The organism is Streptomyces actuosus (genome assembly GCF_016921115.1).
GTDB classification, from domain to species: Bacteria; Actinomycetota; Actinomycetes; order Streptomycetales; family Streptomycetaceae; genus Streptomyces; species Streptomyces actuosus_A.
In genome coordinates this window covers 56,492-114,162 of the sequence record NZ_JAFFZS010000008.1, presented here as the reverse complement: position 1 = coordinate 114,162, position 57,671 = coordinate 56,492, and the positions used below count along the sequence as shown (strand labels likewise).

Annotated in this window: 49 protein-coding genes (1 of these 49 cut by a window edge); 27 read left to right on the top strand and 22 right to left on the bottom strand. The window is 73.5% G+C overall.

The annotated features are described in order from the left end of the window. A protein-coding gene (locus tag JS756_RS13075; protein WP_205383239.1) for a HelD family protein crosses the window boundary here: on the bottom strand, positions 1–1,183 show its 5' portion. It extends 881 nt beyond the left edge of the window; the window shows 1,183 of its 2,064 coding nt (coding positions 1–1,183); it begins with the start codon at positions 1,181–1,183; its stop codon lies beyond the left edge, outside the window. Between the two features lie 285 nt (positions 1,184–1,468). Here JS756_RS13075 and JS756_RS13070 point away from each other — a divergent pair, with 285 nt between their 5' ends. Then, on the top strand, positions 1,469–1,666 hold the full coding sequence (locus JS756_RS13070) for a hypothetical protein (RefSeq protein WP_205383238.1): 198 nt from the start codon (positions 1,469–1,471) through the stop codon (positions 1,664–1,666). A 28-nt stretch (positions 1,667–1,694) separates the two neighbouring features. Here JS756_RS13070 and JS756_RS13065 read toward each other — a convergent pair whose 3' ends face one another. Beyond that, entirely contained in the window at positions 1,695–3,335 is a 1,641-nt protein-coding gene (locus JS756_RS13065) for a DNA repair helicase XPB (protein WP_205383237.1), read from the bottom strand. A 121-nt stretch (positions 3,336–3,456) separates the two neighbouring features. Next, a complete protein-coding gene (locus JS756_RS13060) occupies positions 3,457–5,988 on the bottom strand; it encodes a helicase C-terminal domain-containing protein (protein WP_205383236.1) in 2,532 nt (843 codons plus the stop codon). Positions 5,989–6,069: 81 nt separating this feature from the next. On the opposite strand from JS756_RS13060, the gene JS756_RS13055 reads away from it, so the two are divergent. Together JS756_RS13055 and JS756_RS13050 are read left to right on the top strand one after the other, a co-directional pair. Further along, a complete protein-coding gene (locus tag JS756_RS13055; protein WP_205383235.1) occupies positions 6,070–7,113 on the top strand; it encodes a hypothetical protein in 1,044 nt (347 codons plus the stop codon). A gap of 78 nt (positions 7,114–7,191) precedes the next feature. Further along, the gene (locus JS756_RS13050) at positions 7,192–7,827 is read left to right on the top strand and encodes an HAD family hydrolase (protein WP_205383234.1); all 636 of its coding nucleotides are present in this window, start codon (positions 7,192–7,194) and stop codon (positions 7,825–7,827) included. On the opposite strand, the gene JS756_RS36735 is transcribed toward JS756_RS13050, so the two are convergent. After that, the gene (locus JS756_RS36735) at positions 7,794–8,054 is read right to left on the bottom strand and encodes a hypothetical protein (protein WP_307790570.1); all 261 of its coding nucleotides are present in this window, start codon (positions 8,052–8,054) and stop codon (positions 7,794–7,796) included. The genes JS756_RS13050 and JS756_RS36735 overlap by 34 nt on opposite strands. A gap of 151 nt (positions 8,055–8,205) precedes the next feature. Between JS756_RS36735 and JS756_RS37555 the strand changes: the two genes are divergently transcribed. After that, positions 8,206–8,589 carry a cold-shock protein gene (locus JS756_RS37555; RefSeq protein WP_205383233.1) on the top strand — a complete coding sequence of 128 codons (384 nt, stop codon included), beginning with the start codon at positions 8,206–8,208 and terminating at the stop codon, positions 8,587–8,589. A 15-nt stretch (positions 8,590–8,604) separates the two neighbouring features. On the opposite strand, the gene JS756_RS13040 is transcribed toward JS756_RS37555, so the two are convergent. From JS756_RS13040 to JS756_RS13025, 4 genes are all read right to left on the bottom strand, one after another. Next, positions 8,605–9,462, bottom strand: a complete 858-nt coding sequence (locus JS756_RS13040; protein ID WP_205383232.1) for a 1,4-dihydroxy-6-naphtoate synthase — start codon at positions 9,460–9,462, stop codon at positions 8,605–8,607. A 14-nt stretch (positions 9,463–9,476) separates the two neighbouring features. Next, positions 9,477–10,169 carry a futalosine hydrolase gene (locus JS756_RS13035; RefSeq protein WP_205383231.1) on the bottom strand — a complete coding sequence of 231 codons (693 nt, stop codon included), beginning with the start codon at positions 10,167–10,169 and terminating at the stop codon, positions 9,477–9,479. A gap of 14 nt (positions 10,170–10,183) precedes the next feature. Continuing rightward, positions 10,184–10,660, bottom strand: a complete 477-nt coding sequence (locus JS756_RS13030; RefSeq protein ID WP_205383230.1) for a DUF2771 domain-containing protein — start codon at positions 10,658–10,660, stop codon at positions 10,184–10,186. A 62-nt stretch (positions 10,661–10,722) separates the two neighbouring features. Next, positions 10,723–12,156: an MFS transporter gene (locus JS756_RS13025; protein ID WP_205383229.1), complete on the bottom strand. Its 1,434-nt coding sequence runs from the start codon at positions 12,154–12,156 to the stop codon at positions 10,723–10,725. Positions 12,157–12,412: 256 nt separating this feature from the next. Here JS756_RS13025 and JS756_RS13020 point away from each other — a divergent pair, with 256 nt between their 5' ends. Then, positions 12,413–13,339, top strand: coding sequence for a DUF3027 domain-containing protein (locus JS756_RS13020; protein ID WP_205383228.1), 927 nt, complete (start codon positions 12,413–12,415; stop codon positions 13,337–13,339). A gap of 104 nt (positions 13,340–13,443) precedes the next feature. Then, positions 13,444–16,602 carry a sacsin N-terminal ATP-binding-like domain-containing protein gene (locus JS756_RS13015; RefSeq protein WP_205383227.1) on the top strand — a complete coding sequence of 1,053 codons (3,159 nt, stop codon included), beginning with the start codon at positions 13,444–13,446 and terminating at the stop codon, positions 16,600–16,602. A gap of 207 nt (positions 16,603–16,809) precedes the next feature. Here JS756_RS13015 and JS756_RS13010 read toward each other — a convergent pair whose 3' ends face one another. After that, positions 16,810–19,206 carry a cation-translocating P-type ATPase gene (locus JS756_RS13010; RefSeq protein ID WP_205383226.1) on the bottom strand — a complete coding sequence of 799 codons (2,397 nt, stop codon included), beginning with the start codon at positions 19,204–19,206 and terminating at the stop codon, positions 16,810–16,812. A gap of 238 nt (positions 19,207–19,444) precedes the next feature. Next, on the bottom strand, positions 19,445–19,717 hold the full coding sequence (locus JS756_RS13005; protein ID WP_205383225.1) for a DUF2530 domain-containing protein: 273 nt from the start codon (positions 19,715–19,717) through the stop codon (positions 19,445–19,447). 164 nt (positions 19,718–19,881) lie between these two features. On the opposite strand from JS756_RS13005, the gene JS756_RS13000 reads away from it, so the two are divergent. Next, on the top strand, positions 19,882–21,333 hold the full coding sequence (locus JS756_RS13000) for an NCS2 family permease (RefSeq protein ID WP_205383224.1): 1,452 nt from the start codon (positions 19,882–19,884) through the stop codon (positions 21,331–21,333). 178 nt (positions 21,334–21,511) lie between these two features. Here the strand turns inward: JS756_RS13000 and JS756_RS12995 are convergent, their stop codons facing one another. Beyond that, on the bottom strand, positions 21,512–21,700 hold the full coding sequence (locus JS756_RS12995; protein ID WP_205383223.1) for a CopG family antitoxin: 189 nt from the start codon (positions 21,698–21,700) through the stop codon (positions 21,512–21,514). Between the two features lie 149 nt (positions 21,701–21,849). Between JS756_RS12995 and JS756_RS12990 the strand changes: the two genes are divergently transcribed. From JS756_RS12990 to thpR, 3 genes are all read left to right on the top strand, one after another. Then, positions 21,850–22,287, top strand: coding sequence for a MarR family winged helix-turn-helix transcriptional regulator (locus tag JS756_RS12990; RefSeq protein ID WP_205383222.1), 438 nt, complete (start codon positions 21,850–21,852; stop codon positions 22,285–22,287). 102 nt (positions 22,288–22,389) lie between these two features. After that, on the top strand, positions 22,390–23,661 hold the full coding sequence (locus JS756_RS12985; RefSeq protein ID WP_205383221.1) for an MFS transporter: 1,272 nt from the start codon (positions 22,390–22,392) through the stop codon (positions 23,659–23,661). 83 nt (positions 23,662–23,744) lie between these two features. After that, positions 23,745–24,317 (top strand): RNA 2',3'-cyclic phosphodiesterase, encoded by a 573-nt coding sequence (gene thpR / locus JS756_RS12980; RefSeq protein ID WP_205383220.1) that lies wholly within the window; start codon positions 23,745–23,747, stop codon positions 24,315–24,317. 335 nt (positions 24,318–24,652) lie between these two features. On the opposite strand, the gene JS756_RS12975 is transcribed toward thpR, so the two are convergent. After that, on the bottom strand, positions 24,653–24,961 hold the full coding sequence (locus JS756_RS12975) for a hypothetical protein (RefSeq protein ID WP_240203688.1): 309 nt from the start codon (positions 24,959–24,961) through the stop codon (positions 24,653–24,655). A 338-nt stretch (positions 24,962–25,299) separates the two neighbouring features. Next, positions 25,300–25,812 (bottom strand): hypothetical protein, encoded by a 513-nt coding sequence (locus JS756_RS12970; RefSeq protein WP_205383219.1) that lies wholly within the window; start codon positions 25,810–25,812, stop codon positions 25,300–25,302. A 239-nt stretch (positions 25,813–26,051) separates the two neighbouring features. On the opposite strand from JS756_RS12970, the gene JS756_RS12965 reads away from it, so the two are divergent. After that, complete coding sequence (locus JS756_RS12965) at positions 26,052–27,044, top strand: aldo/keto reductase (protein WP_205383218.1); 993 nt, start codon at positions 26,052–26,054, stop codon at positions 27,042–27,044. A gap of 74 nt (positions 27,045–27,118) precedes the next feature. Here JS756_RS12965 and JS756_RS12960 read toward each other — a convergent pair whose 3' ends face one another. Beyond that, positions 27,119–27,328, bottom strand: coding sequence for a DUF397 domain-containing protein (locus JS756_RS12960; RefSeq protein WP_205383217.1), 210 nt, complete (start codon positions 27,326–27,328; stop codon positions 27,119–27,121). Further along, complete coding sequence (locus JS756_RS12955; RefSeq protein WP_307790566.1) at positions 27,325–28,137, bottom strand: helix-turn-helix domain-containing protein; 813 nt, start codon at positions 28,135–28,137, stop codon at positions 27,325–27,327. Before JS756_RS12955 ends, JS756_RS12960 begins: the two co-directional genes overlap by 4 nt. An 83-nt stretch (positions 28,138–28,220) precedes the next feature. Between JS756_RS12955 and JS756_RS12950 the strand changes: the two genes are divergently transcribed. Then, entirely contained in the window at positions 28,221–28,634 is a 414-nt protein-coding gene (locus JS756_RS12950) for a hypothetical protein (RefSeq protein WP_205383216.1), read from the top strand. Positions 28,635–28,751: 117 nt separating this feature from the next. Here the strand turns inward: JS756_RS12950 and JS756_RS12945 are convergent, their stop codons facing one another. Beyond that, positions 28,752–29,426, bottom strand: coding sequence for a GDSL-type esterase/lipase family protein (locus tag JS756_RS12945; RefSeq protein WP_205383215.1), 675 nt, complete (start codon positions 29,424–29,426; stop codon positions 28,752–28,754). Positions 29,427–29,657: 231 nt separating this feature from the next. Here JS756_RS12945 and JS756_RS12940 point away from each other — a divergent pair, with 231 nt between their 5' ends. Beyond that, the gene (locus JS756_RS12940; RefSeq protein WP_205383214.1) at positions 29,658–30,635 is read left to right on the top strand and encodes a WD40 repeat domain-containing protein; all 978 of its coding nucleotides are present in this window, start codon (positions 29,658–29,660) and stop codon (positions 30,633–30,635) included. 188 nt (positions 30,636–30,823) lie between these two features. Here JS756_RS12940 and dacB read toward each other — a convergent pair whose 3' ends face one another. Further along, complete coding sequence (gene dacB, locus JS756_RS12935; protein WP_307790564.1) at positions 30,824–32,446, bottom strand: D-alanyl-D-alanine carboxypeptidase/D-alanyl-D-alanine endopeptidase; 1,623 nt, start codon at positions 32,444–32,446, stop codon at positions 30,824–30,826. 462 nt (positions 32,447–32,908) lie between these two features. Further along, entirely contained in the window at positions 32,909–34,027 is a 1,119-nt protein-coding gene (serC, locus tag JS756_RS12930) for a phosphoserine transaminase (RefSeq protein ID WP_205383213.1), read from the bottom strand. Between the two features lie 302 nt (positions 34,028–34,329). Here serC and JS756_RS12925 point away from each other — a divergent pair, with 302 nt between their 5' ends. After that, positions 34,330–37,254, top strand: coding sequence for an FAD-binding and (Fe-S)-binding domain-containing protein (locus tag JS756_RS12925; RefSeq protein WP_205383212.1), 2,925 nt, complete (start codon positions 34,330–34,332; stop codon positions 37,252–37,254). A 370-nt stretch (positions 37,255–37,624) separates the two neighbouring features. Beyond that, positions 37,625–38,572, top strand: coding sequence for an EamA family transporter (locus JS756_RS12920; protein ID WP_205383211.1), 948 nt, complete (start codon positions 37,625–37,627; stop codon positions 38,570–38,572). Between the two features lie 14 nt (positions 38,573–38,586). Here the strand turns inward: JS756_RS12920 and JS756_RS12915 are convergent, their stop codons facing one another. After that, positions 38,587–39,342, bottom strand: a complete 756-nt coding sequence (locus JS756_RS12915) for a class I SAM-dependent DNA methyltransferase (RefSeq protein ID WP_205383210.1) — start codon at positions 39,340–39,342, stop codon at positions 38,587–38,589. Positions 39,343–39,501: 159 nt separating this feature from the next. On the opposite strand from JS756_RS12915, the gene JS756_RS12910 reads away from it, so the two are divergent. The 9 genes from JS756_RS12910 to JS756_RS12870 all read left to right on the top strand — a co-directional run bounded on the left by JS756_RS12910 (position 39,502) and on the right by JS756_RS12870 (position 50,326). Further along, positions 39,502–40,317: a TIGR03084 family metal-binding protein gene (locus JS756_RS12910; protein WP_205383209.1), complete on the top strand. Its 816-nt coding sequence runs from the start codon at positions 39,502–39,504 to the stop codon at positions 40,315–40,317. Further along, positions 40,314–41,999: an acyclic terpene utilization AtuA family protein gene (locus JS756_RS12905; protein WP_205383208.1), complete on the top strand. Its 1,686-nt coding sequence runs from the start codon at positions 40,314–40,316 to the stop codon at positions 41,997–41,999. The genes JS756_RS12910 and JS756_RS12905 overlap by 4 nt, the downstream gene beginning before the upstream one ends. After that, positions 41,996–43,594 (top strand): acyl-CoA carboxylase subunit beta, encoded by a 1,599-nt coding sequence (locus tag JS756_RS12900; protein ID WP_205383207.1) that lies wholly within the window; start codon positions 41,996–41,998, stop codon positions 43,592–43,594. The genes JS756_RS12905 and JS756_RS12900 overlap by 4 nt, the downstream gene beginning before the upstream one ends. Positions 43,595–43,603: 9 nt before the next feature. Then, positions 43,604–45,451, top strand: coding sequence for an acetyl/propionyl/methylcrotonyl-CoA carboxylase subunit alpha (locus tag JS756_RS12895; RefSeq protein WP_205383206.1), 1,848 nt, complete (start codon positions 43,604–43,606; stop codon positions 45,449–45,451). 146 nt (positions 45,452–45,597) lie between these two features. Further along, entirely contained in the window at positions 45,598–46,764 is a 1,167-nt protein-coding gene (locus tag JS756_RS12890) for an acyl-CoA dehydrogenase family protein (RefSeq protein ID WP_205383205.1), read from the top strand. 29 nt (positions 46,765–46,793) lie between these two features. After that, entirely contained in the window at positions 46,794–48,362 is a 1,569-nt protein-coding gene (locus tag JS756_RS12885) for a 4-coumarate--CoA ligase family protein (protein WP_205383204.1), read from the top strand. Continuing rightward, positions 48,362–49,105 (top strand): enoyl-CoA hydratase family protein, encoded by a 744-nt coding sequence (locus tag JS756_RS12880; protein WP_205383203.1) that lies wholly within the window; start codon positions 48,362–48,364, stop codon positions 49,103–49,105. Before JS756_RS12885 ends, JS756_RS12880 begins: the two co-directional genes overlap by 1 nt. After that, positions 49,084–49,695 (top strand): TetR/AcrR family transcriptional regulator, encoded by a 612-nt coding sequence (locus JS756_RS12875; protein WP_205383202.1) that lies wholly within the window; start codon positions 49,084–49,086, stop codon positions 49,693–49,695. Before JS756_RS12880 ends, JS756_RS12875 begins: the two co-directional genes overlap by 22 nt. A gap of 43 nt (positions 49,696–49,738) precedes the next feature. After that, on the top strand, positions 49,739–50,326 hold the full coding sequence (locus tag JS756_RS12870) for a hypothetical protein (protein WP_205383201.1): 588 nt from the start codon (positions 49,739–49,741) through the stop codon (positions 50,324–50,326). A gap of 19 nt (positions 50,327–50,345) precedes the next feature. Here JS756_RS12870 and pdxH read toward each other — a convergent pair whose 3' ends face one another. After that, positions 50,346–50,975, bottom strand: a complete 630-nt coding sequence (pdxH, locus tag JS756_RS12865) for a pyridoxamine 5'-phosphate oxidase (RefSeq protein WP_438817313.1) — start codon at positions 50,973–50,975, stop codon at positions 50,346–50,348. A 360-nt stretch (positions 50,976–51,335) separates the two neighbouring features. On the opposite strand from pdxH, the gene JS756_RS12860 reads away from it, so the two are divergent. Next, a complete protein-coding gene (locus JS756_RS12860) occupies positions 51,336–52,439 on the top strand; it encodes a citrate synthase 2 (RefSeq protein ID WP_205383199.1) in 1,104 nt (367 codons plus the stop codon). Between the two features lie 21 nt (positions 52,440–52,460). Here JS756_RS12860 and JS756_RS12855 read toward each other — a convergent pair whose 3' ends face one another. Then, positions 52,461–53,489, bottom strand: coding sequence for an isopenicillin N synthase family dioxygenase (locus tag JS756_RS12855; RefSeq protein WP_205383198.1), 1,029 nt, complete (start codon positions 53,487–53,489; stop codon positions 52,461–52,463). 599 nt (positions 53,490–54,088) lie between these two features. Between JS756_RS12855 and JS756_RS12850 the strand changes: the two genes are divergently transcribed. Both JS756_RS12850 and JS756_RS12845 read left to right on the top strand, forming a co-directional pair. Beyond that, positions 54,089–54,985 (top strand): GNAT family N-acetyltransferase, encoded by an 897-nt coding sequence (locus tag JS756_RS12850; protein ID WP_205383197.1) that lies wholly within the window; start codon positions 54,089–54,091, stop codon positions 54,983–54,985. Between the two features lie 107 nt (positions 54,986–55,092). Beyond that, positions 55,093–56,559 (top strand): PAS domain-containing protein, encoded by a 1,467-nt coding sequence (locus tag JS756_RS12845; RefSeq protein WP_307790560.1) that lies wholly within the window; start codon positions 55,093–55,095, stop codon positions 56,557–56,559. Positions 56,560–56,888: 329 nt separating this feature from the next. On the opposite strand, the gene JS756_RS12840 is transcribed toward JS756_RS12845, so the two are convergent. Beyond that, positions 56,889–57,641, bottom strand: coding sequence for an SIS domain-containing protein (locus tag JS756_RS12840; protein ID WP_205383196.1), 753 nt, complete (start codon positions 57,639–57,641; stop codon positions 56,889–56,891). Positions 57,642–57,671: the final 30 nt, after the last annotated feature.

The window sequence follows — 57,671 nt, the reverse complement described above, 5'->3', positions numbered from 1 at the left end:
CCGGCCAGACGGCCTTCACCGCCGCCTTCACCGCGCTGTTGCGGGCCACCGCGTCCTGCACCCGGTCGTCCGGCGCCTCGCCCGAGCGCTCCATCTGCACCAGCACGGCGTGCGCGATGCGCTGCGGCAGGGCCTCGCGGGCGGCCCCGTAGCGGATGTCGCGGTCGAGCAACTCGCGGACGATCTCCTCCAGTTCGTAGGCCGGAACCCGCCACCGCCGCGAACCGCGCACCACGACGACCGTCTCGGCCGGCAGGGTCACGTGCGAGCGCAGCGCCCTCCTGAGCACCTCGGCCATCCGGGCGTCGCCCTTGACGAGCGCCGCGGACGCCTCGTCCGAGCCCCGCACCTCCACGTGCGCCACCAGGTCGTCGACCGTGGCCTGCTGCACGCTCAACTCGCCCAGCGCCGGCAGGACCTGCTCGATGTAGTGCAGGAAGGACCGGTTCGGCCCGATGACGAGGGTGCCGGTGCGCGCCAGCCGCTCCCGGTGGGCGTAGAGGAGGTAGGCCACCCGGTGCAGGCCGACCGCGGTCTTCCCGGTGCCCGGGCCGCCCTGCACACACACCGTGCCGCCCAGCCCCGACCGCACGATCTCGTCCTGCTCGGGCTGGATGGTGGCGACGATGTCCCGCATCGGGCCGACGCGCGGACGTTCGATCTCCTGCTGGAGCAGCCTGCTGGTGCGGGCCGCCTCCTCCGGGTCGGACAGGTGCTCGTCCTCGTACGCCGTGAGCTCGCCGCCGGTGTAGCCGAAGCGGCGGCGCAGCCCGACGTCCATCGGGTCCTTCTTCGACGCCCGGTAGAACGGCTGCGACACCGGCGCCCGCCAGTCGATCACCATCGGATCGCCCTCGGCGTCGTGCACGTGCCGGCGACCGATGTAGAAGCGCTCGCCCTCGGCTCCCTCTGCCTGCTCGGCGCCGGGCGCGTGCAGGTAGTCGAGCCGGCCGAAGAACAGCGGCGTGCCGCTGAGGTCGGCCAGGGCCTTGATCCGCTCGTCGATCTGGTGGGCGAGCGCCGCGGCGTTCACCCAGTTCGCAGTCACGTCGCTGATGTCGAGTGCCTCGACGTCCTCGCGCATCGCCCGTAGGGCGGCGCGCGAGGAGGCCAGGTGGGCGCGCTCGCGGGCGAGCGGATCGTCGGAGGTCGCGGCGGCGGGCGCGGCGGTGGGCGTGGACAAGGGGGTGCCTCCGGAAGGCCTGTCACGGGGTGACGGGGGTCGGCTTCTGGGACCGTCCGGTTTCCGACCGGGCGGCGGCGCTCCGGTGAAGGGAGGCGGGCAAGAGCGGAGATTCTAGGCGACGGGCGGACGGCGGGGCCAACGCATTTCCCGGCCCGCGGCGCCGCCGGCGGGCACGGGTCGAGCCCCCCAGGGGCGCAGGCCCGTGCGACGGGGGGAATCACCGGGGCACGAGCATCCCCCGGACCGATGCGGTCCTTATGTCCGGAACACCACCATGGAGGCATGAGCGCAGCGACGATATCCCCAGGCCCGAAACCCGTTCGTCCGACCGGCGCCACCCCGCTCGTCGGCAGCCACCGCCACCCCCTGGGCGACAGCCTCCGCGCCGTCCGCGTCTTCGCCCGCGCCGCCTTCGACGTGATCGTCCTGGGCGAGTACGGGGAGGAAGCGGTCGTGCGGCGCCGAGGGCGCCCGGAGTGACCGCGGATCCGCGCCCGCCGCCTCGTCCCTATCCGGCCAGCAGCTCGTCCGCGTCCACGATCCGGTAGGCGTACCCCTGCTCCGCCAGGAACCGCTGCCGGTGCGCCGCGAAGTCCTGGTCGATGGTGTCCCGGGCGACCACGGAGTAGAAGTGGGCCTGGTGGCCGTCGGACTTCGGACGCAGCACCCGGCCCAGGCGCTGGGCCTCCTCCTGGCGGGAGCCGAACGTGCCCGACACCTGGACGGCGACCGTGGCCTCGGGCAGGTCGATCGAGAAGTTGGCGACCTTCGACACGACCAGGACGCTGATCTCGCCCTCCCGGAACGCGTCGAAGAGCTTCTCCCGCTGCGCGTTGGAGGTCTCGCCCTTGATCACGGGCGCGCCGAGATGCTCCCCCAGCTCGTCCAGCTGGTCGATGTACTGGCCGATGACGAGGATCTGCTGGCCCGCGAACCGGCGCACGATCGCCTCGGTGACCTTCCGTTTGGTGTCCGTCGTCGCACAGTAACGGTACTTCTCCTCCACCTCGGCCGTCGCGTACGCGAGCCGCTCGGAGTCGGTCAGGTTCACCCGGACCTCGACGCAGTCGGCGGGCGCGATGTACCCCTGCGCCTCGATCTCCTTCCACGGCGCGTCGAACCGCTTCGGCCCGATCAGGGAGAAGACGTCGGACTCCCTCCCGTCCTCCCGCACCAGCGTCGCGGTCAGGCCGAGGCGGCGACGGGCCTGGAGGTCGGCGGTGAACTTGAAGACGGGCGCGGGCAGCAGGTGCACCTCGTCGTAGACGATCAGTCCCCAGTCCCGGGAGTCGAACAGCTCCAGATGCGGGTAGACGCCCTTGCGCCGCGTCGTCAGCACCTGGTACGTGGCGATGGTGACGGGCCGGATCTCCTTCTTCGTGCCGCTGTACTCGCCGATCTCGTCCTCGGTCAGCGACGTCCGCCTCACCAACTCGTGCTTCCACTGCCGCGCCGAGACCGTGTTGGTGACGAGGATCAGCGTCGTGGACTTGGCCTGCGACATCGCCCCGGCCCCGACCAGCGTCTTGCCCGCGCCGCAGGGCAGCACGACCACACCGGACCCGCCGTGCCAGAAGTTCTCCACCGCCTGCTTCTGGTACGGCCGCAGCGCCCAGCCGTCCTCGTGCAGCTCGATGGCGTGCGCCTCGCCGTCGACGTACCCGGCGAGGTCCTCCGCGGGCCAGCCCAGCTTGAGCAGGGTCTGTTTGATCTGGCCGCGCTCGGAAGGGTGCACGGCGACCGTGTCCGGGTCGATCCGCGCGCCGATGAGCGGGGCGATCCGCTTGGAGCGCAGCACCTCCTCCAGCACCGGCCGGTCGGTCGTGGTCAGCACCAGCCCGTGTGCCGGGTGCTTCAGCAGACTGAGCCGCCCGTAGCGGTCCATCGTCTCGGCGATGTCGACGAGCAGCGCGTGCGGCACGGGGTAGCGGCTGAACTGCACCAGCGCGTCCACCACCTGCTCGGCGTCGTGGCCGGCCGCCCGCGCGTTCCACAGCCCGAGGGGCGTCACCCGGTAGGTGTGGATGTGCTCGGGCGCCCGCTCCAGCTCCGCGAAGGGCGCGATGGCGCGACGGCACGCGTCGGCCTGCTCGTGGTCGACCTCCAGGAGCAGCGTCTTGTCCGACTGGACGATCAGTGGTCCATTCACGCCCGGCACACCCTTTCCACAACGGCCAAACGTCCAGTGTGCCCCAACCGTGCGCACCCGCGCCCGGCCCGGCCCGGCTCCCCCACCCGCCGCCCGGTCCCGGCGCGGCCCCGTCCGGGGGTCAGTCGTCCGCCAGCTCCGCCACGCCCGTGATCCGGTGCAGCGGGAAGGTGCGGACCTCGTCGGCCGTGTGGTCGTACGCCGTCACGAAGCCGCCCTCCACCCGCACGGGCGCGATGACGCGCTGGCTGGCGCCGCCCTCGGCGTTGACGTAGCCGACCCACACCGCCTCGGCGGTCAGCACGGCGGCCTGGAGGGTGGCGAGGGTCTCCGCGGCCGAGGTGCGCGGCAGCTCGCCCGACGCCAGCGGGGTTCCCGACGGCTTGCGCGGGGTGGTGGAGGCCAGGTCGCCCGCGCGGATCGCCCGGATCGCGGCACCGAGCAGGGCCTCGTCGGGGACGGGAGGTCCGTCCGGCACCGGCTCGGGCGGGGTGCGGGGCGGGGTGCGGTGGGCGTCGGGACGGGAGATCAGCACATCGCCCTCCGCCGACTCGGCGGCGGGCGCGAAGCCCATGGCCCGCAGCCCCTCCAGCAGGGTCGCCGGATCCGCCTGGGCGGCCAGCACCGTCGGCGCGAGGCGGCGCAGGCGCAGGCCCGCGGCCCGCTTGTCGGCGACGATCTCGTTCAGCAGGGCGTCGTCGTCGCAGCGGACGTACGCCGAGGCGGCGCCCACCCGCAGCCGGCCGTGCCGGCGGGCCACGTCGTCGATCAGGTAGGCGAGCGGCTGCGGCACCGGGGTGCGCGAGTGCGCGGTGAGGAAGTCCTGCAGCTCGGCCGCGCCGCGCCCGGCGTCCAGGGCGCGCCGCACCGAGGCCGGTGTGAACCGGTAGACCGTCGCGCCGCCCTTGGACTCCACGTCGGCGAGCATGCCGAGCACGTCGGCGAGCGGGCGCTGCAGCGGGCCCGGGGCCACGGCGGTCAGATCGGCCTGGAGGAGCACGTGGTCGAGCGGTTCCGGCAGCAGTGGGGCGAGCAGCCGTGCGGCGGCTGCCGAGGCGTCGGCCCGGTCGGCGGAGGAGAGCGGTGCCGCGGGGGCGGGCCGGCGGTGGTGGTGCACGGGCAGCTTGTCGCCCGGGCCGGACGGCTCGGCCGCCGCGGCTTCGCCGTCCGGTCGCGCCGCCGGCGCGGGCAGGCCCAGCAGCGCCCGCCCGTGGGCGGACAGCGCGCCCCGCCCGGTCACGCCGAGCAGCTCCGCCTCCATGAGCGTCGCCCGGGCGAGCCGGGTGCGCAGGTCCTCCTCGCGGCGCTGTGGGCGTTCCCAGTGCAGCCGTGCCAGCACCGACTCGGGGTGCGGGGCGGTGCCCCGCGGCAGCGCGGCGAGCAGCGTCAGGATCCGGTGCCGTACCTCCGGCGCCGCGGAGCGGTCCAGGCCGGGGCCGAGCGCCGACAGGGTGCGCTCCTTGGCGTCGCGTCCGCCGACCAGCCCCGGGGTGCGGGTCGCCGTCAGCCACGGTGTCACCAGCCGGGTCCAGCGTTCCGGCGCGGGCAGCGCCAGCCACTCGTCGTGGGCCGGGGTGGCCGCGTACCGCTCGTCGGCCTCGCCGTCGGAGGCGATCAGGCCCGCCGCGTACGCCAGTTCCACCCAGAAGGCGGCCACCGGCTCGGGCATGTCGAGGGCGACGGCGGTCCGCTTCAGGTCCCGCACGCTCAGCCCGCCGGCCCGGAGCACGGCCGGGCCGCCCCCGTCCCAGTCCTTGAGCAGTTCCTCGACGGTGGCGAGCGCCGTCAGCGCCTGGCCGGCCGCGGCGGCGTCGACACTCTCCGGACTGTGGGCCGTGCCCGTCTCCACCGCCGGCGGCAGCGGCTCCGGTGCGCGGTGCGCCCGGCCGGCGCGCAGATGCAGGGCCACCTCGCGGGGCAGGACGACCGTCCCCGGCGCGGTCGGCAGCAGCAGCCCGCGGTCCAGCAGCCAGCGCAGATGGGCCGCCGGGTCGGCGGTGACCTGCCCGTAGGGCGGGCCCCACACCAGCCGCGACAGCACCTCGCGCGCCTCCTCGGGTGCGTCGGCGAGCAGCGCCGTCATCCGTCTCCGGTCGGTGAACAGGCCGGTGAGCGCGGTGATCGCGGAGACCCCGTCGTGCGTGGTCGGCAGTCCCGCCGTCGTCACGATCTCCTGGATCCGCCCGGGCGACATGCCGGCCGCCGCCTCCGCGGCGGCCGGCCCGAGCCCGGTCGGCGACGGGTGCTGCGGGGAGGGCGCGAGCAGCTCCCGCGCGGTGCGCACCAGCCGCAGCCGGTCCTCGCCGCCCCACACCAGCGCCTGTTCGCGCAGCTGGTGCAGCGCGTGCGGGAGTGCGGCGGCCACCTCCGGATCACCGGCGTCGCCGGCCATGAGGCCCAGCAGGTCCGCGTACGAGGCCGGATCGGCGGCCACGGCCAGTGCCTGTGCCGTCTGGAGGGTGAACCGGTCCAGCCGGTCCAGGGCGCGCACGACGCTGGCCCGCGTCCCGGCGCGCGTCGCCAGCTGCGTGAGGTCGGTGGGGACGGGCGTGACGAGGTCGGGGCGGCTGCGCAGGAGCGCGGCCAGGGAGGCGTCGTCGCGCCCGCGGAGTGCTTCCGCGAGGGAGCGGGGCGGAGTGGCCGGGCTGCTCATCCGACCCACGGTAGCGGGTGGGTGCGTCGATGGAGGGTCGCGTCCGGCACGGGGCGGCGCTGGGGCGATAGCGTCCTCCCCGTGGGGATCGAGAGTGACAAGGTCGTCTACGAGTATCTGAGCCGGGTCGGTGACGTGGCGCAGCAGCGGCAGTTGCCGTCGGCCACGCGTATGCGGCTCGTGACGCGGTTGCGGGACGAGATCGACCGGCACCGGGCGAGGGCGGTCGTGGACAGTCCCGCCGCGGTGCGCCGCATCCTGGACCGCCTCGGCAGCCCGGACGACGTGGTCACGGCGGCCGCGGACGGTGGTGCGGGGCGCGCCGTCCCTCCGCAGCCGCAGCCGGCCGCCGTCCCCGTGCAGCGGGACGACGGGCGCCGGGCCGCAGCGGCGAAGGAGCCGGACGACACGAAGGGGGCCAGGGGGCCGAGGGGTCTGTGGCGCGGCGTGCCGCGTCCGCGTCCGGCCGAGCCGCCGGCTCCCGCGCCGCACTCCGACGCGCCGTCGCCGCCGCACCTGGCGGGTGCGCACGAACTCGGCGGGGCGAGCGCCGTGCAGCCCGACTGGTGGCGGGTGGAGGGCGGGCACGCGGACGAGGTGCCCGGGTTCGTCGGTGGTGTGGAGATCCCGGAGCTGCTGAAGCCGCCGCCCGGGAAGTCCCCGGAGAACACCCCGGAGAAGCCCCCGGGGGCGCCGCAGGCCGAGCCGGCGGCGGACGAGGAGGCCCCGCGGGCCGAGCCGGAGGCGGCAGGCCGACGCCGCTTCGCCGCGCTCACCGAGCGCCGCTGGAGCAACCCCCTGCTGCTGCTCGCCGCCGGGAGCCTGGTCGTGGGCGCGGTGCTGGGGAACCTGGTCGCGCTGCTGGCGGGTTGGCTGATCGCCTGGGCCTCGCGGCGGCTGAGCGACGCCGAGACCAAGTGGGCCGTCGTGATCCTGCCGGGCCTGGCGCTGACGTCGGGCGTGGTGTGGTTGTGGGGCCGCGCCGAGGGCCGTTGGGGCGAGCCGATCGCCGAGGGGCAGATGAGCGGCGCGATCGCCGAGACCTGGCCGTGGGTGGTGCGGGGCGCGGCGGTGGCGTCCGCGCTGTTCCTGGTGTGGCGCTCGCAGCGGCGGTCCCGGGCGTGAGGACCACCCGCGGCCGGATGAGGACGCCGCCCGGATCCGGGCGGCGGGGGGGTGAGGACGGCACGGCACAATGACCGCATGACGTCGCGCGCCCCGGTGGTCGGATTCGACCTCGACATGACCTTGATCGATTCGCGCCCCGGCATCCGCGCCTGCTATCTGGCCCTGTCCGAGCGGACCGGGACGTACATCGACGCCGACCTCGCGGTCACCCGCCTGGGGCCGCCGCTCACCGACGAACTGGCGCAGTGGTTCCCGGCGGAGCAGGTCGAGGCGATGGTGGGTCTGTACCGGCGGCTCTACCCGGTGAAGGCCGTCCCGCCGACGCTCGCGATGCCCGGCGCCCGCGAGGCGATCGCGGCGGTGCGGGCGGCCGGTGGGCGGGCGATCGTGGTCACCGCCAAGCACGGGCCGAGCGCGCGGCTCCACCTGGAGCACCTGGGCATCGACGCCGACGCCCTCGTCGGCGACCTGTGGGCCGAGCGGAAGGCGGAGGCGCTGCGCGAGCACGGCGCCGGCGTGTACGTCGGCGACCATGTCGGGGACGTGCGCGGGGCGCGGGCGGCGGGCGCGCTGTCGGTCGCGGTGGCGAGCGGACCGTGCACGCCCGAGGAGCTGCGGGCCGCCGGCGCGGACGTCGTCCTGGGCGGACTCGGCGATTTCCCAGGGTGGCTTTCGGCCTACCTGGACGCTTCGGAGCCCGTGCGCGCCTGACGCCGTCCGGCAGCGATCGACCGCAGTATGCCCGCTCCGGCGAGCAGGAATCCGACGGCCATGAGCATGCTCAGACCGAACATGTACGTCGGAAAAGGCGCCGTTCCGAGGAACAGAGGCGCCACTGTGACCAGTGTGGCCACGGCGCCGATGAAGAAGACGATCGCACCGGCACGGATCAGCCGATCGCCGGGTGCCGTGGAATTCGGTTGGGTTTTGTCACGCACCGGACCAGGGTAGTTCCCTGCCCGAAGGAACAACCGGGCGACGTCTTGTCACCCGCCCGAAGACCATTAGCCTGTGTACCGGCGGGTCGTGGTCGACCCGCCTGGGTTGTTATTGAGCAGTTTTCCGACGAGTACGAGGACGAGGACGGACGTGCCTACCGGCAAGGTCAAGTGGTTCAACAGTGAGAAGGGCTTCGGCTTTCTCTCCCGCGACGACGGCGGCGACGTCTTCGTGCATTCCTCGGTCCTCCCCGCCGGAGTCGAGACGCTCAAGCCGGGACAGCGGGTGGAGTTCGGTGTCGTGGCCGGGCAGCGCGGGGACCAGGCGCTGTCGGTCGTGCTGCTCGACCCGACGCCGTCGGTGGCCGCCGCTCAGCGCAAGAAGCCGGACGAGCTGGCCTCCATCGTGCAGGATCTGACGACCCTGCTGGAGAACGTCACGCAGACGCTGGAGCGGGGCCGCTACCCGGAGAAGGCCGCCGGGAAGAAGGTCGCCGGCCTGCTCCGCGCGGTCGCCGACCAACTGGACGTCTGATCGGGGCCCCGGCATTCAGGGGAAATCGAGCGCCTCCGGGCCGAGGGGCGGCAGCAGTCCCTCGGCCGCCGCACGGGTCAGCAGCCCGCGCACGGCGGCATAGCCCATCTCGCCGAGCTCGGCCGTGAACTCGTTGACGTACAGCCCGATGTGCTGGTCGGCGACGGCCGGGTCCATCTCCTGGGCGTGTTCCATGACGTACGGTCGGGACGCCTCGGGGTCGTCCCAGGCCGCCCGCACGGAGGCGCGGATCGCGTCGGCGAGACGCTTCAGCGTTCCCTCGCCGAGCGACCGCCGGGCGATGATCGCGCCCAGCGGGATGGGCAGCCCGGTGGTCCCCTCCCAGTGCTCGCCCATGTCCGCGAGCTTGTGCAGGCCGTAGTTCCGGTAGGTGAAGCGCGCCTCGTGGATCACGAGCCCCGCGTCGACCTTCCCGTCCCGCACGGCCGGCATGATCTCGTGGAACGGCATCACGACGATCTCGCCGACCCCGTCGGGCACGACGTCGGCCGCCCACAGCCGGAACAGCAGGTAGGCCGTCGACCTCTCGCCGGGCACCGCGACCGTCCGGCCGGTGAGGTCGAGCCCCGCCTCCCGGGTCAGCACCAGCGGCCCGCAGCCCCGGCCCAGCGCGCCCCCGCACGGCAGCAGCACGTACGCGTCGAGGACGTACGGCAGGACGGCGTACGACACCTTCAGTACGTCGGACTCGCCGCGCTCGGCCATGCCGTTGGTGACGTCGATGTCCGCGAACGTCACGTCCAGCGCGGGCGCGCCCGGGACGCGGCCGTGGGCGAGGGCGTCGAAGACGAAGGTGTCGTTGGGGCAGGGGGAGTACGCGATCCGCAGGGACGGCGCGGGCTCACTGGTCATGCTGGTTCCACCTCTCACCAGGCTCGGAGGACGGGCGCGAGCTTCTCGAAGGCCTCGGTCAGGGTGGCGAGGGCCTCCCCGACGCGCCAGGCGGCGCGGTCCCGCGGGCCCACCGCGTTGGACACCGAGCGGATCTCCAGGACGGGCACGTGCTGGGCGACCGCCGCCTCGGCCACGCCGAAGCCCTCCATGCCCTCGGCGAGGGCGTCCGGGTGCCGGTCGCGCAGGCCGGCGGCACGGGCGGCGGTTCCGGTCACCGTGGAGACGGTGAGGACGGTCCCGGGGCGGGCGCCGGTCGCCCGGACGGCCTCCCGCACCAGCGAGCGCGGCGGCAGATGCGTCACCCGGCCGAACCCCAGTTCGGTGACGGGCACGAAGCCGTCGCCGGTCTCGGCACCGAGGTCCGCCGCGGTGATCGCGCGGGAGACGACGAGCGAACCGACGGGTGCCTCCGGCTGGAACCCGCCGCCGATCCCGGCGCACACGACGAGGCGGTAGGGGCTGCCGTCGAGGGCGGCGGCGGTGAGCGCGGCGGCGGTGGAGGCGGCGGCCCGGGCCGGGCCGACGCCGGCGGCGACCAGGTCGCACACTCCGTCGGTCCGCACCAGGCCCACGCCGGGTCGGTCCAGCCGCTCCACCGGCCCCGGGAACGCGCGCGCCACCGCGTCCCGCTCGGCGGGAACGGCGGTGGCGACGAGGACACGCATCGGGCAGACCCCGGTCAGTAGGCCTTCTTCAGCTTGAACGTCCAGATTCCCTTGGCCTCCTTCTCACCCTCACGAATGGAGATCGTGTTGGTCTCGCCCTGGGTGCCGTACTGCATGTTGAAGAACACGCTGCCCGGGATGGAGCGGTAGGTGTTGTTGCTGTAGTCGGCGAACTGCTGGCCGTTGACGAGGATCGTCCAGCCGTTGTCCGCGATGTCGGGGTCGACGCCCACGCGGATCGCCTGGTCCTGGCCCAGTTCGATCGACTTCACGTCGTTCTTCTGCGTCGCGCAGTCCGCGAGCGTCTTGGCGTCCAGCGGATCGCCGTCGTTGTAGCAGACGGCCTCGGAGCTGACCGAGCTCCGGCCGATGGTGATCGTGGCGATCGGTGTCGGCTTGTCGCAGGCGGACAGCAGGAGCAGTCCGGCGGAAGCGGCGCCGGCAACGGCGACGGCGCGGCGGCGTCGCACGACGGAATGCAGCATGGTCATGGCCGAAGGCTATCGGGCAGGCGGCACGGACCCACCACGCGGGGGGCGGCGTGCCCGGTTCGTTACGCCACTCGCGGTCGCGTCGCCCCTCCGTGGCGTGCCGAGGACAGCAGTCCGCGCACGGTCGTCACCCAGCCGATGCCCACGATCGCGGCGCCCACCGACAGCCCCAGGGGGCCGTTCAGCGGCATCACGATGCCGACCGCGCCGCCGAACACCCACGCCATCTGCAGCAGCGTCTCCGACCGCGCGAATGCCGATGTGCGCACCTGCTCCGGCACGTCCCGCTGGATCAGCGCGTCCAGCGACAGCTTCGCCAGTGCCTGCGCGAACCCGGCGACCGCCGCGAGACACGCCACCAGGAGCGCCCCGAACAACACCGCGGCCGTGATCGCCGCGGCCAGCACCACGGCCACCACCGTCACGATGATGATCTCCGGTGCACGCGACCGGAACCACGCGCCCACCGCCGTGCCCAGCGCGTTGCCGGCACCCGCGGCCACCGCGACCATGCCCAGCGACACCGCCGCGCTCTGCCCGGTCAAGGGGTGCTCGCGCAGCAGGAACGCCAGGAAGAAGATCAGGAAGCCGGTCAGGCAGCGGATCGAGGCGTTCGCCGCGAGTGCGTGGGTGACGGCCGGGCCGACCGTCCGGAGGCCGGGCCGTTTCACCGGCTGCCGGTGGGGCCCGTGCAGGTGGCCCTCGTCCGCGGCGAGCAGCGCGGTGTCCTCGCCCTTGGCGGAGTCGACCTTCGGCGGCAGCGAGAAGGACAGGAACATCCCGACGATGAAGAGCACGAACGCGCCGTACAGCGGCCAGCGCGGCCCGATCGCCTGGAGCCCGGCCCCGATGGGCGCCGCCACACCGGTGGCGAGCAGCCCGCCCAGCGTGACCCGCGAGTTGGCCTTCACCAGGGAGATCTTCGGCGGCAGCAACCGGGGCACGACGGCGCTCCTGACCACCCCGTACGCCTTCGACGCCACGAGCACGCCGAGTGCCGCCGGGTACAGCTCCAGGCTGCCGGAGACGACCGCGCCCGACAGCACCAGCGCCAGCAGCGCCCGCGCCAGCATCGCGCCGGCCATCGCGGCGCGGCGGCCGTGCGGCAGGCGGTCCAGCAGCGGGCCGATCACCGGAGCGAGCACGGTGAACGGCGCCATGGTGATCGCCAGGTACAGCGCGACCCGGCCGCGGGCCTCGTCGGTCGGCACGGAGAAGAACACCGTCGAGGCGAGCGCGACCGTGATCATGACGTCGCCGGCGCCGTTCACGCCGTGCAGTTCGATCAGCTTGCCCAGCCCCGACTCGCCGGCGCCGTGCGCGTGGGTGGCCCTGCGGATGCCGCGTGCGGTTCCGGTCACCGGGAAGTGCAGGGCGCGCCCGATCGAGCGGACGGCCCCCCGGAATCGGCTCGACCCGCCGCCTCGGCTGCTCCCCTTGCTGCCCTTGGCGCCACCGATGCCGGTGGCTCCTCGGGGGGACTTCGCGGTTGCCACCTCGTCATAGTGCCCCGAGAGGGGCGTCGATAGTGCCCTCGGCGCACGTATGGGCCCGCAGTTTCCGACGTCGATGTAGGCCCAGCGCCGGTGAACAGGTAGCGTGCGTATCTCGGCCATCCCGCAGAATGGATGGTGAGGTGCGCCCGAGCGCGAGCGTGCGCAGACGTCGAAGCGGTCCAGCGGTCCGCTCCGTCGGCCCGCCGCCGGAGGCACCCGCACCCGGAAGACGGCGTACTGGAGAGAAGCGATACCTGTGAGCGCAGCGAGCACGCGAAGCCGCACCCCCGACCGCCTCTGCGCCGAGGCCGTCGACCTCGCCCGCTCCGCGGCCGAGGAGGCGGCCGCACCCGGCGTCGTCGGCGAGCACGCGGGCCTGGTCTCCGAGGGCGACCGCGTGGTCACGCACTTCTTCGAGTGCAAGGAGCTCGGGTACCGGGGCTGGCGCTGGGCGGTCACGGTGGCCCGCGCCTCCCGCGCCAAGATCGTCACCCTGGACGAGGTCGTCCTGCTGCCCGGCCCGGACGCGGTCCTGGCGCCCGAGTGGGTGCCGTGGAGCGAGCGGCTGCGCCCCGGCGACATGGGCCCCGGCGATCTGCTGCCGACCGACGCGGAGGACCTGAGGCTGGAGCCGGGGTTCGCCGGCGGGGAGGAGCCGGCGCCGACGTCGGCCGTCTCCGAGGACATGGCGGAACTGGCCGAGGCCGAGGACGCCGAGGTCACCCAGGGACCGCCCGCGCACCTCACCATGGTGCCCGCCCGCGGTTCGATCGCGGCGGTCGCGGAGGAACTGGGCATGCGTCGCGCCCGGGTGCTGTCCCGGTACGGCCTGCACGTCGCCGCGGACCGCTGGGAGGAGGCCTACGGGCCGAAGACCCCGATGGCGCAGGCGGCTCCCGCGTCCTGTGTCAGCTGCGGTTTCCTGAACCCGATCGGCGGATCCCTGGGACAGGCGTTCGGGGTGTGCGCGAACGAGTTCTCCCCGGCCGACGGCCGGGTGGTCTCCCTCGCCTACGGCTGCGGCGGCCACTCCGAGGCCGCGGTCATGCCGAAGCCGCCGCAGCCGGCCGCGCCGGTGATCGACGAGACGAAGGTCGACCCCTTCCCGCTCCGCCCGGCCGCGGACTCCGGTTCGGTGCCGGCCGTCGCGGACGAGGAGTCGGCGGAGCTGGGCCACTCCTGAAGCCGCGGGGGCGCGGGAGCGCCGCCCCACGCCGGGGCGGAGCTCCCGGAGGGCGGGGAGGGGCGCGGTACCTTCGTGCTCACCTCTGACGGAGTGGAGTGAACGTGAGCAAGTTCGTGCGGCCCGCCGCCGAGGGCGCGGATCCCTTCGGCACGGCGCGTCTGCGGCGGGGCGTACTGGATGCCTGGGCCACCAGCCCCGCCCGGTTCCGGGAGGACGCCAACGCCGAGGAGGAGCTGGTCCTCGGCGGCTACCGGGACCGGCTCGTCGTCGAGCTCGCGCAGAACGCCGCCGACGCCGCCGCCCGCGCCGGCGTGCCCGGCCGCTTCCGTCTCACCCTCCGCGACGGCGTCCTGGCCGCCGCGAACACCGGGGCCCCGCTGGACGCCGCGGGCGTCGAGTCGCTGGCCACCCTGCGCGCGTCCGCGAAGCGGGACTCCACCCAGCAGGCGGTCGGCCGCTTCGGCGTCGGTTTCGCAGCGGTCCTGTCGGTCACCGACGAGCCCGCGGTCCTCGGCCGCCACGGTGGTGTGCGCTGGTCGCTGGCCGAGGCCCGCGACCTGGCCGGCGAGACCGCCCGGCACAGCCCGGGCCTGGGCGACGAGATCCGCCGCCGCGACGGTCACGTGCCGCTGCTGCGTCTGCCGTTCGCCGCCGAGGGCACCGCCCCCGACCCCTACGACACCGTCGTCGTCCTCCCGCTGCGCGACGCGGCCGCCGCCGACCTCGCCGAGCGCCTCCTGGGCGCCGTCGACGACGCCCTCCTGCTCGCCCTGCCCGGCCTCGACGAGGTCGTCGTCGACATGGGCGGCGAGGTCCGCACCCTGAGCCGCCGCGCCGAGGGCGCCCTGACCGTCCTGGAGGACTCCCGGGACGGCACCACCGGCTGGCGCACCGCCTCCGCGCACGGCCCGCTCACGCCCGACCTGCTGGCCGGACGGCCGGTGGAGGAACGCCTGCGCCCGCACTGGTCGCTGACCTGGGCCGTGCCCGTCGACGCGGACGGCGGCCCGGCCCGGCCCCGCACCAGCCCCGTCGTGCACGCCCCGACCCCCAGCGACGAGCCGCTCGGTGTACCAGCGCTGCTCATCGCCTCCTTCCCGCTGGACTCCACCCGCCGGCACGCCGCGGCCGGCCCGCTGACCGACTTCCTGGTGCAGCGCGCCGCCGACGCCTACGCCGACCTCCTCGCCGACTGGCGGCCGGTGACCGCCGGTGCCCTCGACCTCGTCCCCGGCGCCCTGGGCCGGGGCGAGCTGGACGGGGCGCTGCGGCAGGCGATCCTCGACCGTCTCCCGCGCACGTCCTTCCTGCCGCCCGCCGCCGAGCCGGCCGGGGACCGCGAGGACCACGCGGACCTGCCCGAGTCGTTGCGGCCCCGGGACGCGGAGGTCGTGGAGGGCGCGGGCGCCGAGACCGTGCGGGTCCTCGCCGAGGTGCTGCCCACCCTGCTGCCCGCCGGGCTCGAACGCCGGGTCGAACTGCGCACCCTGGGTGTGGCGCGCGTGCCGCTCACCGACGCCGTCGACCGGCTGGCCGGGCTGGAGAAGGAACCGGCCTGGTGGCGGCGGCTCTACGACAGCCTCGCCGGGGTCGACCCGGACCGGCTGTCCGGGCTGCCGGTGCCGCTCGCCGGGGGGCCCGCGCAGGAGTTCGGCACCGGACAGGCCCGCACCACCATCGGGCCCCGTCAGGTGCTGCTGCCCACCCCGGACGACGCCGGGACCGACCCGGGTGTCCTCGCCCGGCTGGGACTGAAGGTCGCCCATCCGGACGCCGTCCACCCGCTGCTGGAGAAGCTCGGCGCGCTGCCCGCCACGCCGCGCGCGGTGCTGACCACGCCGCAGGTGCGGGCCGCGGTCGCGGCGTCCCTCGACGACGACACCGGCGCCTGGGACGAGGACACCCCCGACGCCGAGGAACTCGCCGAGACCGTCCTCGCCCTGGCGCGCGACGCGGGCCTGGAGCCCGGCGACGAGCCCTGGCTGGGTGCGCTCGCCCTGCCCGACGAGGACGGCGAACTGGCCCCGGCGGGCGAGCTGGTCCTGCCCGGCAGCGCGTTCCACCGGGTGATGCGCGAGGGCGAACTCGCCTGCGTGGACGCCGAGCTGGCCGACCGCTGGGGCGAGCAGCCGCTCGCCGCCTGCGGGGTGCTGGCGGGCTTCGCGCTGGTCCGCGCCACCGACGTCGTCCTCGACCCGGACGAACTGGAGCCGCGCGAGGGCGACTTCGCCGAGACCGACGACGCGGGACTGCTCGACGCGGTCGACGTGTGGTGCGAGGACATCCTCGACCGCTTCCCCGACAGCCCCGTGCCTCCGGTCGCGACCGAGCTGATCGCCGTGCGCGACCTGGACCTCGTCGACGACGACCACTGGCCGCGGGCGCTCACGCTGCTGTCGCAGCCGCCCCTGCGGGACGCCGTGGTGCAGCCCGTGCGGATCCTGCTGCCCGACGGCACGCACGAGGTCGTACGGTCCTACACCGCCTGGTGGCTGCGCGGGCACCCGGTCCTCGACGGCCGCCGCCCCGCTGGCCTGCTGGCGGCCGGCGGCGACCCGCTGCTGCGCGGCCTGTACGAAGAGGCGGACGCCACCGGCTTCGCCGACGAGCAGGTGCTGCGGGCGCTGGGCGTACGGACATCGGTGGCGGCCCTGCTGGACGAGCCGGGCGGCGCCGCCGAGCTGCTGGAGCGCCTCGCCGACCCGGAGCGGACGGTGACGGCCGCCCAGCTGCACGGTCTGTACGGTGCCCTGGCCGAGCTGGACCCCGAGCAGGTGACCCTGCCGGACGACGTGCGGGCCGTCGTCGACGGCGAGGTACGGGTGGTGGACGCGGCCGACGCGGTGGTCGTGGACTCGCCGGACCTGCTGCCGTTCACCGAGGGTGTGCCGCTGCTTCCGGTCCGCCCGTCCCGGGCCGCGGAGCTGGCCGACCTGTTCCAGGTGCGCCGGCTGAGCGAGTCCGTCACCGGCGAGGTCACGTCCGCGGGCACCGAGCACGACGTACCCGAGTCGGTGCGCGTGCTGCTCGGCCCGCGCACCCCGGACACCTACGTCGAGCACGAGGAGCTCGTCGTCGACGGCGTCGGGATCGACTGGCGGCTCACCGACGACGGCGTCCTGCACGCGGCCACCCTGGAGGGCGTCGCCGCCGGTCTCGCCTGGGCGGCCGGCCAGTGGCCGCGCCGCTTCGAGGTGGCGGCCCTGCTGGAGGACCCCTCACGCACCCGGGAACTGGCCCGCGACCGCTGGTTCGACTGACCGGCGGGCGGCGGTCTCGGGGGCGCGGGGAACGGCGCGCTCGGCTACGACGGCGGGTCGGCGGGCGGCGGTCTCGGGGGCGCGGGGAACGGCGCGCTCGGCCACGACGGCGGGTCGGCGGGCGGCGGTCTCGGGGGCGCGGGGAACGGCGCGCTCGGCTACGACGGCGGGTCGGCCGATGCCACACCCCGCCCCCAGCGGCAGCGCTCACGTGGGGAACCGCCGCCCCACCCACCGCCACAGGTACTCCAGCGCGACCGCCCCGGCCACGGCGATGCCCACCGCCGTCCACGGCATCTCCACCCCGACCAGCTTCAGCGCGAAGAAGTGCTGCAGCCACGGCACGACGAGGACGAGCAGGAACGCGCCGCCCATCGCGGCCACCAGCGCCACCCGCCACCAGGTGTAGGGGCGGGCGATGATCGCCAGCACCCACATCGAGATCAGGAACAGGGTCAGCGTGGCCGCGCTGGTCTCGGCGTCCAGGGAGCCCGTGCCGGTGTAGTGATGGCGGGCGATCAGGTAGGTGACGAACGTGGCGGTCCCGGCGATGGCGCCGCCCGGGATCGCGTACCGCATCACCCGCCGTACGAAGTGGGGCCGGGCCCGTTCCTTGTTGGGGGCGAGGGCGAGGAAGAAGGCGGGCACGCCGATGGTGAGGGTGGACAGCAGGGTCAGGTGCCGGGGCAGGAACGGATATTCGACCTGCCAGCACACCACCAGCAGCGCCAGCAGCACCGAGTACGCCGTCTTCACCAGGAACAGCGTGGCCACGCGGGTGATGTTGCCGATGACCCGCCGGCCCTCGCCGACCACCGACGGCAGCGTGGCGAAGCTGTTGTCGAGGAGCACGATCTGCGCGACGGCCCGGGTCGCCTCCGAGCCGGCCCCCATGGCGACACCGATGTCGGCGTCCTTCAGGGCGAGGACGTCGTTGACGCCGTCGCCGGTCATGGCGACGGTGTGCCCGCGTGACTGGAGCGCGCCGACCATGTCCCGCTTCTGCTGCGGGGTGACCCGCCCGAAGACGGTGGCGTCGTCGAGTTCGCGGGCCATGTCCTCGCGGTCGTCGGGCAGCCGGCGTGCGTCCACGGCCGTTCCGGTCAGACCGACCTTGGCGGCGACGGCGGAGACGGAGACGGCGTTGTCGCCGGAGATGACCTTGGCGTGGACGTTCTGCTCGGCGAAGTAGCGCAGGGTGTCGGCGGCGTCGGGGCGCAGCCGCTGCTCCAGGACGATCAGGGCGGCGGGGCGGGCGCCGCGGGCCGCCTCGGGATCGTCCAGGTCGCGGGCCGCCCGGGCCAGGAGGAGGACGCGCAGGCCCTGCCGGTTGAGCTGCTCGGTGTCGGCGAGGGCGGGGTCGTCGGCGGGCAGCAGCACGTCGGGCGCGCCGAGCAGCCAAGTGCTGGACTCGCCGTCGCCCTCGCTGAAGGAGGCGCCGCTGTATTTGCGGGCGGAGGAGAAGGGCAGGGACTCGGTGCAGCGCCACTCGTCGCTGTCCGGGTAGGCGTCGATGATCGCCTGGAGGGAGGCGTTCGGGCGGGGGTCGGACTCGCCGAGCGCGCCGAGGGCCTTGCGCACGTGGGCCTCGTCGCCGTCCTTGAGCAGGCGCAGCTCGGTGACGTCCATGCCGCCCTCGGTGAGGGTGCCGGTCTTGTCGAGGCAGACGGTGTCGACGCGGGCGAGTCCTTCGATGGCGGGCAGTTCCTGCACCAGGCACTGCCGGCGGCCCAGCCGTATGACGCCTATCGCGAAGGCGACGGAGGTGAGGAGGACCAGCCCTTCCGGGACCATGGGGATGATGCCGCCGACCGTGCGGGCGACGGAGTTCTTCAGACCGTGCTCCTTGACGACGAGCTGGCTGATGACGAGGCCGATCGCGGTCGGCACCATCATCCAGGTGACGTACTTGAGGATGGTCGAGATGCCGGTGCGCAGCTCGGAGTGGACGAGCGTGAACCGGGACGCCTCCTCGGCGAGCTGGGCGGCGTAGGCCTCGCGGCCGACCTTGGTGGCCTGGAACGCGCCGCCGCCCGCGACGACGAAGCTGCCGGACATCACGGGGTCGCCGGGGTGTTTGACGACCGGGTCGGCCTCGCCGGTGAGCAGCGACTCGTCGATCTCCAGCCCGTCGGCCTCCACACAGGCGCCGTCGACCACGACCTTGTCGCCGGGACCGATCTCGATCAGATCGCCGAGCACGATCTCGGAGGTGGCGACGGCGACGGCGACCCCCTCGCGGCGCACGGTGGGGCGGACCTCGCCGATCACGGCGAGGGAGTCGAGGGTCTGCTTGGCACGCCACTCCTGGACGATGCCGATGCCCGTGTTCGCGATGATCACGAAGCCGAACAGGCTGTCCTGGATGGGCGCGACGACCAGCATGATCAGCCACAGCACGCCGATGATGGCGTTGAACCGGGTGAAGACGTTCGCCCGGACGATCTCGGCGAGCGACCGGCTGCTGCGCACCGGGACGTCGTTGACCTCGCCGCGTGCCACCCGTTCGGCGACCTGTGCGGCCGTCAGACCGCCTGACGGCACCGACGGGACCGGGAGGGGGTGCCCGGCGTCCAGGTCCGCGCCCGCGTCGATGTGCGTCATGCATTCGACGGTACGTGCGGATGTGCGGCTTCACCCGCCGAGTACGCGCAGAATCCGACTTGGGGAGGACGGGGAGTGCTGCGTCGGTAGGAGGCGCGTGCCGGCCGGTGCGCCGGACGGCGGATCCCCGACCCCAAGGGGTGTCCCTGGGCGGGCCGGACGACGACGGGCGGGCCGGGTGCCGCGGGACGGACGGGCCTGGTGCTGCGGCTCGGGCCTGGTGACGCCTCCGCGGTGGTCAGGCGGTGGTGGTGTCCGTGCGGGCCGCCGCGGCCGCCCGCTTGAGGGCGGCGTCGCGCCTGCGGACGTACCAGACGCCGATCAGACCGAGGCCGCCGCCGGCCAGGCAGGTCCACAGCCACCAGGTGTGGCCGTGGTCGTCGTACCAGCCGTAGAAGGGCAGCTGGACGAGGAAGAGGACGAACCAGACGATCGTGCCGCCGGTGATGGTGGCGACCACGGGGCCCTCCAGGGGCTCCGGCGCCTCGTGCTTGGGGGTCCACTTCGCCATGCGCACAGCTTACGAGGCGGTGGATCCGGGCGCGCCGCGGCCGGGGTCTTCGGGGGCGGTCGCAGCTCGGAGCGGGTCTACGCGCGGAGATGGTAATCCGGGAACTCATATGTTCATACTGAAACGGTTTGCCTCCGTCCACTTCTGTTCGTAGGAACGTACCCATGCCCACCTCGGCCCCCGCCAAGGTCCCCGCGCCCGAGCAGCCGGGCAAGGCGCCCGCCTACGGCGCCCTCGACCGCCACTTCAAGATCTCGGAGCGCGGCAGCACCCTTGCACGCGAGGTCCGGGGCGGTTTCGCCACCTTCTTCGCGATGGCCTACATCATCGTGCTGAACCCGATCATCCTCGGCAGCACGAAGGACATGTACGGCCACCAGCTCGACAACGGCCAACTGGTCACGGCCACCGCCCTGACGGCGGCGTTCACGACGCTGCTGATGGGCGTCATCGGCAACGTGCCGATCGCGCTCGCCGCCGGCCTGGGGGTGAACTCGGTCGTCGCTCTGCAGCTCGCCCCGCGCATGTCCTGGCCGGACGCCATGGGCATGGTGGTCCTGGCCGGCTTCGTCGTGATGCTCCTCGTCGCCTCCGGTCTGCGCGAACGCGTCATGAACGCCGTGCCCTTCAGCCTGCGCAAGGCCATCTCGATCGGTATCGGCCTGTTCATCATGCTGATCGGCCTGGTCGACTCCGGCTTCGTCAGCCGCATCCCGGACGCCGCGCACACCACCGTCCCGCTCCAGGCCGGCGCCGACGGCCACCTCGACGGCTGGCCGGTGCTCGTCTTCGTCCTCGGCGTCCTGCTGACCCTGGCGCTCATCGTGCGCAAGGTGTCCGGCGCGATCCTCGTCTCGATCGTCACGATGACGGTCCTCGCGGCGATCGTCGACGCCGTCGCGGCGGTGCCCTCCTGGGGCCTGACGACGCCCCAGTGGCCCGGCAACCCGGTCGCCACCCCCGACTTCGGCCTGATCGGGCAGGTCAGCCTGTTCGGCGGCTTCGGCAAGGTCGGTGTGCTGACCGGCGTCCTGTTCGTCTTCACCGTCCTGCTGTCCTGCTTCTTCGACGCCATGGGCACGATCATGGGCGTCTCCGACGAGGCCAAGCTCACCGATGCCCGGGGTCAGATGCCCGGCATCAACAAGGTCCTGTTCGTCGACGGCGTCGCCGTCGCCGTGGGCGGTGCCAGCTCCTCCTCCGCCACCACCTGCTTCGTGGAGTCCACGGCGGGTGTCGGCGAGGGCGCGCGCACCGGCTTCGCCAACGTGATCACCGGCGCGCTGTTCGGCGCGGCCCTGTTCCTGACGCCCGTCGCCACGATGGTCCCGTCCCAGGCGGCCACCCCCGCCCTGGTCGCCGTCGGCTTCCTGATCATGGCGGGCTCGGTGAAGGAGATCGACTGGGCGGATCACACGCTCGCGATCCCGGCGTTCGTGACCATGCTGATGATGCCGTTCACCTACTCGATCACCAACGGCATCGGCATGGGCTTCATCACCTTCACGGTGCTGCGCCTGGCCGCCGGCCGGGCCAAGGAGGTCCCGGTGGCGATGTACGTGGTCTCCGCGGTGTTCGCCTTCTACTACCTGATGCCCGCCCTCGGTCTGTTGTGAGGCGGACGCCTGCGGGCCGGAGACCTGCGGGGCGGAGACCCGAGGGGCCGGCGAGGCGCTGCGGGTGGGCGAGCGGCCGAGTGCCGACCGGGGACGGCGTGGTCGCGGTCCTGGCTGCGGCGGCTGCGGGACCAGGGACCGCGCCCGGTGCCCGCGGACCTCTGCGGGGACCGGCGCCTCAGATGACCCCGTAGAACTTCTCCGTCTCCTCGACGGCGGTCTGGAACCGCTCGTCGAAGTCATCCCGAATGAGCGTCCGGACGACATAGTCCTGGACGCTCATTCCTCTCTTGGCCGCGTGGTCCCGGAGCCTTTCGAGCAGCTCCGCGTCTATCCGCAGGCTGAGCACAGTGGTCCCCATGCCCATGAGGGTCGCGGCAGCGTTCCGGCCGGTGTGTCACGTTCCGCTCTTTGATCACCCATATGAGTGAAGCGATGCATCAGTGGTCAGGGTCACGGGCATTGCCCCCGACCCCGAGTGGTCGTTAGTCAGAGTAATGAGTTAGGTTAAAGAACATGCCGGACCTCACCCATGGCGACGACGCTGCCGCCGTGAATTCCCTGCGTTCCGCCGTGATGCGGCTGTCCCGTCGGCTGAAGCACCAGCGTGTCGACGAGTCCCTCAGCCCCACCGAGATGTCGGTGCTCGGCACGCTGTCCCTCTGCGGCCGGGCCACCCCCGGTGAACTCGCCCGCAAGGAGCACGTCCAGCCGCCGTCGATGACCCGCATCGTCGCGCTGCTCGAAGCCAAGGGGCTGGTCCGGCTGGAGCCGCACCCCGAGGACCGGCGCCAGAAGGTCGTCACCAAGACCGAGCAGGCCGAGGCGATGCTCACCGAGAGCCGCCGCAAGCGGAACGCCTTCCTGGCCACCCTGGTCGAGGACCTCGACGAGGACGAGTGGGAGAAACTCCGCGCCGCCGCCCCCGTCCTGGAGAAGCTCGCACACCTGTAAGCACGTCGCGCAAGGAGGCGAACCCTTTTGAGTCCGGGATCCGGAGCACCTTCCGCCCCCGCACCGACCGTCCCACCTACCTCCACCTCCCGCACCTCCTCGATGTTCAGCTCGCTGAGGATCAGGAACTACCGCCTCTTCTTCGCCGGCCAGGTCGTCTCCAACACCGGCACCTGGATGCAGCGCATCGCGCAGGACTGGCTGGTGCTCAGCCTCACCGGCTCGGCCACCGCCGTCGGTGTCACCACCGCCCTGCAGTTCCTGCCGATGCTCCTGTTCGGCCTCTACGGCGGGGTCCTCGTCGACCGCCTGCCCAAGCGCCGCACCCTGCTGTTCACCCAGTCCGCCATGGCCGTCACGGGCCTGGCGCTGGCCGCCCTCACCCTCACGGGGCACGTCCAGGTCTGGCACGTCTACCTCGCCGCGTTCCTCGCCGGCCTCGCCACGGTCGTCGACAACCCGGCCCGCCAGTCCTTCGTCTCCGAGATGGTCGGCCCCGCCCAGCTGCAGAACGCCGTCAGCCTCAACTCCGCGAACTTCCAGTCCGCCCGCCTCGTCGGCCCCGCCGTCGCCGGCCTGATGATCACCGATGTCGGCACCGGCTGGGCGTTCCTCTTCAACGGCCTGTCCTTCCTCGCCCCCATCACCGGCCTGCTGCTCATGCGGGCCCGTGAACTGCACGTCGTCGACCGCGCCCCGCGCGGCAAGGGGCAGCTGCGCGAGGGCCTGCGCTATGTCGCCGGGCGCCCGGAACTCATCTGGACGATCACCCTGGTGGGCTTCATCGGCACCTTCGGCTTCAACTTCCCCGTCTACCTGTCCGCCTTCGCCGACGACGTCTTCCACGCCGGAGCCGGCTCCTACAGCCTCTTCAACACCCTCATGGCCGTCGGCTCCCTCGCCGGCGCCCTGCTGGCCGCCCGACGCGGCACCGCCCGGATGCGGATCCTGATCGCGGCGGCGATGACCTTCGGCGCCCTGGAGGCGGTCGCCGCCCTCGCCCCGTCGCTGTGGCTGTTCGCGCTGCTCATGGCCCCGATCGGGATGTTCGGCATGACCGTCAACGTCACCGCAAACACCAGCGTCCAGATGGCGACCGACCCGGCGATGCGCGGCCGGGTCATGGCCCTGTACATGATGGTGTTCATGGGCGGATCGCCGGTCGGCGCGCCCATCGCCGGATGGATCACCGACACCTACGGCGTCCGGGCGGGCCTCGCCGTCGGCGGGGCGATCTCCGTCCTGGCCGCCGCGGGCATCGGCCTCGCCCTGGCCCGGGTCGGCGGCCTGCGCCTGTCCGTCGGCTGGAACGGCGGCCACCCGCACGTCCGCTTCGTCCCGCGCACCCGACAGGAGGAGCCGGTGCCGGCCTGAGGGGCCCCGGGGGATCCTGTGCCGGATCCCCCGGTGTGCCGCGACACCGGTCGCGCACGCCCGCTTCGCGGGACCATCGAGTCATGAGACTCTTCGCCGCCGTGCTCCCGCCGACCGCAGCCGTCGAGGAACTCGCCGCCGCCGTGGCCGGGCTGAGACAGCTGCCCGGCGCCGACGCCCTGCGCTGGACCGGCCGTCCCGGCTGGCATCTCACCCTCGCCTTCTACGGCGAGGTCGACGTCGACGTCGTGTCCGAGCTGTCGGCCCGGCTGGAGCGCGCCGCGCACCGCACCGGACCCTTCCCGCTCGCGCTGACCGGCGGTGGCCAGTTCGGGCACGGCAGGGCGCTGTGGACCGGCGCCGACGGCGACCTGGCGGCCCTGCGGCTGCTGGCCTCACGGTCCGAGTCCGCGGCGCGCAGGGCGGGCCTGGGACGGGAGGAGCACCGCCGCTACAAGGCCCACCTGACGCTCGCACGCAGCCGCACCGCGGTGGACGTGCGCTCGTACGTCGAGGTGCTGCGCGAGTTCTCCGGCAGCTCCTGGACGGTCCGCGACCTGGCCCTGGTCCGCAGCCACCCGCCGCGCTCGGGGACGCCGGGCGAGCAGCCCCGCTACGAGGCGGTCGCGCGCTGGCCGCTCGGCGGCGCCGGTTAGGCTCGTTCCCGTGGACCCGAAGACCCGGAACCGGATCATGGCCGGCGCGCTCGTGCTGATGTTCGTGGTGGTGATCGTGGCGGCGGCGGTCAGGAAGTAGACCGCCCGCCGCCGGTCGGCGCCCCCGGCGCCGACCGGCGTCATCGTGTGTCGACCGGCGCCGTCCGGCGGCGACTGGCGGGCGAAGGCCTCCGGCGACGGCCGGGACCCGGCCCGGGAAGATCTGCTCCGACCGGACCGGCCATGTCCGCCTCCGAGCCGGGCCGACCGCCGTCACCCGTGCCGCGCGCGTACGGTGTGGAGCCGGCCGCCCGCTGCGTCACGCCTCCGTACTTCTACCGTCCGACGGTGATTGCCCAGCGGACGCGGGACGGGGCGGTCACCCTCACCGTTCCGTGTGCGCGGTCGCTCTTCAGATCCAGTTGGTTGAACGTGCTGCTGACCTCCCCGTCCACGCATTCAAGGGGAAAGCTCAGACCGACGGGTTCCACCGAGACGGTCAGCTTTCCTTCTCCCCGGCAGTTCACCAGGACCGACAGTGAGCCGGCCTTGATCCCGCCCCGGATCTCCATCTCCTGGTTGCCGCTGGCGTTCGCTGTCTGTGCGACCACTTCTCCTGCGGGAAGGACCGGCGCCTTGGTCACGGTCTCCCCGGCAACATTCTCAGCGCGGTCGGACGGCCGGGTTTCCGAGGGTGAGGACGAGGCACCCGGAGTGGGCGGGTGGGTGGGGTGCGCCGTGTCGTCATGGGTGCTGGTGCAGCCCGGCAGTGCGAGGACGGCAGACAGCACACCCGCTGTTGTGATGACCTTCACCTTTCCCATGGATACCAGCCGACCCGGTAGGGGGAATAGCTGACGACCTTGTGCACAGGAGAGGTCGTACAGTTCTGATGGAGCATGTAGCTCTTCCCTGTGTGCTTGAGTCGCCAAACGCCGTACCTGGCGTGCGTGGTCTTGCGCGACGGAGTGTCCACGGAGATTCAATTGCCCAGTTTGGCCGTGAGTTTCGCCGATACGGTGACGTTGAACTTGGCCTTGATCTTGACGAGCATGGTGTTGACCGAGGTCTCCAGATCGCCGCTGACGGAGACACCCACCTCACCCGTCACCTCGGATGTGAAGGTCGACTCGGCGGTTCTGGACGTGGCGTTGTAATTGGCATTGGTCGGGCCGACACCCTGGTGGAACTGCTTCCCCTGGCTGGTGGGCACGTAGACGGCGTGAGCCGGGCTGCAGTCCACGGCGTCAGGCGAGATCACCGGCTCGGGCTTGCCGGGATAGATCGGGTCGTCCGCCGGTTCGCCGACCGGACCGTCCGATATTTCTGTGACGTCTTCCTCTGGCTCTTCCGGCGGTGCGGTATTGACGATCGAGCCCGGCGTCGACGCCGAGGGGGCGGGTGCTTCGTCAGAGGCCAGCGCGGGGCCGGTCAGGGCTGCGCACAGCAGGATTGTTGTTGAGGAGACAACAGCGGCGCAAAGTCTTGAGTTCACGTGATGCCTGTCCGGTGGGGATCGCCGCTTCGACAGTCGGATGCGTTGAACCTATGTCAAAGATGTTGCGGAGACACGGATTCCGGTGATCATCTGAGGAAGAATCGAGGTAGATGAAACGGAGTTCGGTGTTCGATGGAGAGGGGGGTAGGAGTCTGTGTCGCCGGCGGAGTCCGTGTCGGGTGGGGCGGGCGGGCCGCCTTGCTTCGAGCAGGCTCGAAGGCGTTGGCTGATGCCTCATGGAGTACACGCAGCTCGGACGCACGGGACTCAAAGTCAGCCGACTCGTCCTCGGCACGATGAACTTCGGACCTCAGACCGACGAGGCCACCAGCCACGCGATCATGGACGCGGCGCTCGACGCGGGGCTCAACTTCTTCGACACGGCGAACGTCTACGGGTGGGGCGAGAACAAGGGCCGCACCGAGACGATCATCGGGAACTGGTTCGCGAAGGGCGGCGACCGGCGCGACAAGGTCGTCCTCGCCACCAAGGTGTACGGCAACATGGCCCCGGACGGGGAGGCGTGGCCGAACCACGACAAGCTCTCCGCGCTGAACATCCGCCGGGCGGTCGACGCCAGCCTCAAGCGGCTGCAGACCGACCACATCGACCTCTACCAGTTCCATCACATCGACCGCCGCACTCCCTTCGAGGAGATCTGGCAGGCCGTCGACGTCCTGGTGCAGCAGGGGAAGATCCTCTACGCCGGTTCCTCGAACTTCCCCGGGTACAAGATCGCCCAGGCCAACGAGACCGCCGCCCGCCGTGGCGGCACCATCGGCCTCGTCAGCGAGCAGTGCCTCTACAACCTGGCCGAGCGGCGCGCCGAGATGGAGGTCATCCCGGCCGCCCAGGAGTACGGACTCGGCGTCATCCCCTGGTCGCCGCTGCACGGCGGCCTGCTCGGCGGTGTGATCAGGAAGGAGGTCGAGGGCGGTCGCCGGGCGAGCGGACGTGCCGCGGACTCCCTTGCCGACGCCGCGATCCGCGAGCAGATCCAGGCGTACGAGGACCTTCTCGGCAAGCACGGCCTCGAACCCGGCGAGGCCGCCCTCGCCTGGCTGCTGACCCGGCCGGGCGTGACCGGCCCGATCGTCGGCCCCCGCACGGCCGAACAGCTGGAATCGGCGATCCGCGCCGTGGACCTGGAGCTCAGTGAGGAAGTGCTGGCCGGGCTGGAGGAGATCTTCCCCGGCCCCGGCCCCTCCCCGGAGGCCTTCGCCTGGTGATCCGCCGGGCCGCCGCGTCCAGGACAGCCGCCGCTCCACCACCGGGGCGGCGGCTCCCGCCGTTCGGGTGCCGTTCAGCCGGAAGAGGCGCGAGCGGCGTCCCCCGTGGCACGGACACACGGCAGGAAGGCCGACCAGGCGGCGGGGCTGACGGCAACGGTACGGGCGGCCGGTGACTTGGAGTCACGGATGAGGAGAGCGGTGGGGGAGAGGGCTATTTCCAGGCATTCGCCGCCCTGGCCGCTGCTGTGACTGCTCTTGAACCAGTTCAGTTCAGCACTCATAGTTTGCCTGCCACCTCGTCGATCAGCTTCGCCGACTCCTCGGGATTGAGGGCCTGCGCCCGCAGAATGCCATACCGGGCGAACATGTTCCCCAGGTCTGGTTGTTGGCTCACGAAGTAGCCATTGCTCGGGCCCTCGACGTAGCCGACCCTGTCGGGATCGTCGGTTTCCAGGAGGATCATCGGGCCGTCGAGACCGGCATGGATGTGACGGTCCGTCGGCATTACTTGGATCTCTACGTTTCGACGCCTGCCGACTTCGAGGATGTGGCTCAACTGATCCTTGTGGGCCTGCCTACCCCCGAGGGGGCGTTTCACAGTGTGCTCCTCCAGTACGAACCCGACGATCGGAGCCGGTTTTCGTGCCAGCACCCGCTGCCGGTCCAGCCGAGCGGCCAGACGCATCTCGATCTCGTCGTCCTCCAGAGGCGGGCAGTGCACGTCGAAGGTTGCGCGTCCGTACGACTCCGTCTGCAGAAGGCCTGGGATCAGGTGGTTGGCGTACATGTAGACCGCCGTCGCTCTTGCCTCCAACTCGGCATAGTCCTCGAACCATGACGGAAAGCGGCTGACCCTGAGGGTCGCCCCGGCGGCGATCAGTGCACCCTGTGTACTCAGCACCTCGTCCGCAACCGTTACCAACTGGCCCTTGGGCGGTCGCTCTCCGCGCTCCACCATCGCCACTTGCGACTTGGAATAGCCGACGTGACGACCCAGCACCTCCTGTGTCATTCCGGCCTGCTCCCGGAAGAATCTCAGCAACGAGCCGAACATCTTCAGGTTTCCCGAGTCCGAATCACGAGGGTGCACGCCGACCTCCTCAACTGCACAGCCGCGCACGGACCTTGCGCAGCCCTGGTCACAGTATGTGACCGTCCGGAAGCATCTGCGGCATGTACGAGAGAATTGCCGCCCCCTGGATCCCCACCTGGATCCCCGCCTCCGGTCACGCCCTGCGTCACGCGGGCATCCACTTCGACGCCGTCCGTCTGCGTGGCGCCGTGAGCGAACGCGCCGCCCGGGAACTGTTGCTGGCGACCGGGTTCGCGGCCGGGCCGGTCGTCCAGGAGATCGCGGGCGAGCGGAACATGTACTTCCTGCTGCCGCCGGACACCGCGTCCGGCTTCCGCTGGCCACCGGGGGTGCGGACGCTGACACGCGGTGACGGGCGCCGGGCCTACGTCGGCGTCCCGGCGCTGTCGGGGGTGACGTGGCCGTTGGTGTGGCGGTCGGAGCCGTCGGCGGGGGTGCCGTTCGTGCGGGGGGAGCTGCTGCGGGAGGTGGTGGGCCGGGTGAGGGCCGGGTGACGGTACGTCAGTCGCGAGGGAACTCGCCGGTCCTGAGGGCCCGCCCTGTGGGAGAGGCGGTCGCGCAGTACAACGATACGTACGTGGCGAGGATGCGCGGTCGCTCGGCAGCCCAGGTCACGCGGTGTACGGCCCGCCCAGGTCCCACGCCTGGTGCAGGGCCGTCGCGAAGGCCTCGGCGATCCGGTGCTCGCCCCGGGCGTTCGGGTGGGTGCCGTCGTAGGTGTCGGTGTGGATGTCGTACGACGGGGGCGGTGAGGCGGGGAGCAGGGCGGAGCCGGGGGCGTCGAGGTCGGCGATCGTCTTGGCGAGGAGCTCGTTGAAGTGGGCCACCTGCGTCGCGAACGCGGGGTCGGCCTCCGCCCGGATGTTCGGGATCACCGGCAGGATCGCCATCCGCACCCTCGGGTCGGCGGCTCGTGCCGCGGCGACGAAGCGCCGGACGTTGTCCGCCGTCTGCTCGGGGTCGGTGTAGAAGCCCAGGTCGATCAGGCCGAGCGAGACCAGCAGGACGTCGGCGCGGCAGGTGCGGACGGCGTCCTCGATCGCGTCGGCCATGTGCAGCCAGCCCTCGCCCCAGCCCGCCAGGTGGGAGCGGGGGAAGCCGGGGTCGGCGTACGCGTACGACGTGTCGGTGTCCGTGGCCTTGTCGTGCAGCGCCTCGCGGGGGCCGACCAGTGTGAAGGGGCCGCCGTACGTCGCGCACAGGTGCTGCCACATGCGGTAGCGCCATGTGTGCTCGCCCGCGCTGCCGATCGTCATCGAGTCACCGACGGGCATCAACCTGAGCATCCGCTCATCATGAGGGATCGCCGGGGGATCGGGCCCGGCCGGGGGGTGTGAGGCCTGCCACGCCCTCGGCTGAGCCCTGCCGGCTGCCGGACCTGCCCCGTCGCGCCCGCGGCGGCCTGCGGCCGATCCTCCCGTCCCTGCCGGCTGCCGGACCCGCCCCGCCGCCGCCGACGCCGCCGCCGTGCCCGTGCCCGCCCGCCGAACCCGTGTCCGGGATGGCAGGCTTGACGCATGCGCCGACCCTTCGCCCTGCTGACCGCGGCCCTGCTCCTGGGGGCTCTCTCCGCGCCGTCCGCGTCCGCCGCCGACGGAGACCAGGGCTTCACCATGAAGGACCCCCGCATCACCGAGTCCAGCGGGCTCGCCGCCTCCCGCCTGCACCCCGGGATCTTCTGGACGCACAACGACAGCGACGACGGCCCGTACCTCTACGCCGTGGACGGCGCCACCGGCCGCACCGTCGCCACCCTGACCCTCACCGGCATCGGCTCCCCGCGGGACGTGGAGGCCATCTCCATCGGGCCGGACAACCACATCTGGGTCGGCGACATCGGCGACAACTTCGGCGGCCGATGGCCGTACGTGTGGGTGTACGAACTGCCCGAGCCCGAGGAGCTGAAGGACGCGACCGTGCGCGCCACCCAGTACGTGGTGAAGTACTCCGACGGCCCCCGGGACGCCGAGTCGCTGGTCGTCCACCCGAAGACCGGACGGGTCTACATCGTCGACAAGAACGAGGACGGCGGTCACCTCTACGAGGGCCCCGCCCACCTGTCGACGTCCGGTGCCAACATCTTCCGGCCCGTCGCCGCCGTCGATCTGTGGGCCACCGACGCCGCGCTCTCGCCCGACGGCGACCGGCTGGCCGTGCGCGGGTACTTCGGCGGGATCCTCTACGACTGGAACGGCGGCGAGCTCAAGAGGATCGAGCGACTCGACGTGCCGCTGCAGCGGCAGGGCGAGTCCGTCACCTACTCGGTCGACGGAAGCAAGCTGCTCTTCGGCAGCGAGGGGGCCGACAGCGGGGTGGTGGCCGAGGACGCCCCGGGCGCGCCGGACGGGGGTGCCGCGTCGCCCCGGGCCCGGGAGGGGGCGGGCGGCGCATCGGCCCAGGAGAGCGGCGGTGACGGTTTCCGGAACGGCGCGATCGCCGTCGCCGTCGCGTGCCTGGCCCTGTTCGGCCTGCGCAGGCTCTTCCGCCGGGGGTGACGGACCGCGCACCCCGTGCGGCGACGACATCCTCGAGCCCGGCACCTCGCCGGGGAGCACCTCGCGAACATCGAGGCGGCATCAGCGGCGCGCCGGGAGGCCGGGCGGTGAGCCGCACGGCCTCCCGAGACGCGCCGAGGGGCGCCCGGCGGTCACCGGGCGCCCCTCACGTGCGTGGTCCTCCGCGGTCAGGTCGTGCTGCCCGCACGCCTGCCCGCGTGGCCGTGCCCCCGGCCGTCGCCGCGTGCGGCCTGCTCCTGGAGCAGCGCGGCGATCGAATTGACGTCGTCGGCGACGCCGAACACGCCCTGGATGTCGGGGGCCGAAGCGCCGTTGACTCCGACGAAGAAGGTGTGCAGATGACCGTCCGCCGCCTCCAGATAGCCGGCCAGGGTCTGCCCGCCCACCGCGAAGCGCTGGTTGAGGGTGTCGAAGCCGACGACCGTGCCCGTCTTGGCGAACACCTTGCCCTTGGCGGGGCAGTCGGTGCAGGAGGCCGACAGGCTGCCGTCGACGCCCAGGATCGGCAGGGCGAGCCGGAACCGGTCCGCCTCCGGGGTGCCCTGCCAGTAGTGCAGCATCTGCTCCAGAGCCACCGGCGTGGCCCGGTCGACGGGATCGCCGCCCCGGCCGTCCGCGAGCTGGATCTGGCCGGGGTCCACCCCGGCCCGCTTCAGGAAGGACCTGAGGACCGGGAAGCCGTCCATGCAGTCGTGGCTGCCCTTGGCGACGGCCATGTTGCACAGGGCCAGGTTGGCGCCCAGGTTGTGACTGACCTTCAGGATCAGCTTGGCGTACTCGGCGTACACCGGTGAGACGTACGCGGCCACCCGCCGGCCGCCGATCGGGCTCGGCGGCAGCTTGCCCTCCGGGTTGGGTCCGGTCGCCGCGGCGGTGACCTTCACGCCCGCCCGGGCGAGGGCCTCGATCAGGGCCGTGCGTCCGAAGGCGCCGGGGTCCTGCACGTCGGAGATCCGCAACGTCGGCTGTGCGTCGGCGGCGATGGTGCCGGAGAGGGTGATCCGGGTGCCGTCGTCGGACGCCGACACCTCGATGTCGGTGGTGCCGCCCGCCGCCACCGTCCTCACCGTCGAGGTCACCTGGTACGGCGCGACCTGCGGACGCCAGGACAGCCGGGCGGGGCGGCCCGGCCGGGTCGGCGTGGTCAGCAGGTCGATCACGTTGTCGTTGATGATCAGCGGATACGGGCGGGGGTCGAGCGCGGGCGGCGTGAAGATGCGGTCGTCCACGATGACGTCGCCGCGCACCTCGGTGATGCCCGCGCGGCGCACCTGGTCGGCGAGGTCGTTGATCCCGGCGAGCGGGTTCTCCGGAGTGAGCGTGGCCCCCGGAAGGCTGTTGGCGTAGGTGTGGTCGATGCTGGTGTAGGAGACGCTGCCGTCGGGCGCGGTGCGCCCGCCCATGGTCAGGTCGCCCTGCGCGACGAGAGCGAGGTCGCCGGTGAGGACGCTGCCGTCCCGCCGCCCCAGGGCCTGGACCGGTGTGGTGAACCGGTGGTCCCCGCCGAGGGTGTGCCAGGCCCCGGAGACGCTGAACAGCTTCTCCGCCGAACCCGGGATGAAGAACTGCCCGGCCCCCATCGCGTGGATGACCCGGCCGGTCTCCAGGTCCGTCTCCGTCACCCCCCACCGCGCGTACTCGTAGCCGGGCTTGTGCATGATCGCCGTGATCTCGGGGCCCAGGCGCTGGTCGGAGTCGGTGGCGGGGGCGGTCGCGGCCGTGGTCGTGACGACCGCGAGCAGCGTGCCCGCGGCGGCCCAGCCACGCCAGTTACGGATCTTCGATCTCACAGTTCCACCTGCTGGGGTCGGAAGCCGGAAGCCGGGAACCGGGGCCGGTGCAGCGGTAGGGATCGGCCCCGGCCACCGGGCACTCGCCGCATCGTAGAAGCGCACAGCCCACTTATCGGGCATATGAGGCGATATTTGGGCAGACTCGGGCGAGGCCACCTCATCGGCGGAACGTGCGGAGGGCATGCGTGCGGCCGGCGGTGGAGGCGTGCGGAGCACGGTCGACTGTGTCCGGTGCGCGGGGAAACGGGTTCTTCAGCCGGATCCGGAGACCGGAGGGGAACCGGGCGGGGCGCGGAGAACGCCGACGGGGGGGCGACACGCCGTGTCGCCCCCCCCGTGGGGGAAGAGTCCGGAGACCCGGGAGGGCCCGGGGAGGGCCCGCGCAAGAGCCCCGGAAGGTTCGGGGAAGGCCTCCGCGGGTGAACCCGGCCGGCCCCGGGCGGGCCCGGAGGGGAAGGGTCAGAGGCGTTCGATCACATGGTCGACACACTTCGTCAGCGCCTCGACGTCCGCCGGGTCGATCGCCGGGAACATCGCGATGCGCAGCTGGTTGCGCCCGAGCTTGCGGTACGGCTCGGTGTCGACGATGCCGTTGGCGCGCAGGACCTTGGCGACGGCGGCGGCGTCGATCTCGTCCGAGAAGTCGATCGTGCCGATGACCTGGGAGCGCTTGGCCGGATCGGCGACGAACGGGGTCGCGTGCTTGGACTCCTCCGCCCAGGCGTACAGGCGGCCGGAGGAGTCCTTGGTCCGCGCGGTGGCCCAGTCGAGCCCGCCCTGGCCGTTGATCCACTCCAGCTGCTGGTTCAGCAGGAAGAGGGTGGCGAGGGCCGGGGTGTTGTACGTCTGGTTCTTGCGGGAGTTGTCGATCGCCGTCGGCAGCGAGAAGAACTCCGGGACGTGCCGGCCGGAGGCGTGGATCCGCTCGGCGCGCTCGATCGCGGCGGGGGAGAACACGCCGATCCACAGGCCGCCGTCGGAGGCGAAGGACTTCTGCGGGGCGAAGTAGTAGACGTCGGTCTCGGCGACGTCGACCGGGAGGCCGCCCGCGCCGGACGTGGCGTCGACCAGGACCAGCGCGCCCGCGTCGGCGCCCTGGACCCGCTCGATCGGCATGGCGACGCCGGTCGAGGTCTCGTTGTGGGTGAACGCGTAGACGTCCACGCCCGCCTCGGCCCGCGCCTCGGGGTGCGTGCCCGGGTCGGCGGCGATGACGGTGGGCTCGGCCAGCCACGGGGCCAGCTTGGCCGCCTTGGCGAACTTGGAGCTGAACTCGCCGAAGGCGAGGTGCTGCGACTTGCTCTCGATCAGGCCGTGGGTCGCGATGTCCCAGAACGCGGTGGAGCCGCCGTTGCCGAGGACGACCTCGTAGCCCTCGGGCAGCGAGAACAGCTCGCGGACGCCCTCGCGGACCTGACCGACCAGGTTCTTGACGGGGGCCTGGCGGTGGGAGGTGCCCAGCAGGGACGTACCCGTGGCGGCCAGGGCGTCCAGCGCCTCCACCCGCACCTTGGAGGGACCCGCGCCGAATCGACCGTCCGCGGGCTTGATGTCAGCAGGAATCTGGATCTCAGCCACGAGGCGGAGCGTATCCCCTCGGAGAAACCCGAACGAAACGTGTCCGTCCGATGAGACGAGTCCGCGGGCGCCCGAACCTGTGGGGAACTACGAAGCGCACAGGGGGCGGAGGGGCGCGGCGGGGGCGCGGCGGGGACGCGGAGAGCAGCACCGGGAGAGGCGCGGAGACGGCCGCGAGACGCCCTCGACGAGGCGCACCGGGAGGGCGGGTGAGGTGGTCGTGGGACGGCTCGCAGGGGGAGGCGGGCTCGGGACGCGCGGGGCCGTGGTGACGGTCGGTGGCCGGATGCATGCTGGAGGGCATGACGGATCTGGAGGCAGAACTGCGCGGCGCCGTCCGGGGCGAGGTGGACTTCGGCGTCACCGCACGGGCGCTGACCACGATGGACGCGTCCAACCACCGGCGCGTTCCGCTGGGCGTGGTGGCCCCGCGCGACGCCGACGACGTGGCCGCTGTGCTGGAGGCGTGCCGGTCGCGGGCGGTGCCGGTGGTCGCGCGGGGCGCGGGCACGTCGATCGCGGGCCAGGCCACGGGGACGGGCGTCGTGCTGGACTTCACCCGGCACATGAACCGCCTGCTGCGCCTGGACCCGCAGGCGCGCACGGCCGTCGTCCAGCCGGGGCTCGTCCTGGACCGTCTCCAGGAGGCCGCCGCGCCGCACGGCCTGCGCTTCGGCCCGGACCCCTCCACGCACAGCCGGTGCACCCTCGGCGGGATGATCGGCAACAACTCCTGCGGCGCGCACTCGGTGGCCTGGGGGACGACCGCGGACAGCGTGGCCGGGCTGGACGTGATCACCGCGCGGGGCGGGCGGCTGCGGCTCGGGCGGGAGTGGGCGGGCGCACCGGACGGCCTGCGGGAGCTGACCGAGGGGAACCTGGCCCGGCTGCGCACCGGCTTCCCCGAACTGCCCCGCCGTATCTCCGGGTACGCGCTCGACGCGCTGCTGCCCGAGAACGGCGCCGACGCGGCCCGCTCCTTCTGCGGCAGCGAGGGCACGCTCGCCGTACTGACGCAGGCGGTGGTGCGGCTCGTGGAGGCGCCCCCCGCGCGGGCGCTCGCGGTGCTGGGATACCCCGACGAGAGCGCGGCGGCGCAGGCGGCGGCCGGACTGCTGGCGCACGGACCGCTGACGGTGGAGGGCATGGCGGCCGACCTGGTGCCGTCGACGGCGGCGCTGCCGCGCGGTGGGGCCTGGCTGTTCGTGGAGACAGGAGGGGAGACGGCGGACGAGGCACGCGCGCGTGCCGAGGCGGTCGTCCGCGCGGCCGACGTCGTCGGCGCCGCGGTCGTCACCGACCCGGCGGGGCAGCGTGCGCTGTGGCGGATCCGCGAGGACGCGGCGGGCACGGCGACCCGGATGCCGGACGGTTCGGAGGCCTGGCCCGGCTGGGAGGACTGCGCGGTGCCGCCGGCACGACTCGGCGCCTATCTGCGGGACTTCCGCGCCCTGCTGGCAGCCCACGGCCTGCGCGGCACCCCCTACGGCCACTTCGGCGACGGCTGCATCCACGTCCGCGTCGACTTCGACCTGGTCACCGAGGTGGGCGTGGCCCACTACCGCCGTTTCTCGGGTGAGCTGGCCGAGCTGGTCGTCGCACACGGCGGCTCCCTGTCCGGGGAGCACGGGGACGGGCTGGCCCGGTCGGAGCTGCTGCCGCGGATGTACGGCGCGCAGACGGTGGGCCTGTTCGAGCGCGCCAAGGCGCTCTGGGACCCCGACGACCTGCTCAACCCCGGTGTGCTGGTCCGCCCGGCACCCCTCGACGCGAACCTCCGCTTCTCCGTCCTGCCGCGGGAACCGGTGGAGGTGGCCTTCGGCTACCCGGCCGACCGCGGCGACTTCTCCGCGACGGTGCGTCGCTGCGTGGGCGTCGCCAAGTGCCGTACGGAGACGGTGTCCGGGCCCGCCGTGATGTGCCCGTCGTTCCGCGCGACGGGGCGGGAGGAGCACTCCACGCGCGGGCGCGCCCGGCTGCTGCACGAGATGCTCGCCGGGGAACTGGTGACCGACGGGTGGCGCTCGGCGGAGGTGCGTGACGCACTCGACCTGTGCCTGTCCTGCAAGGGGTGCCGCTCCGACTGCCCCGTCGAGGTCGACATGGCCACCTACAAGGCGGAGTTCCTGCACCACCACTACGCCGGGCGCCGCCGCCCGGCCGCCCACTACGCGCTGGGGTGGCTGCCGGTGTGGCTGCGCTGGGCGGCGCGGACGCGCACGGCCCGGCTCGTGAACGCCCTGGCCGCCGTACCGCCGCTGGCCCGGGTGGCGAAGCGGGCCGGGGGGATCGCGCCGGAGCGGGAGATCCCGCGGCTGGCCGAGCGGACGTTCAGCCGGTGGTGGGAGCGGCGCCGCGGCCCGCGGGGCCCGGCGGACGGCGGTGACGTGGTCGTCCTGTGGCCGGACACCTTCACCGAGCACTTCTCGCCGTCCGTGGGCCGTGCGGCCGTCCGGGTCCTGGAGGCGGCGGGGCTGCGCGTGGCGCTGCCCCCGACCGTGCACCTCGGACGCCCGCCCGTCGGCGACGGGCGGACGGTGGCGCTCGACCCGCTCTCGCTGCTGCGGGGCCGGGGCCGCGTCTGCTGCGGGCTGACGTACGTCTCCACGGGCCAGCTCGACCGCGCCCGGACGGTCCTGAGGCGCACCCTGGACCTGATGGAACCGGTGCTGGAGACGGCCGCCCCGGTCGTCGTCCTGGAGCCCAGCTGCGCGGCGGCCCTGCGCACCGACCTGCCGGAACTGCTCCACGACGACCCGCGCGCCGCCCGCCTGGCCGCCCGCGTGCTGACCTTCGCGGAGACCCTGGAGCGGCACGCGCCCGGCTGGACCCCGCCCCGCGTCGACCGCACGGCGGCCGGCCAGACCCACTGCCACCAGCACGCCGTCCTCGGTGACGCGGCCGATCGGCGGCTGCGCGAGGCCGCCGGTCTCACCGGCGACCTGGCCGGCGGCTGCTGCGGCCTGGCCGGCAACTTCGGGTTCGAGAAAGGGCACTTCGACGTGTCGCGGGCGTGCGCGCAGGAGCAGCTCCTGCCTGCGGTACGGGACGCCGCGCCGGACGCGGTGCTCCTGGCCGACGGCTTCTCCTGCCGGACGCAGCTGGAGCAGCTGGCGGGGGCGCGGGGGCTCCATCTGGCCCAGGTGCTGGCGCGGTCCCTGCCGGGGGAAGGCACGGCGGGCGATGCGGCGGGAGGTGCCGAGGGGGAGGAGACGGCGGGCGGCTGAGGGCCGGGCGGGCAGCGGCGGAAGGCGGGCCGTCCGACGGGGGTGGACCCGGCGCATCCGGCCCGCCCCGGCCTCCGCGCCGCCGCACGGTCCGCCCGGTGGCCGGGTGCGCCCGTGGCAGTCGCGCCGGGCGGCCGAGCAGCCGGGGGACGGGAGCGGCCGGGACACCCGGCCATCCGCGCACGGTCACCCGGACGGCCGCGGCCGCGAGGCGGCGTTCCCCCGCCGGACGGGGGAGCGGCGGCAGTGAAGGGGAAGGCGGATCTCACCCACGGGGCGGCTCGGGTTCCGGTGGCCGACTCAGTCCATTACTCTGGACCAGAAAGTGCATCATGATGGACGATCTTCGAGCCGAGCACCAGGACAGCCCGTGACCTCCCCCGACGCCGCAGCCCTCACCGCCGCGCAGACCGCGACCCACCCCGCCCCCGCGCCGGCCCGTGCGCCGGGCCTTCGCCCGGGTGGTTCCCTCGGCCCCGTGGGCCTGGTGCTGGCCGGCGGTGTCTCGGTCCAGTTCGGCGGGGCGCTGGCGGTCACCCTGATGCCGAGGGCCGGCGCGCTCGGTGTCGTGGCGCTGCGACTGCTGGTGGCGGCCGTCGTGCTGCTCGTGGTGTGCCGGCCCCGGCTGCGCGGGCACTCCCGGGCCGACTGGGGCACCGTGATCGTCTTCGGGATCACCATGGCCGCGATGAACGGCCTCTTCTACCAGTCCGTCGCCCGCATCCCGCTGGGCCCCGCGGTCACCCTGGAGGTCCTCGGCCCGCTGGCGCTCTCCGTCCTGACCACACGCCGCGCCATCAACGTCCTGTGGGCCGGGCTCGCCCTCGCCGGTGTCTTCCTGCTCGGCGGCGGGGGCTTCTCCGGCCTCGACCCCGCCGGCGTCGCCTTCGCGCTGGGCGCGGGCGCCATGTGGGCCGCGTACATCGCCTTCAGCGCCCGCACCGGCCGGCGGTTCCCGCAGGCGGACGGGCTGGCGCTGGCCATGGCGGTGGGGGCGCTGCTCTTCCTGCCGCTGGGCGTCGCGGAGGCCGGCGGCAGGCTCGTCGACCCGGTGACGCTGGGGCTGGGCGCCGCGGTGGCCCTGCTGTCCTCGGTGCTGCCCTACACCCTCGAACTCCTCGCCCTGCGCCGCCTGCCCGCGCCCACCTTCGCCGTCCTGATGAGCCTGGAGCCCGCCATCGCCGCGACCGCCGGGTTCCTCGTCCTGGGCCAGGCGCTGTCCGCCGCGCAGAGCGTCGCCATCGCGTTCGTCATCGCGGCGAGCATGGGAGCGGTGCGGACGCAGGTGGCCCGGGCGAAGGGTGCCGTGGAGAGCTGACCGGGGCCCCGGCCTCACGCGCCCGCGAAGTCTTCGGTCCTCTCCCACACCGACACGTGCTGCCGGCTCTCGCCGGTGAAGGGCTCCCGCGTCCAGCCCTCCCAACGCTCCTGCGGGCGCATCCCGGCCAGCCGGGCCATCAGGTCCAGTTCGGCGGGCCAGGCGTAGCGGAACGGGATCGACCGATACCGGCCGCGTCCGTCCCGGACCGAGACGTGGTGCGAGCTGACCGACTGCGTGGCCACGTCGTACAGGTCGAAGCCGATCCGCGAGCCGTCGACCCGGAACGGCACCACGTTCTGCCCGGGCGGCAGTCGGCGCAGGTCGGGCACCATCACCTCGACGACGAAGCGGCCGCCCGGTTCCAGATGCGCGGCCGCGTTGCGGAAGCACGCCACCTGGGCGTCCTGCGAGGTCAGGTTCATGACCGTGTTGTAGACCAGGTAGACGACCTGAAAGGTGCCCTCCACCCGCGTCGTCGCGAAGTCCCCTATGGTCACACCGATGCCGTCGCCGCCCGGCTTGGCCCGCAGGCGCTCCACCATCGCTCTGGACAGGTCGATGCCGTGCACCTCCACCCCGCGCGCCGCGAGCGGCAGGGCGATCCGCCCGGTCCCGATCCCGAACTCCAGCGCCCGCCCGCCGGGCCCGGCCGGCTCCGCCAGCAGGTCCACGGCCGGGTCCACCGCCCGTGGAGCGAACATCTCCGCCGACGCCTCGTCGTACGCCGCCGCCACGGACTCCCCGAAGTACCCGTCCTCATCGAGCATCCGACGACCGTAGGGGCCGGTGCCCTCGGAGGCATCAGGTTTTCGGCGGGCCGGACCCCCTCGGGGGCCCGGCCCGGTTCCGTCGTGGCCCGTCAGGCCCCGAGAATAAATCATGCAAGCATGCTTGATTGTTTAGAGTCCCGCTGCCATGCTCCCCCCATGTCAGATCCGACGCCCGTGATCGACGACCTGCGCGCCGAGAGCGCCGAACTCGACCTCCTGGTAGGGGAGTTGACTGCCGAGCAGTGGGCCCTGGCCACCCCGGCCCCCGGCTGGGGCATCGCCCACCAGATCGCCCACCTCGCCTGGACCGACCGGTCCGCCCTGCTGGCCGTCACCGACCAGGACGGCTTCCGCGCGCTGGTGGAGAAGGCCCTCGCCGCCCCCGACCGCTTCGTCGACGACGGCGCCGAGGAGTACGCGCTCCTCCCGCCCGCCGAACTGCTCACGAGCTGGCGGGACGGCCGGGCCGCGCTCGACCGGGCGCTGCGCGAGGCCCCGCCCGGCGCCCGGTTCCCCTGGTACGGCCCGCCGATGTCCACCGCCTCCATGGCCACCGCCCGCATGATGGAGACCTGGGCGCACGGCCAGGACGTCGCCGACGCGCTCGGCGTCACCCGCGCCCCCACCGACCGCCTGCGGCACATCGCCCGCCTCGGGGTCCGCACCCGCGACTTCGCCCACGGCGTCCACGGCCTGCCCGTCCCCGCCGACCCCTTCCGCGTCGAGCTGCTCGCCCCCTCCGGCGAGCTCTGGGCGTACGGCCCCGAGGACGCCCCCCAGCGGGTCACCGGCCCCGCCCTCGACTTCTGCCTGCTGGTCACCCAGCGCGCCCACCGCGCCGACCTCGCCCTGACCGCCGAGGGCCCGGACGCCGACCGCTGGCTGGACATCGCCCAGGCCTTCGCGGGGCCTCCGGGCGGCGGGCGCCCGCCGCAGGAGGCAGACGGCTCGGCGGACGGGGGCCCGCGATGAGCCCGGCCCCGGGCGAACCCCTGCGCGTCGGCAACGCCTCCGGCTTCTACGGCGACCGCTTCGACGCCCTGTGCGAGACGCTCACCGGCGGCGAACTCGACGTCCTCACCGGGGACTACCTCGCCGAACTGACCATGCTCATCCTGGCCCGGGACCGGCTCAAGGACCCGTCCGCCGGGTACGCCCGCACCTTCCTGCGCCAGCTGGAGGAGTGCCTCGGCCTGGCGCACGAGCGCGGCGTGCGGATCGTCACCAACGCCGGCGGTCTCAACCCGGCCGGACTCGCCGACGCCGTACGGCGGCTCGCCGACCGGCTCGGCATCCCCGTGCGCGTGGCCCACGTCGAGGGCGACGACCTGCACGGCACGCACCCGGGTGCGCTCGCCGCCCACGCCTACCTCGGCGGCTTCGGCATCGCTGCCTGCCTGCGCGCGGGCGCCGACGTGGTGGTGACCGGGCGGGTGACGGACGCGGCCCTGGTCACCGGGCCTGCCGCCGCCCACTTCGGGTGGGCGCCGACGGACCACGACCGGCTCGCGGGTGCCGTCGTCGCCGGGCACGTGCTGGAGTGCGGCGCGCAGGCCACCGGCGGCAACTACGCCTTCTTCCGGGGCGCCGACGTGCGCCGCCCCGGCTTCCCGCTCGCCGAGATCCACGCCGACGGCAGCAGCGTCATCACCAAGCACCCCGGCACCGGCGGTCTCGTCGACGTCGGCACGGTGACCGCACAGCTGCTGTACGAGACGGCCGGCGCCCGGTACGCGGGGCCCGACGCCACCGCCCGGCTGGACACCGTGCGGCTGAGCCAGGAGGGCCCCGACCGGGTGCGCGTCGAGGGAGTGCGCGGCGAGGCCCCGCCACCGGCGCTCAAGGTCGGCGTCAACCGCCTCGGCGGCTTCCGCAACGAGGTCGTCTTCGTCCTCACCGGCCTCGACATCGAGGCGAAGGCCGCGCTGGTGCAGGCGCAGATGGAGGGAGCCCTCGGCAAGATCGCCGAGGCCCGCTGGACGCTGGCCCGCACCGACCGGCCCGACGCCGACACCGAGGAGACCGCGAGCGCGCTGCTGCGGCTCGTCGTGCGCGACCCGGACCAGGCGGCCGTCGGGCGGGCGCTCAGCGGGGCGGCCGTCGAGCTGGCGCTCGCCAGCTACCCTGGCTTCCACGTGCTCGCACCGCCCGGGAAGGGCTCCCCGTACGGGGTGTTCGAGGCGGCGAGCGTCCCCCAGGACGCCGTCGCGCACCTCGCGGTGCTCCCCGACGGGAGCCGCGTACCGGTGGACCCGCCCCACGACACCCGCCCGCTCGACGCCGTGCCGGAACCCGCGCTGCCCCAGCCCCTGCCGCCGGGACCGGTGCGCCGCGCACCGCTCGGCCTGGTCGCCGGGGCCCGCAGCGGCGACAAGGGCGGCGACGCCAACGTCGGAGTGTGGGTGCGGTCCGAGCAGGCGTGGCGGTGGCTCGTGCACGAGCTGACCACCGACCGGTTCCGGCAGCTGATCCCCGAGAGCCGGGACCTGCCCGTCACCCGGCACGTCCTGCCGAACCTGCGCGCCGTGAACTTCGCCGTCGAGGGCGTCCTCGGCGCCGGCGTCGCCTCCCAGCACCGCTTCGACCCGCAGGCCAAGGCGCTCGGCGAATGGCTGCGCGCCCGCCACCTGGACATCCCGGAGGCCCTGCTGTGACCGTCCTGACCTCCGCCCTGGACACCGCCGGCCCCGACTACCGGGCCCACCGCGAGGCCATGCTCGCCAAGCTCGACGAGCTGTCCGCCGAGCACGCCAAGGCCCTCGCCGGCGGCGGCGAGAAGTACGTCGAACGGCACCGCAGGCGGGGCAAGCTCCTCGCCCGCGAGCGGATCGAGCTGCTCCTCGACCCCGACACCCCGTTCCTGGAACTGTCGCCGCTGGCCGCCTGGGGCAGCGACCACGCCGTCGGCGCCTCCCTGGTCACCGGTATCGGGACCGTCGAGGGTGTGGAGTGCCTGATCACCGCCAACGACCCGACCGTCCGCGGCGGCGCCAGCAACCCCTGGTCGCTGAAGAAGGCCCTGCGTGCCAACGACATCGCCCTCACCAACCGGCTGCCCTGCATCAGCCTCGTGGAGTCCGGCGGCGCCGACCTGCCCTCCCAGAAGGAGATCTTCATCCCGGGCGGCGCGATCTTCCGGGACCTGACCCGGCTGTCCGCGGCCGGCATCCCCACCGTCGCCGTCGTCTTCGGCAACTCCACCGCCGGCGGCGCCTACGTCCCCGGCATGTCCGACCACGTGATCATGGTCAAGGAGCGGGCGAAGGTGTTCCTCGGCGGGCCACCGCTGGTGAAGATGGCGACGGGGGAGGAGAGCGACGACGAGTCCCTCGGCGGTGCCGACATGCACGCGCGCGTGTCGGGCCTCGCCGACTACTTCGCCGTCGACGAACCCGACGCGCTGCGGCAGGCACGCCGGGTCGTCGCCCGGCTCAACCACCGCAAGGCGTACGGCGATCCGGGCCCCGCCAAGCCGCCCGAGTACGCGGAGGAGGAACTCCTCGGCATCGTCCCCGGCGACCTGAGGACCCCCTTCGACCCGCGCGAGGTCGTCGCCCGCCTCGTCGACGGCTCCGACTTCGACGAGTTCAAACCGCTGTACGGGACGAGCCTGTGCACGGGCTGGGCGGCGCTCCACGGCTACCCGGTCGGCATCCTGGCGAACGCCCGGGGCGTGCTGTTCAGCGAGGAGTCGCAGAAGGCCGCCCAGTTCATCCAGCTCGCCAATCAGCGGGACATCCCGCTGCTGTTCCTGCACAACACCACCGGCTACATGGTCGGCAGGGAGTACGAACAGGGCGGCATCATCAAGCACGGCGCGATGATGATCAACGCGGTGAGCAACTCGCGCGTCCCCCACCTGTCGGTGCTCATGGGCGCCTCCTACGGCGCCGGGCACTACGGCATGTGCGGGCGCGCCTACGACCCGCGCTTCCTGTTCGCCTGGCCCAGCGCCAAGTCGGCGGTCATGGGCCCGCAGCAGCTCGCCGGCGTGCTGTCCATCGTCGCCCGGCAGTCGGCCGCCGCCAAGGGGCAGCCGTACGACGAGGAGGCCGACGCCGCGCTGCGCGCCATGGTGGAGCAGCAGATCGAGTCCGAGTCGCTGCCGATGTTCCTGTCCGGGCGGCTGTACGACGACGGTGTCATCGACCCGCGCGACACCCGCACCGTCCTCGGCCTGTGCCTGTCCGCCATCCACACGGCGCCCTACGAGGGTGCCCGCGGCGGCTTCGGCGTCTTCCGGATGTGAGGGATCCACATGATTGCGACTGTGCTGGTGGCCAACCGGGGCGAGATCGCCTGCCGGATCTTCCGCACCTGCCGTGAGCTGGGCATCCGGACGGTGGCCGTGTACTCGGACGCCGACGGCGACGCCCTCCACGCGCGCGTGGCGGACGAGGCGGTGCGGCTACCCGGGGCGGCCCCCGCGGAGACCTATCTGCGGGCCGACCTGATCGTGAAGGCGGCGCTCGCCGCCGGAGCGGACGCCGTGCACCCCGGGTACGGGTTCCTCTCCGAGAACGCCGACTTCGCGCGTGCCGTGCAGGACGCGGGGCTGGTCTGGATCGGACCGCCCCCACAGGCGATCGAGGCGATGGCGTCCAAGACCCGGGCGAAGGAACTGATGGGCATCGAGCCCCTGGGCGAGGTCACCGAGGCCGATCTGCCGGTGCTGGTGAAGGCCGCCGCGGGCGGCGGGGGGCGCGGGATGCGCGTCGTGCGCCGCTTGGAGGAGCTCGGCGCAGCCCTGGAGAGCGCGCGCGCCGAGGCCGCGAGCGCGTTCGGCGACGGCGAGGTGTTCGTCGAGCCGTATGTCGTGGACGGCCGCCACATCGAGGTGCAGGTCCTCGCCGACACGCACGGCACGGTGTGGGCGCTGGGCACCCGCGACTGCTCCCTGCAGCGCCGGCACCAGAAGGTGATCGAGGAGGCGCCCGCGCCCGGCCTGGGGGCGGGGCTCGAACGAGAGCTGCACGCGCTGGCCGTGCGCGCTGCCCGCGCCGTCTCCTACGTCGGCGCGGGCACCGTCGAGTTCCTGGTCGCCGACGGCCGCGCCCACTTCCTGGAGATGAACACCCGCCTCCAGGTCGAGCACCCCGTCACCGAGGCCGTCTTCGGCCTCGACCTCGTCGCCGAACAGATCCGCGTCGCCGAGGGCCACGCCCTGGCCGACGCGCCGCCGCCCGCGCGCGGTCACGCGATCGAGGCCCGCCTGTACGCCGAGGACCCGGCCCGCGACTGGGCCCCGCAGACCGGCACCCTGCACCGCCTCGCCGTGCCGGAGGGGGTGCGCCTGGACACCGGGTACGCCGACGGCGACCGCATCGGCGTCCACTACGACCCGATGCTCGCCAAGGTCGTCGCGCACGCCCCCACCCGCGCCGAGGCGCTCCGCAGGCTCGCCGGCGCTCTCGAACGGGCGGCCGTCCACGGCCCGGTCACCAACCGCGACCTGCTGGTGCGGTCCCTGCGGCACGAGGAGTTCGCCTCCGCCCGCATGGACACCGGCTTCTACGACCGCCACCTCGCCGACCTGACGGCGCCCGCCCCCGACCCGCACGCCCCCCTGGCCGCCGCGCTCGCCGACGCCCACGGCCGCTCCCGCTTCGGCGGCTGGCGCAACCTGCCGTCCCAGCCGCAGGCCAAGCGGTACGCGATGGCGGGGGAGGAGCACGAGGCGCGCTACGTCCGCACCCGGACAGGCTTCACCACCGAGTCCCCCGGCGTACGCGTCGTGCACGCCGGCGCCCACCTGGTCGTCCTCGACGTCGACGGCGTTCGGCGCCGCTACGAGGTCGCGCGCTACGGCGACGACGTCCACGTCAACGCCGACCGCCTCACCGCCCTGCCCCGCTTCTCCGACCCGACCGCCCAGCACGCCCCCGGTTCCCTGCTCGCGCCCATGCCGGGCACGGTCGTCAAGGTCGCCGACGGTCTCGCCACCGGATCGAGTGTCCGGGCCGGCGAACCGATCGTGTGGCTCGAAGCGATGAAGATGCAGCACCGGATCTCGGCACCCGCGACCGGGACGCTCACCGCCCTGCACGCCGTGCCCGGCCAGCAGGTCACGGTCGGCGCGCTGCTCGCGGTCGTCGACCCCGCCTGAGGGCTGCGGGTCCCCCGACCTGCGGCCCACGCCGCCCCACGGCGGCACCACCGTCCGAGGCACCACCGTCCGACACATCACCGATCCGAGGCACCACCGATCTCCCGCGAGCCACCCCACCGAGAACCGCAGCCCGGAGGAGACCCATGACCACGCACATCGAGTCCGACGAGCACAAAGCCCTCCGATCCGCCGTGTCGGCCCTCGGCAGCCGCTACGGCCGCGACTACATCACCCGGACCGTCGCGGAGGGCCGCCACCCCACCGAGCTCTGGCAGGAGGCCGGCAAGCTCGGCTACCTCGGCGTCAACCTGCCCGAGGCCTACGGCGGCGGGGGCGGCGGCATCACCGAACTCGCCCTCGTCCTGGAGGAACTCGGCGCGGCCGGCTGCCCCCTGCTCATGCTGGTGGTCTCCCCCGCCATCTGCGGCAACGTGATCGCCCGCTTCGGCACCGAGGCGCAGCGGCAGGCCTGGCTCCCCGGCCTCGCGGACGGCACCCGCACCATGGCCTTCGGGATCACCGAGCCGGACGCCGGGTCCAACAGCCACCGCATCACCACCACCGCCCGCCGCGATCCCGGCAGCGGCGACTGGCTGCTCACCGGCCGCAAGGTCTTCGTCTCCGGCGTGGACATCGCCGACGCCACCCTCATCGTCGGGCGCACCGAGGACTCCCGCACCGGGCGCCTCAAGCCCTGCCTGTTCATCGTCCCGCGTGACGCCGACGGCTTCACCAGGCGGCCCATCGACATGGAACTCACCGCCGCGGAGAAGCAGTTCGAGCTCGTCCTGGACGACGTACGGCTGCCCGCCGACGCGCTGGTGGGCGACGAGGACGCGGGCCTGCTGCAACTGTTCGCCGGACTGAACCCGGAGCGGATCATGACGGCGGCGTTCGCGATCGGCATGGGACGCCACGCACTCGCCCGCGCCCTCGACTACGCGCGCGAACGGACCGTGTGGAAGACGCCCATCGGCGCGCACCAGGCCATCGCCCACCCCCTGGCGCAGGCGCACATCGACCTGGAACTGGCCCGTCTGATGATGCAGAAGGCGGCCCACCTCTACGACGCGGGGGACGACGTCGGCGCGGGCGAGGCCGCCAACATGGCCAAGTACGCCGCCGGGGAGGCCTGCGTGAAGGCCGTCGACCAGGCCGTGCACACCCTCGGCGGCAACGGCCTCACGCGCGAATTCGGCCTGGCCTCGTTGATAACTGCCGCGCGCGTGGCTCGTATTGCTCCGGTGAGCCGGGAGATGATTCTCAACTACGTCTCCCACCAGACCCTGGGTCTGCCGAAGTCGTACTGATCCGGCACAACGCCGTGCGAGGAGGAACCGTGTTCCGCAGCGAGTACGCAGACGTCCCGGCCCTGGAACTGCCCATCCACGAGGCCGTTCTGGGCCGCGCAGCCGAGTTCGGGGACGCGCCCGCCCTGATCGACGGCACCGACGGCACCACACTCAGCTACGAGCAGGTGGACCGGTTCCACCGCCGCATCGCCGCCGCTCTCGCCGAGGCCGGCGTCCGCAAGGGCGATGTGCTCGCCCTGCACAGCCCCAACACGATCGCCTTCCCGACCGCCTTCCACGCCGCCACGCGCGCGGGCGCCTGCGTCACCACCGTGCACCCGCTCGCCACACCGGAGGAGTTCGCCAAGCAGCTGAAGGACTCCGCGGCCCGCTGGATCGTCACCGTCTCCCCGCTGCTCCAGGCCGCGCGGAGGGCCGCCGAACTCGCCGGCGGCATCGAGGAGATCTTCGTCTGCGACAGCGCGCCGGGACACCGCTCGCTGATCGACATGCTGGCGAGCACCGCCCCCGAGCCGGACGTGCGCATCGACCCCGCCGAGGACGTGGCCGCCCTGCCGTACTCGTCGGGGACGACCGGCATACCCAAGGGCGTGATGCTCACCCACCGGCAGATCGCCACCAACCTCGCCCAGCTCGAACCGGCGATCACCGCCGGCCCCGGCGAACGCATCCTCGCCGTCCTGCCGTTCTTCCACATCTACGGCCTGACCGCCCTCATGAACGCACCCCTGCGCCAGGGCGCCACCGTCGTCGTCCTGCCCCGCTTCGACCTGGAGACGTTCCTCGCGGCCATCCAGAACCACCGCATCACCGGCCTGTACGTGGCCCCGCCGATCGTCCTCGCGCTCGCCAAGCACCCGCTCGTCGCGCAGTACGACCTGTCGTCGCTGAAGTACGTCCTCAGCGCCGCCGCACCCCTGGACGCCCAGCTCGCCGCCGCCTGCTCCCGGCGGCTGGGCCTGCCGCCCGTCGGCCAGGCCTACGGCATGACCGAGCTGTCCCCCGGCACCCACGTCGTCCCACTCGACTCCATGCACCGGGCCCCCGCGGGTACGGTCGGCCGGCTCATCGCCGGCACCGAGATGCGCATCGTCTCCCTCGACGACCCCGGCAAGGACCTCGGCACCGGCGAGCCCGGCCAGATCCTCATCCGCGGCCCCCAGGTCATGAAGGGCTATCTCGGCCGTCCCGACGCCACCGCCGAGATGATCGACCCCGAGGGCTGGCTGCACACCGGGGACGTCGGCCACGTCGACGAGGACGGCTGGCTCTTCGTCGTCGACCGGGTCAAGGAACTCATCAAGTACAAGGGCTTCCAGGTGGCCCCCGCCGAACTGGAGGCCCTCCTGCTCACCCACCCCGGCATCGCCGACGCCGCCGTCATCGGCGTCCCCGGCGACCAGGGCACCGAGATCCCGCGCGCCTACGTCGTGCGCCAGCCGGAGTCCGACGAACTCTCCGAAGGGGAGGTCATGATGTACGTCGCCGAACGCGTCGCCCCCTACAAACGCATCCGCCAGGTCACCTTCATCGACGCCGTCCCGCGGGCCGCCTCCGGCAAGATCCTGCGCCGGCAGCTCAGGGAGCACTCCTGATGACCCTGGTCGGCCGCACCCGCGACCGGGGCGTGGAGACCCTCAGCCTCGACTCCCCGGACACCCGCAACGCGCTGTCCGCCGCCCTCGTCACCGACCTCGCCGACGCCCTCGCCGACTGCGGCAAGGACGGCGATGTCCGCGCCGTCGTCCTCACCCACACCGGGAACACCTTCTGCGCGGGCGCCGACCTGCGGGACCCGCCCGCGCCGGACGCGCTGGTGGCGCTGCTGCGGCAGATCGTCGAACTGCACAAGCCCGTCGTCGCGAGGATCACCGGCCACGTCCGCGCCGGCGGCCTGGGCCTGCTCGCGGCCTGCGACATGGCGGCGGCGACCCGGCAGGCCACCTTCGCCTTCACCGAGGTCCGCATCGGCGTGGCCCCCGCGGTGATCTCCCTGCCGGTCCTCCCGCGCACCGACCCCCGCGCCCTGGCCCGCTACTTCCTCACCGGCGAGCGCTTCACCGCACCCGAAGCGGTCCGCATCGGCCTGCTGACGGCGGAGGGCGAGGACGTCGACGCGACCCTGGAACCCGTCCTGGACGGCCTGCGCCGGGCCTCCCCCCAGGGCCTGGCCGAGACGAAGGCACTGCTCACGGCTAGGGTGCTGGAAGCATTCGATCGGGACGCGGCCGACCTGACCGCGCTCTCGGCCCGGCTGTTCTCCACCCCGCAGGCCCGCGAGGGGATGACGGCCTTCCTAGAACGACGGGATCCGGTATGGGTGCTGCGAGCACAGTAGAAGGCGATCGCCTCCCCAAGCAGGACCGCAGCCGCGCCACCCGGCAGCGGCTGCTGGAGGCCGCCGTGGCCTGCCTCGCCGAACACGGCTGGGCCGGCTCCACCGTCTCCGTCGTCGCCGAACGCGCCGGTGTCTCCCGTGGTGCGGCCCAGCACCACTTCCCGACCCGTGAGGACCTGTTCACGGCGGCCGTGGAGTACGTCGCCGAAGAGCGCTCGCTGGCCCTGCGCGCCCTGTTCCCGCAGGGTGCGCAGGCCGGCGACCGCCGCGCCGTCGTCGCCGCGCTCGTCGACCTGTACACCGGGCCCCTCTTCCGCGCCGCCCTCCACCTGTGGGTCGCGGCCTGCGACGAGGAGCAGCTGCGTCCGCGCGTGACGGAGCTGGAGGCCCGCGTCGGCCGCGAGACCCACCGCATCGCCGTGGAACTGCTGGCCGCCGACGAGTCCCGTCCCGGGGTCCGTGAGACCGTGCAGGGGCTGATGGACATGGCCCGCGGCCTGGGCCTGGCCAATCTCCTCACCGACGACCGGGCCCGCCGGGAGCCGGTCGTGGCGCAGTGGGCCCGGCTGCTGGACGCGGCGCTGGGTTGACGCGCTGGCGCCCGTTGTCGGTGGCGGCGGCTACCGTCGCCGTGTGGGTGATCACTTCCGGACCGTCGTCGACCTCGACGCGACCCCGCAGCAGGCCGCGCGGCTCGCCGAGCGGGCGGTGCGGTGGCTGGTGGCCGAGGGGATCGTGCTCGCCGAGCGCACGGACTGCGTCCTGGGGCCGCCCCTCGGGCATCCGCCGGGCCCGCACTGGTGGCGGGCGGTCGGGGCGGCCCGCACGGACCGGGAGAAGCCCTTCGACGGTCTCGCCGTGTACGCCGAGCGGACCGTCTTCCACGGCGGCCAGGGCGAGCCCGAGGCGGTGACCTGCCCCCGCTGCCGCGCCTCCACCCGCCTGATCACCGACGAGTGGGATCCGATCGACGAGGTCCGGGCGCTGTTCGGCGACGCCGTCGGCACCGGGCACCGCACCGGCACCGAGGCCGCGGTCGCCTGCCCCGCCTGCGCCCGCGAGGTCCCCCTGACCGCATGGGGCTGGCCCGACGACCACTTCGCCTTCGGCCACCTGGGGCTGGAGTTCTGGAACTGGCCGGAGCTCACCGACGGCTTCCGCTCCCGCCTCTCGGAGGTCCTGGACGGCCACCGCACGGTCCGCGTGCGGGGCAAGCTCTGACGTGGCCGCGGCCGCGGGCTCAGGGGCTCAGCCGCTCCACCCGCCAGCTCCCGTCCTGCTCCGCGACATACCGCAGCCGGTCGTGCAGCCGGTTCTCCCGGCCCTGCCAGAACTCCACCTCCAGCGGTGCCACCCGGAAGCCGCCCCAGTGCGGCGGCACCGGCACCTGCTCGCCCTCCGGGTAGCGGGTCGTCAGCTCCGCGTACGCGGCGTCGACCTCCGCGCGCGAGGTGATCACACGGGACTGCGCGCTCGCCCACGCGCCCAGCTGGGAGCCGTGCGGCCGGGTGCGGAAGTAGGCGGCCGTCTCCTCCCGCCCGGTCCGCCGCGCCACGCCCAGCACGATCACCTGCCGAGCCGTCGCGTGCCAGGGGAACAGCAGCGACACGTACGGGTTCTCCGCCAGGTCGCGCGCCTTGCGGGAGTCGTAGTTGGTGTAGAACACGAAACCCTGTTCGTCGAACTGCTTCAGCAGCACCGTGCGCGAGCCGGGCCGTCCCTCGGAGTCCGCCGTGGAGACGACCATCGCGTTCGGCTCGAACAGATGGGCCTCGGTCGCCGCCTGTGTGAACCAGCGCGCGAACTGCTCCACCGGAGTGGCGGCCAGCTCGGACTCGGTCAGGCCCTCGGCCCGGTACTGCTTGCGCATCGAGGCGGGGTCCGGGGCGAGGGAGTCGGTCGGATCGAAGCGGCGGGCGTCTGGGTCGGTCACGCGGTCATCTTGCCCCATACCGGGCCCCGCGGGGTCGCCGTTCCGCAGACGGTTCGGCCCGGATGGTGGCACTGAGTGCCGCGACCGCTGCCCAGATCTGGCACTCGGGGATATGGTGCTGATGCCGCCCCGCGGGGTGACAGTGGGGGATGACCCCCCACCGGACGGGGCATCACAGGGCCAACCACCCGGCACCGAGCCGTGCCACCCCACATCGATCCAGATCGAAGAGGTCGTCCCACACCCCTGACAGCCGTTCCCCCACGATCCGTCGCCCACATCATGAGGAGCCGCCTGATGTCCGACTTCGTACCCGGACTCGAGGGAGTCGTCGCGTTCGAGACGGAAATCGCCGAACCCGACAAGGAAGGCGGCGCCCTGCGGTACCGCGGCATCGACATCGAGGACCTGGTCGGCCACGTCTCGTTCGGCAACGTCTGGGGTCTGCTGGTCGACGGTGCGTTCAACCCGGGACTGCCGCCCGCGGAGCCGTTCCCCATCCCCGTCCACTCCGGCGACATCCGCGTCGACGTGCAGTCCGCGCTCGCGATGCTGGCGCCGGTGTGGGGCCTCAAACCGCTGCTGGACATCGACGGGGCCCAGGCCCGCGCGGATCTCGCCCGCGCCGCCGTCATGGCCCTGTCCTACGTCGCCCAGTCCGCCCGCGGCCAGGGCCTGCCCATGGTCCCGCAGCGCGAGATCGACAAGGCGAGCTCCGTCGTCGAACGCTTCATGATCCGCTGGCGGGGCGAGCCCGACCCCAAGCACGTCGCCGCCGTGGACGCCTACTGGACCTCCGCCGCCGAGCACGGCATGAACGCCTCCACCTTCACCGCGCGCGTCATCGCCTCCACCGGCGCGGACGTCGCGGCCGCCCTGTCGGGCGCCGTGGGCGCGATGTCGGGCCCGTTGCACGGCGGCGCCCCCTCCCGCGTCCTCGGCATGATCGAGGAGATCGAGCACACCGGCGACGCCGACGCCTACGTCAAGAACGCCCTGGACCGCGGCGAGCGTCTCATGGGCTTCGGCCACCGCGTCTACCGCGCCGAGGATCCCCGGGCCCGCGTCCTGCGCCGCACCGCCCGCGAACTCGGCGCCCCCCGGTACGAGGTCGCCGAGGCCCTGGAGAAGGCGGCCCTGGAGGAGTTGCACAACCGCCGCCCCGACCGGGTCCTCGCCACCAACGTCGAGTTCTGGGCGGCGATCGTCCTGGACTTCGCCGAGGTCCCGGCGCACATGTTCACGTCCATGTTCACCTGCGCCCGGACGGCCGGCTGGTCGGCGCACATCCTGGAGCAGAAGCGCACCGGCCGTCTGGTCCGCCCCACCGCCCGCTACGTGGGCCCGGGCCCGCGCAGCCCCCGCGACGTCGACGGCTACGCGGACCTGACCGAGCAGTAGGCGGACACGGCCGGCACGGCGTCACGCGGGGCTCAGCAACCCCGCGTGGTGCCGCGCGGCCACCGGAGGGTGCGCGCGGAGCTTCCCCTTCAACTCGTTGAAGCCGTACTCCGCGTACAGCGGGTTCCCCGGATCGTCGGTGGCCCCCGGAGCGGCGCCGGCGTACGGGAAGGGAAGCGGTGCGATCCGTGCGTCCAGGCGCGGGTTGTAGAAGAACGGCACGGAGAACCGCTCCACGGCCCCCGGCGGCGACACGACCCGGTGACGGGTGGCCAGCAGGTAGCCGTCGGTGGCCACCTCCAGCAGTTCTCCGAGGTTCACCACGAAGGCGCCCGGCACCGGCGGCACGTCGTGGAAGGCCCCGTCCTCCCGCTGCACCTGGAGCCCCCCGACCTCGTCCTGGAGCAGCAGCGTCAGGAACCCGTAGTCCTTGTGGGACCCCACACCCTGGTCGGCTCCACCGCCCGCGCTGCCGGGGTAGCGCACCAGCTTCAGATGCGGGTGGGCCCACGGGCCGAAGGCCGGATCGTAGAAGTCGGCGGGCGCCCCGATCGAGGCCAGCAGCTCCCGCAGCAGCCGCTCGGCGACCCCGCTGAGCCGCTCGATCCACGCCAGCGCCGCCTCCCGCAGCCGCGGCAGCGCCGCGGGCCACTGGTTCGGCCCCTGGAGCCACCAGTAGGGGGGCTCGTCCGGCCCCGGTGCCCGTGCCGGACGCTCCGCCCCGATGTCCAGCTGGTCCCGCCAGTCCTGCCGCCCCTCGGTCCGCTCGTCGCCGATGCGCGTGTATCCGCGGAAGTGCGGCGATCTCAGGTTGTCGATCGCCAGCCGCTCGGCCTCCGGCAGCGCGAAGAAGGCCCGCCCGGCGGACGTGAGCCGCGTGGTCTCCTGATCGGTCACGCCGTGGCCGATCAGCTGGAAGAAGCCCACGTCGTGCGCGGCGCTGTGCAGCTGCGCATGCAGCAGTGCGCGCGCCCGGGGGCCCCGGTCGGCCGCGGACAGGTCGATGATCGGCAGTTGCTGGTACGACGGGTTCGCCGGCGGGTGTGTCATGGGAGTCGTCCGTGTGGGTGTACGGGGGCCCGCGTCGCCCGCCGGGGTGTGGCGGGCCGTGGAGGCCGGATGCGGAGGGTGCGGGGTACGCGCCGGAAAAGGGGGCGCGGGAACGCGCGGAACGGGGCGCCGGAGGCGCCGCAGGGGGTGGGCCGGACGGCTCAGAGGGAGCGTCGACAGCCCATGCTCGTGACGCGGAGGAAGTCCACGTGGCGGCGCCGGACGAGCGAAGTCATGCCACCAGCGTACTGCGCCTGCGGAGAACGCAGACGACCCGCGAGTCGGGTCCTCCTGAGGAGGGCCGGCCGGACGTACCGGCGACTCGCGGGTCGGGTGACTGCTGGGATTGGGCCGGCTGCACGCATCTGTCGCGTGCTGGTCCGGCACCGCACTGGTGTGGTGGCGGACCGCTAGCCCGCAGCCACCTCACGCGTCCGGTTTCCATACATCTGCCGAACCACCTCCCTTCTCGTGTGCTCGCCACCTTAGGAACCCGACCGGCCGCGCATCAAGCACTTTTTTCCGGGATCTGCGCGGACGGCTCAGGGCCGGGGGTTCCCGTGCCCGCACCGGGGCGGTCCCGCACTACTGTTCGCCACATGGCGGAGCAGGCGCGGACAGCGGGGGATGCGGTGCGGACGGCGGGCGAGCGGCGGGCGATCCTGAGCGGATCGGTGTTCGAGGAGGAGATCGGGTACGCGCGTGCCGTCGTGGACGGGGACCGGGTGCACGTGTCCGGGACGACGGGGTACGACTACGCGGCCATGACGATCTCCGACGACGTGGTGGAACAGGCCGAGCAGTGCCTGCGCAACGTAGAGGCGGCGCTGGCGGAGGCGGGGTGCACCTTCGCGGACGTGGTCAGGGTGCGCTACCTGCTGCCCGTGCGGGAGGACTTCGCCCTGTGCCGGCCGGTGCTGCGCCAGGCCTTCGGGGCGGTACGGCCGGCCGCGACCATGATGGTGTGCGGGCTGGCGGACACCCGGATGCGGATCGAGATCGAGGTGTCCGCGCGGCGTGGTCCGGCGTCCGGTGCCGGACTGCGGATCGAGCCGGTGGCGGGTGCGGCCATGCTGGAGCAGTGGCGGCACGTCCACAACGTGATCGTGCCGCCCGCGGCGATGACGGTCGCCCAGGCGGAGGACCGCCTGGGCCGCTACCGCCTGGAGAACGCCTACCTCGGCGATGTCCTCGTCGGCTGTTCCACCGTCCGGCCGCCCGAGGGCGACGGCTCGGCCGCGACGGTCATCGCGCGCGTGCTGCCCGCCTTCCGCGGCCGGGGCATCGGCACGGCGCTGTACGACCGCGGCCTCGCCCACGCACGCGCGCAGGGGGCGCGGGCGATCGAGACGTGCGTGCTGGCGGCGAACGCGGACGGGCTGCGGTTCGCCGAGACGCGCGGCTTCACCGAGGTCGAGCGCTACGTGCTGGACGGCGGGAGCGACGCGTGGGTCGACCTCCGGCTGGACCCCGCGCCGGCGGCCGGGGGCGCGTAACCGCCTGTACACGGCGCGTCGGCGCCGCGTTTCCGCCGTACAACGATTCCTGCAATCTTGCGGGAACCCTGTGTGGGCTGTGTCACGTTCGAGTTGAATGATGGCCAGTGAACGAACCGACGCGCCGTAACTGCGGACGCAGCCTGCAGGGGGTCCAGGTGAGTGCTTCCCGGCGTAGTGGGACGACGGACGAGCTGGGTCCGGACGACCCGGAGCCGCCCGAGCGGGACGGGGCGGATCTCCTCGCCGCGCTCCTGGACGGCATGGACGCGGCCCTGTGCGCCTTCGACGCCGACGGCGTCGTCACGCACTGGAACCGCGAGGCCGAGCGGATCCTCGGCTGGACCGCGGCCGAGGCGGTGGGCCGGCAGGGCCTCGCCGGCTGGGCGGTACGCAGCGCCGACGCCGAGGAGGTCGAGGGGCGGCTGCTGTCCGCGATGCACGCGCCGGGACGCCAGGTGCACGAGTTCGCGCTGCTCACCAAGGGCGGCGGCCGCGTGCTGGTGCGCACCCAGTCCGCCGCGGTGCGCGGCCCCGACGGCAAACCCGCCGGGGTGTACTGCGCCTTCAGCGAGGTGCACGCCCAGATCGACCTGGAGCGGTCCATCGCGCTGAGCGAGTCGCTGCTGGAGGACGCCGGCTGGGGGGTCGTCCTGGTCGACGCCGACCTGCGGCCCGCCGTCGTCAACGCGCACGCCGCCCGGCTGCTCGGCACGGGACGCACGGCCGTCCTGGGCCGCCCGCTCGGGGACCTGCTGTCCCAGGGCGTGGAGGAGCTGGAGAACGCCCTCACCCACGTGCTCGCCGACGGCGCGCCACCCGCGCCCGCGGAGGTCTGGGTGGCGGTGCGCACCCCGGAGGGGGAGCGGCGCCGCTGCTGGCGGTGCGGTTTCCTGCGGCTGGCCTCACCGCTCGCGGAGGAGCCGGTGCCGCTCGGCGTCGGCTGGATGTTCCAGGACGTCACCGAGTCCAAGCAGGCCGAGCAGGAGGCGGCGGTCCTGCGGTTCCGCACGAACCAGCTGCACCGGGCGGCCCGGGCCGCGGCGGAGTGCGAGGACCCGGCGGAGGCCGCCACCGTCCACCTGGACTTCGCGCTCGCCGGGTTCGCCGACCACGCGATGATCGACCGCGTGGTGGGCGGCGCGCTCTCGGACGCGGACGCCGCCGGGCCGGTCCGTCTCGTCCGGGCCGCGGCCACCCCGTCCGGGTCGCCCGGCCCGAGCCTGCTGGACGACGGCTCCGGCCTGCCCGTCCGGTACGGCGGGGGGCATCCGGCGCTCCAGTGCGTGCAGCGCGCGGGGTCGGTGCGGACCGGCGCCGGGTCGGCGTCGGGCGAGGAGGCACGGGAGTGGGCGCGGTCCCGTCTGTGGCCGGCGGACACCGTGCACGCGCTGTGCACGGTGCTGCGCAGCCGCGGCCGGACGCTCGGCGTCCTGACCTTCCTGCGCGGCAGTGGGCGCAGCGGCTTCGAGCGGTCCGACACGGTGTACGCGGAGGACGTGGCGGCCCGCATCGCCGCCGCGCTGGACCTGGCGGGCGCGTCGGGCACGGCTGCCCGTCCCGACGGCCCCTGACCCGCGACCCCCGACCCGCGCCCCGGCCCGCGGGCTCCCGCCCCGGAGGGCGCGCTCGGTGCCACGGCCCGCGCGGAGGGCCGCCTCGGGCCGTCGCGTCCCGGCGCCGGCGAGGAGGCGCCCTCGGTGGGGACGGCCCCGGGCCGACGCGGACCGCTCGCCCGGCCTGCTGGGCCGCCCCGGCCGCTCCGGCACGTCCCGGCCGGAGGGGCCGGGGCGGCGTCGCACGGGTGGCGCGGGGGCCCGGAGGCGGCCGGCGGGGCGTTCCCGACCTGCGTCGTCCCGGTCGCTGCGGAACCCGTCCCGGGGTGGCGTTCGGCCGGGGCGTGTCAGTTCCGGTAGAAGATCCGGTCCCCGTACTGCTCCATCACCCGGCCGTTCCAGTCGTGGCCGCCGTCGACATTGCCGGACCGGAGCATCGGGGGCTCGATGCCGCGGTCCGCCAGGGCTCCTGCGGCCGTCGCGACGACCGCCTGGAGGAGTGCGGCGGTGACGACGGTGGACGCGGGGGCGAAGGGGGCGGGGACGGTGTCGAGCCGGAGTTCCGCGTCACCGACCGCGATCTTCGAGTCGAGCACGACGTCGCAGTGGTCCTTCAGGAACGTGCCCGAGGCGTGCCGGGACTTCGTCTCCGTCGCGTACGCCACCGACGTCACGCCGATCACCCGGACGCCGAGCGCACGGGCATTCATCGCCATCTCCACGGGCAGGGCGTTGCGGCCGGAGAGGGAGACGATCACCAGGGCGTCGCCCGCGCGCAGCGGCGAGGTGTCCAGGACGGCGGAGGCGAGGCCGTCGACCCGCTCCAGGGCCGAGCCGAGGGTGGCCGGCATGACGTCGACCCCCACGACCCCGGGGACGGCCAGCAGGTTCATCAGCGCGAGGCCGCCGGCGCGGTAGACGACGTCCTGCGCGGCGAGGGAGGAGTGGCCGGCGCCGAAGGCGAACAGACGGCCGCCGGAGGCGACGGTGTCGGCCAGGAGCGCGCCGGCCGCCCCGATGGTGTCGCGCTCCTCGTCGCGGACGCGTTGCAGGAGGCCGATCGCGGCGTCGAAGAACTGGTCGGCCAGTTGGTCGCTCATCCGCGGGGCTCCTTCGCGCTGTGTGGTCCG

Coding starts and splice junctions, on each gene's coding strand:
- JS756_RS12915 (WP_205383210.1), bottom strand. CDS start 39,342: ATGCTCGATGAGGACGGGTACTTCGGGGAGTCCGTGGCGGCGGCGTAC.
- JS756_RS12850 (WP_205383197.1), top strand. CDS start 54,089: ATGGCGGAGCAGGCGCGGACAGCGGGGGATGCGGTGCGGACGGCGGGC.
- JS756_RS13030 (WP_205383230.1), bottom strand. CDS start 10,660: ATGACCATGCTGCATTCCGTCGTGCGACGCCGCCGCGCCGTCGCCGTT.
- JS756_RS12950 (WP_205383216.1), top strand. CDS start 28,221: ATGTACGAGAGAATTGCCGCCCCCTGGATCCCCACCTGGATCCCCGCC.
- JS756_RS13040 (WP_205383232.1), bottom strand. CDS start 9,462: ATGACCAGTGAGCCCGCGCCGTCCCTGCGGATCGCGTACTCCCCCTGC.
- JS756_RS13035 (WP_205383231.1), bottom strand. CDS start 10,169: ATGCGTGTCCTCGTCGCCACCGCCGTTCCCGCCGAGCGGGACGCGGTG.
- JS756_RS13005 (WP_205383225.1), bottom strand. CDS start 19,717: ATGGCGAAGTGGACCCCCAAGCACGAGGCGCCGGAGCCCCTGGAGGGC.
- JS756_RS13010 (WP_205383226.1), bottom strand. CDS start 19,206: ATGACGCACATCGACGCGGGCGCGGACCTGGACGCCGGGCACCCCCTC.
- pdxH (WP_438817313.1), bottom strand. CDS start 50,975: ATGCGCAAGCAGTACCGGGCCGAGGGCCTGACCGAGTCCGAGCTGGCC.
- JS756_RS12965 (WP_205383218.1), top strand. CDS start 26,052: ATGGAGTACACGCAGCTCGGACGCACGGGACTCAAAGTCAGCCGACTC.
- JS756_RS12875 (WP_205383202.1), top strand. CDS start 49,084: ATGGGTGCTGCGAGCACAGTAGAAGGCGATCGCCTCCCCAAGCAGGAC.
- JS756_RS13060 (WP_205383236.1), bottom strand. CDS start 5,988: ATGAGCAGCCCGGCCACTCCGCCCCGCTCCCTCGCGGAAGCACTCCGC.
- JS756_RS12905 (WP_205383208.1), top strand. CDS start 40,314: ATGAGCCCGGCCCCGGGCGAACCCCTGCGCGTCGGCAACGCCTCCGGC.
- JS756_RS12840 (WP_205383196.1), bottom strand. CDS start 57,641: ATGAGCGACCAACTGGCCGACCAGTTCTTCGACGCCGCGATCGGCCTC.
- JS756_RS12890 (WP_205383205.1), top strand. CDS start 45,598: ATGACCACGCACATCGAGTCCGACGAGCACAAAGCCCTCCGATCCGCC.
- JS756_RS12925 (WP_205383212.1), top strand. CDS start 34,330: ATGACGGATCTGGAGGCAGAACTGCGCGGCGCCGTCCGGGGCGAGGTG.
- JS756_RS13050 (WP_205383234.1), top strand. CDS start 7,192: ATGACGTCGCGCGCCCCGGTGGTCGGATTCGACCTCGACATGACCTTG.
- JS756_RS12860 (WP_205383199.1), top strand. CDS start 51,336: ATGTCCGACTTCGTACCCGGACTCGAGGGAGTCGTCGCGTTCGAGACG.
- JS756_RS12985 (WP_205383221.1), top strand. CDS start 22,390: ATGTTCAGCTCGCTGAGGATCAGGAACTACCGCCTCTTCTTCGCCGGC.
- JS756_RS12995 (WP_205383223.1), bottom strand. CDS start 21,700: ATGGGCATGGGGACCACTGTGCTCAGCCTGCGGATAGACGCGGAGCTG.
- JS756_RS12940 (WP_205383214.1), top strand. CDS start 29,658: ATGCGCCGACCCTTCGCCCTGCTGACCGCGGCCCTGCTCCTGGGGGCT.
- JS756_RS13070 (WP_205383238.1), top strand. CDS start 1,469: ATGAGCGCAGCGACGATATCCCCAGGCCCGAAACCCGTTCGTCCGACC.
- thpR (WP_205383220.1), top strand. CDS start 23,745: ATGAGACTCTTCGCCGCCGTGCTCCCGCCGACCGCAGCCGTCGAGGAA.
- JS756_RS12895 (WP_205383206.1), top strand. CDS start 43,604: ATGATTGCGACTGTGCTGGTGGCCAACCGGGGCGAGATCGCCTGCCGG.
- JS756_RS12990 (WP_205383222.1), top strand. CDS start 21,850: ATGCCGGACCTCACCCATGGCGACGACGCTGCCGCCGTGAATTCCCTG.
- JS756_RS12945 (WP_205383215.1), bottom strand. CDS start 29,426: ATGCTCAGGTTGATGCCCGTCGGTGACTCGATGACGATCGGCAGCGCG.
- JS756_RS13000 (WP_205383224.1), top strand. CDS start 19,882: ATGCCCACCTCGGCCCCCGCCAAGGTCCCCGCGCCCGAGCAGCCGGGC.
- JS756_RS12910 (WP_205383209.1), top strand. CDS start 39,502: ATGTCAGATCCGACGCCCGTGATCGACGACCTGCGCGCCGAGAGCGCC.
- JS756_RS12880 (WP_205383203.1), top strand. CDS start 48,362: ATGACCCTGGTCGGCCGCACCCGCGACCGGGGCGTGGAGACCCTCAGC.
- JS756_RS12855 (WP_205383198.1), bottom strand. CDS start 53,489: ATGACACACCCGCCGGCGAACCCGTCGTACCAGCAACTGCCGATCATC.
- JS756_RS12960 (WP_205383217.1), bottom strand. CDS start 27,328: ATGAGTGCTGAACTGAACTGGTTCAAGAGCAGTCACAGCAGCGGCCAG.